The sequence below is a fragment of the Nitrospirota bacterium genome (genome assembly GCA_040752355.1).
In the GTDB taxonomy this organism is placed as follows: domain Bacteria; phylum Nitrospirota; class Thermodesulfovibrionia; order Thermodesulfovibrionales; family Dissulfurispiraceae; genus JBFMCP01.
In genome coordinates this window covers 1-57,246 of record JBFMHE010000017.1, presented here as the reverse complement: position 1 = coordinate 57,246, position 57,246 = coordinate 1, and the positions used below count along the sequence as shown (strand labels likewise).

Genomic DNA, 57,246 nt, shown 5'->3' with positions numbered 1-57,246 from the left:
AACCTGCCCGGTATCGGGGATGGCCGTCGGAACCCGTCTGCGGAGGAAATGGTCGGTCATGCCGCCCTGCCGCCGCTTCCACCGGGTCACCTTCGCGAAGTCGGGAGAGAACCCCCGGAAGGCCTTCAGGGTGAGCGTATCACTCGCCTCGTCGTAGAGCGCTATGCTTCCTGCAGGGGCGTTGATGGTGCTGAGCGCCTCGGCCAGGAGCGTATCCAGCACCTCTTCGAGCCTGCCTGCGGAGGTGAGGGAAACACCGATGCGGTAGAGCTCCTGCATCTCCGCAAGGAGCCCATGCACCTCATCCTGCACCTGCCGCCGCTTTTGAAGAAGCTCGCAGAAGACCTGCGCGCTCCTCTTCTCCATGATCTCGGTCCGGGGCGCTTTGCGAGCAGCAAGCTCCGCGCTCACCTCCTCGCTCGAGGTCGCGTTGATCGCGATATCGGGAACCGTTTGGAGGAGCGCTCCCGGGTCCCCATAGACGGGGATGCCCCTTTCCCGGGCGAGCAGGAGCCCGGGGGCATGCGGATTCCGGTCCGCAACACCGGTAATCGTAAGTGCGGATTCCTTGAGCAGCACCGAGAGGAGCGCCGTACCGCTCTCCCCTGCCCCCATTATTGCTACAGTCCCCTTGAAATCATTCATAGATTGTTCCAGTGATCCCGCCTTATCAGGTCGTCAGCTCCATAAAGCAGTGTTGGGGTTAGGCCATAAGGCCCTCTCTCTTTATCGAGAAAATTGCCTCTTGCTTGAGTGAACCGTCCGGAGCATCCCCGCTGCAGTTCAAGCCATTCCCCGGCGCCGAAACCACGGCGCAGAGACGGGGTATCAATAAATTGACAATCCGCTTTTCTTTCAAGTATCTTAAGGGGTGACGGTTGGTACCTCTTTATTAGGGCAGTTATTACTCAAAGCCAAACTCATTTCCGAAGAACAGCTCAACGAGGCGGTCCGCATCCAGAAGCTCGAAGGGAAACGGCTCGGCTCGGTCCTGCTCAAGCTCGGGCATATCAACGAGGAGAGCCTCATCACCTTCCTCAGCAGGCAGTATAACGCCCCGGCCATCAATCTTTCGGACCACAAGATAGACACCTCCCTGCTGAAGCTCGTCCCTTATGAAACGGCAAAGAAGTACCAGCTCATTCCCATATCGAAAGACGGTGCGGCGCTGCGCGTCGCCGTTGTCGATCCCTCCAACAACTTCGCGGTCGACGAAGTGCGGTTCCTTACGGGGATGAAGATATCCGTCCATGTGGCAGCGGAATCGGCCATTATGGAAGCGATCGAGAAGTTCTACCCCAAAAAAGAGGCCCCGAAGGTATCCCTCAAGGGCGGCAAGGCCGGCGACAAGGACATAATGGAGATCGAGGACCTCAACAAGGTCATCGGCAGCGCCCTCGACGACATTACCATCGTCGAAGAGCGGGAAGATAAGGATGCGCCGAAGGAGGTGGACGCGCCGATCGTCCAGCTCGCCAACGGCATCCTGATGAATGCGATAAAATCCCGCACCAGCGATATCCATATCGAGCCCGCCGAGACGCTGCTCAGGGTGCGGTACAGGACCGACGGCGTGCTGCAGCCGGTGCTCAAGCTCCCGGTCAAGATCAAGAACGCCCTCACCTCGCGGATAAAGATAATGTCGCACCTCGATATCTCTGAGCGGAGGCTCCCCCAGGACGGCAGGATCAAGCTGAAGCTCGGCGACGACCGGGAGATCGACTTCAGAGTATCGACGCTCCCGACGCTCTGGGGGGAGAAGATCGTGCTGCGGCTCCTCGACAAATCGAACCTCCAGCTCGACCTCACCATGCTGGGCTTCGACGAGAGACCGCTCCAGGACTTCATGGAGGCGATCGAAAAGCCCTACGGCATGCTGCTCGTCACCGGCCCTACCGGCAGCGGCAAGACAACGACCCTCTATTCCGCACTCTCGCAGCTCAACAAGCCGGGCGTCAATATCATGACTGCCGAGGACCCGGTGGAGTACAACTTCTTCGGTATCAACCAGGTCCAGATCCGCGAGGACATCGGCCTCACCTTTGCCGCAGCCCTGAGGTCCTTCCTGCGGCAGGACCCCGACGTCATCATGGTCGGCGAGATCAGAGACTTCGAGACCGCCGAGATCGCGGTGAAAGCGGCGCTCACCGGCCACCTCGTGCTGAGCACACTCCATACGAATGATGCGCCCAGCACCATAACCCGGCTCATAAACATGGGCATCGAGCCGATCATGGTCTCCTCGTCGGTCATCCTCGTCGTCGCCCAGAGGCTCGCACGGAAAATATGCCCGAGCTGCAAGGAGGAGCAGAGCATCTCCGATACGGTGCTGCTCAAGATGGGCGTCAGTCCCGAGATAATCGGCCAGGCCAAATGCTACGTCGGCATGGGCTGCGCCGAATGCAACAATACCGGGTACAAAGGCCGCATAGCGCTCTACGAGATCATGCCGATCAAGGATGAATTGAAAGAGCTGATCCTCCAGGGCGCCTCGGCGGCAGAGGTCAAACGGGAGGCGGTCCGGCTCGGCATGTCGACCCTCCGCCAGAGCGGCATAAAGAAGATGCTCGAGGGGGTCACCTCGATCGATGAGGTCCTCAGGGTCACCTTCGAAGACTGAGTACAAAACACCCCGCAAAAGAGTATAATACCCGCACCATTTCGGTACAGAACCGCTGAGAGTTTCCAGAGAGGAGAGCATGGCCAAACTTGAAGAATACCTGAAGCTGATGATCGACCGCGGCGCATCGGACCTCCATGTCACCACCGGCAGCCCGCCGAAGCTCCGGATCGTGAAGAAGCTGGTCCCGATCGAAGACTGCCCGCCCCTCACCCCGGACGATACGCAGTCACTCTGCTACAGCATCCTGACCGACCTCCAGAAGCAGAAGTTCGAGGAGAGCAGCGAGCTCGACCTCTCCTTCGGCATCAAAGGGCTGAGCCGCTTCAGGGCCAACATCTTCAGGCAGCGCGGAGCGGTCGCAGGGGCCTTCAGGGCGATCCCGTTCGAGATCAAGACCTGCCGGGAGCTCGGCCTGCCCGACACGGTCGAGGACTTTTCGCGGAAACCGCAGGGGCTCGTGCTCGTCACCGGCCCTGCCGGGACCGGCAAATCGACCACCATGGCCTCGATCATCGACCTCATCAACACCGAACGCGAGGCGCACATCGTCACCATCGAGGACCCGATAGAGTTTCTCCACAACCACAAGAAATGCATCATCAACCAGCGGGAGGTCAACTCGGATACGGCCTCCTTCAGATGCGCGCTGAAAAACATCATGCGGCAGGACCCCGACATCGTCTTCATCGGCGAGCTCCACGATGTCGAGACCATCGAAGCGGCGATCACCATAGCCGAGACAGGGCATCTGACCCTCGGGACGCTCCACACCAATTCGGCGATCCAGACCATCGAGCGGATCATCGACGTCTTCCCCCCCCATCAGCAGGAGCAGATGCGGGTGCAGCTCTCGTCGGTCCTGGAAGGCATCATCTCCCAGCGGTTGATATCACGGATGGACGGCAACGGGCGGGTGATCGCCCTGGAAGTGCTCATCATGACCCCTGCCGTCAGGAGCCTGATACGGGAAGACAAGCTCCACCAGATCTATTCGGTGATGCAGGCGGCGCAGGGGCGTTCGGGCATGCAGACCATGAACCAGTCGCTCTACGAGCTCTATACCAAAGGCCTGATATCGTCGGACGATGCGATCAACTGCTCTCCCATGCCGGAGGTGATGATGCAGATCCTGACAAAAGGCCCCTCAGGCCGCGCCTCGCTGTAGGGGCGTCCGCTGAGAATCACCGCCGAACGGGTGCGCGTCCTCATTCACCGCGCGATCCGCTGCGGGTGGGTATAGATGTTGAAGCGGTCCGCCCGTATGAAGCCGACCACCGTGACCCCGCTCTTCTCGGCGATATCCACGGCGAGGCTCGTCGGGGAGGTCCTGCTCGCCACCATGGGGATGCCCCACTTGGCGCACTTCGAGACGATCTCCGACGAGAGCCGTCCGCTGGCGAGCATGATCTTTCCGTCGAAGGGAATGCCCTCGAGAATCGCGTAGCCGATGATCTTATCGACCGCGTTATGCCTGCCGATGTCTTCGGCGAGACAATAGATCTCCTGCCCGTCGCTCAGCGCAGCGCTGTGCATGCACCCGGTCATCTGGTAGAGCTCCGAGGCGTTCTGGAACCTTCTGAAGAGCTCCTTGAGCCGTTCCGGCGCGACGCGGAACGTATCCTCGATCTTCTGCAGCGACAGCCGCTTCGGAAAGGTGATGCCGCCGATGCAGCCGGAGGTGATCACCGCCCCGTCCATCGAGGCCTCGCCCTCTGCGGGGATATCGACGAGCACGTCCTCGCCGTATTCGATGGACATCCGCTCGGTGCACCAGCCGCCTTTGATGATATCCTCGGTCATGAACATGCCGACCACCAGCTCCCTGACCATGAGCGGCGTACAGTAGAGGCTCAACACCTCCTTGCCGTTGACCGAGACCCGCAGCCGCCGCTCGAGGGCGATGAGGTCCTCCTTCTCCTCGAAGGCATTGCCGCTGTTCTTGAGTATCTTCCGCTTTAAGTATCCTTCCATACAATCCGTGATACGTAATCCGTAACGCGTAATCGGTAACAAACCAAGGAGAGACTTTCTGTCTCTTCCTGATCACCCGTTACGCATCACGCATTACGGCTTTTTAATTGCTCGTACATGCGCGCGTTTTCGATGGCGGTCCCGCAGACTTCAGCCAGCGAGGCGGAAAACGAGATGTCCTCTTCGCTGAACTGCCGCGGGGCATCGGTGAGCAGGCGCAGCACCCCGATAACGCTTCCCTTGGCGACAATGGGGAGCGTCAGCATGCTCTTTATGCCTTCTTCGAGAGCCTCTTTCTGGTAATGTATTCCCGGATCGGTAGTCACATCGTAAATGGCGACCGGCCTGGTCTGGAGCGCCTCCCGCACATTTTCCTCGGTATCGACCGGCCCGCGGGAAAGGTACTTATCGCTCAGGCCGTGGGCTGCGGCCAGCTCCAGCTTCTTTCGGGTCGTATCGAGCAGCCGTATCGTCGCTGCCCTGAGGTGCATGACCTCGGGGAGCTTTCTCACGATGAGGAGCAGCACCTCATCGAGGTCGAGCGTGGAGCTCACCGCCTTGGTCACCTCCTCGAATACCCGCAGGTACTCCTTTGCCCGCGACACCGTGGACTCGAACATCCGCGCGTTCATGATCGCAATCGCCGCCTGCTCCGCTATCGCGGTCATGAACTTCATATCTTCAGACTTGTACTTCACCGGCTCGCCGGTATACATCCTCAGTACGCCGATCACCTCTTTCTTGAAGGCTACGGGGATCGAAAGAATGCTCCGTATGCCTTCCTCTTCGGCCTCCCTGCGGTACCGCGCCTCGGGGTCGGCGCTGATATCGTAGATCGAGACCGCCTTGCCGGCGAGCGCATCGTAGATGCTCGGGTCGTAGTCCACCGGCCCTTTCTTGATGTACTTCTCGCTGAGGCCGTGATGCGCGGCCACTTCGAGCGTCTGCGTCTCTTTGTTGAGGAGTCTCAGCATGCAGGCCTTGACGCTCATCACCTTGACGGCGTTCGTCACGATCAGGTTGAGCACTTCGCTCAGGGAGAGGCTCGAGCTTATGGCCTTGCAGATCTTCTGGTAGCTCTCGAGGTAGATCTTCTTCTCGAAGATTTTATCCGCACAGTCGGGGCAGACCCCGTGCGTGAAGACACCGAAGCCCTCGTTGGTAAGATACTTCTCGATCTGGTTCCAGGTATCCTCTTCGGTCCTGATCTTTTTGCACCAGGCGCAGATAGGGATGAGACGGTCCCGCCGCTGGTCCCTCACACGGGCCTCCACGACCGGGAAGACCCGTGCGTTGTCTCTCAGCAGCGACAGGACCCCGATCACCTTCCCCCCCTTGAGCACAGGGGAGGCGAGCTCCTCGACAAAACGCTTCTCGTCATCCCTGCCCACGAGGACGAGATTCTTTACTACCGGCTTGCCTGATTGGAGGCAGAGGACCGCAGGGTATTCGTAGGCCGGGATCGGGCTTCCTGCCTCATCCTCGTAGCGTATCGCTTCATCGCAGCGCTTCTTCCGGACATCTCCGGGCGCGTAGCCGGTGAGGGCCTCCGCCCCCCTGTTCCAGTACTCTATCTTCCTGTCGGAAGCGACATAGTAGACGCCGTCATCTATGCTGTTCAAAATATCGAAATCACGCTGACCGAACATCTGTGTATTATATCACTTTTGGTTATGGCCGGTGCACACGGAAGAGGAGAAGAAAGGCCCCGGGAGAGCGTATCACTCTCCCCGGGCCCGTCATTAAGCGAAGCGGTGTCAGGCTGCTTCGACCCTTACCGGCACGAGAGGCAACCCCCCGTTTGCCGAGGGATAGGTCAGCGTATTGATCTTCGCATGGGCGAAGTGAATCGGTGCAAAGACGGTCCCTTCAGGCACCTCATCGGAGATCATCGCCTTCAGGAAGACCTCGCCCCGCTTCGAGACGACCTTGACGAAGCCCTCGTCATTCACCCGGTACTTCCGCGCATCCCTCGAATTGATCTGGAGATAGGCATCCGCCACCACGGTATCGAGGTTCTTCGAAAGGACCGAGAGCGCTCCCGAATGCTGCAGGACGTTCGCGGTGACGAGGAACATGGGGTACTGGTCGCTCACCATCTCCATCACCTCGTAGGAGACGGGGTTGAACGCGGGGGTCCCCTCCTCCTTCTGCCCCGAGATGACGAGGTCCGTTATGGAGGACCTGATCTCGGCGAGGTCCTTCAGCCCGAGGTCCTTGTTCATGAGCCGGGCAAGATTTCTGAAGATCTTCCAGTCCGCAGTAGACTGGCCGGTCTCGGCGATGAGCTTCTCGATCTTCTGGATGCTTCCGGCAGCGTTCATGAAGCTGCCTTCCTTCTCGCCCCAGCTCGAGGCAGGGAGCACCACGTCGGCAAGCTTCGCCGTCTCGGTGAGGAAGATATCCTGTACGATCAGCAGGTCGAGCCCCTTGAGGGTCCGCTCCACCGCGGTCGCATCCGGGAACGAGACGAGGGGATTCTCGCCCATGATATACAGCGCCCTTACAGCGCCAGGCTTGTAGAGCATCTCCTGGGCGTTTTTTCCTCCTGCAAGGGGGCGCACCCCGACCATCCACATGCCGAGCGTATTCGAAAACTCCGCAGGAACCTGGAGCGTCTCGGGAGCATCGCCCATGAGGAGCACGAGGTTGGCAGCAGCGAGGAGCGTGCTCGCGCTCTTCGCATTTTCGGAGGCTCCCGACGTTATGGTGATGAGCCGCTTTCCGGCGCCCGCATAATCACGCGCGAGCTTTGCGATAGTCTCCTCGGACAGCCCGGTGATCTTCGCCACGGAAGCCAGGGAGATGTCCTTGAGGCTGTTGGTGAGGTTGACGAAGTTCGATACCTTCGTCGCCGTGTCCTTGTTGTAGAGCCCTTCCTCCATGATCACCTTCGCCATCCCGTTCAGGAGAGCGACCCCCGAGCCGGGACGGGTCTGGAGAAACCGCGAGCTGTTCCGGGCGATCTTCGTCTCTTTCGAATCGACCACGACCAGCTCTGCGCCGGCCTGCTTCGCCTCGATGAACTTCAGGCCCCAGACAGGGAGGGTGGAGGTGATATCGGAGTCGACGACGAGCATGAAGTCCGCTTTCAGCGGCGCCTCCCACTCGATCGGCAGGCGGTCGATGCCGAAGGCCGCCTCTATCGCCTTCTGGGCCTTCGCATAGCCGAAGCGCGCCGCAGAGTCGATGCTGTCCGTTCCGATAACGTCGCGCATGAAGCGCTGCAGCATGTAGTTGTCCTCGAGCGTGCACCGCTGCGACCCGACGGCCCCTATGGCCGCCGGCCCGTGCTGGGCCTTGATCGCCTCCAGTCTCTTCGTGACGTAGTCGAGAGCCTCCTCCCACGAGACCCGGACGAGCTGCCCGTCCTTTTTGATCATCGGGGTCGTCAGCCTGTTCTCGGAATAGATATAGTCGAAACCGAAGCGGCCCTTGCTGCAGAGGTCGCCCTCGTTGATGCCGACGCCCTCTTTCCCGCGGGCGCGCATGATCCTGCCCTCCCTGAGGCTCACATTCGTGGTGCAGCCGCAGCCGCAGTAGGGACAGATCGTCTCGTGCTCGTCCATGAACCATACCCTCGACTGGAACCGGTAGGGCTTACTGCCGAGCGCGCCCACCGGGCAGGTATCGATGCACTGGCCGCAGAACTCGCAATCGAGCGTCTCTTCGAAGGCGGGGCTTATCTTCGACTTGAAGCCCCTGCCGATGATGTTGATCGCGCCGACGCCCTGGTGCTCATGGCATACCCTGACGCATTTGCCGCAGAGGATGCAGCGGTTGGGGTTTCGTTCGATGATGGGGGCGTCGATCCTCTCGGGGTCGCTCTTCCGCTGGCCCGTGAACCGGCTCTGCGTCGGCCCGTACTTGAAGGCGAGGTCCTGGAGCGCGCACTCTCCCGCCTTATCGCAGACAGGGCAGTCGAGCGGATGGTGCACGAGCAGGAGCTCGAGGACCGTCTTCCGCGCCTTGGCGAGCTTCGGCGTCTCGGTATGCACGATCATGCCCTCCTCGGCAGGCGTGGAGCAGGCGGCGAAGAGCCTCTTCTGGCCCTCCAGCTCGACGACGCAGAGCCTGCAGCCGCCGTAGGGCCTCAGCCGCTTGTCGTAGCAGAGGTTGGGAATATAGATGTCGTTTTTCAGCGCAGCCTGGAGGATCGTCGTCCCCGGCTCGGTCTTGACGGCCTTTCCGTTTATCGTAAGTTCCATCATTGGTGGTTACTCCTCCTTTCCCGCGAGGGTGGCGGCCACTTTGTCTCTCAGGGCTGCCTGGTCGGTCGTCTCTTTCAGCGCTTCGCGCATGCTCAACGGCCCGATCTTTATCGAATCGAACTTGCACGCTTCGTAGCACGAGCGGCACTGGATGCACTTCGACTGATCGATGCGGTGGGCCGCTTTCTTCTCTCCCGCTACCGCGGCTTGGGGGCAGACCCGCTTGCAGGCGCCGCAGCCCTTGCACTTCTCTTCATCGACATAGAAGGTGCAGAGGTCCTTGCAGACGCCGGTCTTGCACCACTGCTCATGGATATGGGATTCGTACTCCTCCTTGAAGTACTTGATGGTGGTCAGGACCGGGTTGGGCGCGGTCTGGCCGAGGCCGCAGAGCGAAGTCGAGATGATGTCCTGCGACATATCCTGGAGGAGCGCGATATCGCCGGGCTTGCCCTTTCCTTCCGTTATATTGGTCAGGATGTCGAGCATGACCGTAGTGCCGATCCTGCAGGGCGGGCATTTGCCGCACGACTCCTCGGCAGTGAACTCGAGGAAGAATTTGGCGACGCTCACCATGCAGTTCAGGTCGTTCATGACGACCATACCGCCCGACCCGATGATCGCGCCGGTCTGCACGATGTCCTCATAGGTGACCGGGGTGTCGAGGAGATGTTCGGGGATACAGCCTCCCGACGGACCGCCGAGCTGCACCGCCTTGAACTTCCGCCCCTTCGGGATGCCGCCGCCGATGTCGTAGATGATCTTTTTGAGCGGGATGCCCATGGGCACTTCGATGAGACCGATATTGTTGATCGCGCCGCTCAGGGCGAAGACCTTGGTGCCGGTCGACTTCTCGGTGCCGAGGCTGCGGTACCAGTCGCCGCCGTTCAGGATGATCTGCGGGATATTCGCATAGGTCTCGACGTTGTTGAGGACCGTAGGCTTGTCCCAGAGCCCCTTGACGGCGGGGAAGGGCGGACGCGGACGCGGCATGCCCCGCTTGCCTTCGAGAGACCGCATGAGCGCGGTCTCCTCGCCGCAGACAAAGGCGCCGGCGCCCTGGTAGATCTCGATGTCGAGATTGAAGCCGGTGCCGAGGATATCGTCGCCGAGCAGCCCGTGCTCCCTGGCCTGGTTTATGGCGAGCTGCAGACGGCTGACGGCCAGGGGATACTCCGCCCGGACGTAGATATAGCCCTTGTTCGCACCGATCGCCTTTGCGCCGATGATCATTCCCTCGAGGACCACATGGGGGTCGGCCTCCATGATGCTTCTGTCCATGAACGCGCCGGGGTCGCCCTCGTCGCCGTTGCAGAGAATGAACTTCTGATCGCCCTTCACCTTCGAGCAGAACTCCCACTTCATTCCCGTCGGGAACCCGGCGCCGCCGCGGCCCCGGAGCCCCGAGCGCTTCATCTCCTCGATGACCTGCTGGGGAGTCATTTCGGTCAGCGCCTTTGCAGCGGCCTGGTAACCGTCGCGGGCGATATACTCTTCGATCTTCTCGGGGTCGATGAGCCCCTTGTTCCGGAGCGCCCTCAAGACCTGGAGATTGAAGAAGGGGATATCTTTCGTCAGCGGGATGGTCTGCTTCTTGAGCGGTTCCTTGTACAGGAGGCGCTGTACCGGCCGCCCCTTGATGAAGTGCTCTTCAACGATCGTCGGCACATCGGCGGCCGTCACCTTCTCGTAGAAGATATCGTCGGGGTAGACGGTCATGACCGGGCCCTCGGCGCAGAAGCCGTTGCAGCCGGTCAGCACGATGTTGATCTCGTTCTGGAGCCCTCGTTTATTTATTTCCGCATCGAATGCGGTCTTCAGCTTCAAGCTGCCGCCGGCGATACAGCCGGTCCCTCCACACAGCATTACATTAGTACGGTAGTTGCTCATTCTCTTTCCCCCTTAGTACGAAGTCTCGCAGCCCATTGCAAGGGCGTATTCCTGAACCGGCTGGCCCTTCATGACATGCTCGTCGAAAATCTTCCTCATCTTCTCTTCAGTGAGCGCGATATACTTGACCGGCGGCTGGTTCAGCATCTCGACCGTGGCCATCGGCTCCTTGCTGCAGAAGCCCGCGCATCCCGACGTGGTGACCGCGACGTCCTTGACGCCGTTCTTCGCCAGCTCGTCGAGGAGCGCTTCCATGACCTTTCGCGCGCCTGCCGCAATACCGCAGGTGCCCATATGTATCGTCACCTTCGCCCTGCTGCCGCCCTCTCTCAGGGTGAGCATGGCCTTGTAGTCTTCCTTGATCTTCTTCAAATCGTCCACGGTAAGCCTGGGCATACTGACCTCCTCTTTCTTATAAATCCTGAATTCTAATAGCTGAACTCCCAATCCGGTTGAGAGGTTAGAGTTTCGTATTTAGAATTCAGAGTTTGTTTTCTCTAGTATTCCTTCAGCAGATCCATAACCTTGACCGGGTTCACCGACCCGAACGTATCCTTGTCAACCACCACGACCGGCGCGAGCCCGCAGGCGCCGAGGCAGCGGACCGTCTCGAGCGAGAACTTCTTGTCCGTGGTGATGCCGCCCACCTCGACCTCGAGTCCGTCGCTCAGCTTCTTCACGATCTCTTCGGCGCCCTTGACGTAGCAGGCGGTGCCGAGGCAGACGCGCACATTGTGCTTGCCCTTCGGCTTCATGGTGAAGAAGGAATAGAACGAGACGACGCCGTGCACTTCGCTCACCGGCAGCTTCAGTCCGCGGGCGATATGCCGCTGCACGATGGGAGGGAGATACCCGATCAGCTCCTGCGCTTCCTGCAGTACGGGGATGAGGGCGCCCGGCTTGCCTTTGTACTGCTTTATGATCGCGTCGAGCTTCGCCGCCGCCTCTTCCGTGTACTCCTCGCCCTCTTTCTCGGGGCCTGCGCCCTTCTTCTTCAGCTCGACGGCCTTATTGGCCACTTCGAGGAGCAGCGCCGGCGAAAAGGGCTTCGGAAGGTAATCGACGATACGGTGGCTCAACGACTCCTTTATGCTGTCCTGCGAGGGGTAGCCCGTTACCACGACGATGTTGATATCAGGGTCCTTCGTCCTCACCTGTTTCATGAATTCGAGGCCGTCCATCTCGGGCATCTTGAGGTCCGTAATGATCAGGTCGTACGAATTCCTGCCGAGCATGTCCAGGCCCTCTTTCGCAGAGGCCGCGGTAGCGACCTCGTATCCCTCGGGACCGAGGATCCGCTCGCAGCTCCTGCGCACAATCAGTTCGTCGTCGACGACAAGGATAGTTCCCTTCATCCCTTATCCTCCTTTATCCTTTATTCACTTATGCTTTAACCGGATTTATGCGGGCGAGCCAGAGGAACCACCCCTCGCACAGGTAATCCTTGGCAAGGGAGCAGATCGCCTCGTTCGCATGGCTGTTGATCTCCTGCACTACTCCCGTCATGGGAGCCTTTATTTCGTAGATACGCCCGTCCCCGGAGAGCAGCTTCGCAAAGGGCTCGCCGGTAGTCACCGCCTTCACGCTGTTCAGCAGATCGACATAGAGCATCTGGCCGCTGATGAGGAAGTGCCGCACATCGACCCCCACTTCCCACGAGCCGTTCTTGAGCGGCCGCGCCCAGGAGCCGTCCTTATAGAAGATGGTGAGATTATCGAGATCCGAGGCCGGCACGATATATTCCTTGAAGCGGTCGATATAGGCCTTCTTCAGGATCCAGCCCCGTTTGTCGAATACCCGGTTCGCCACATTCAGCATGAAGTCGGGAGTAAAGGGCTTCTCGAGGTACTCGAGAGCGCCGAGCCGGATCGACTCCTTTGCGTCCTCGAGCGTCGGGTAGCCGGTGACGACGACCACATCCGCCTTGGGCTGTATCGTCTTCGTCTCCTGGATGACCTTGAGCCCGTAGACATCGGGGAGCCTGATATCGGTGATGACGAGATCGAACTCCTCCTTCGACAGTTTGTCCACGGCGCCTGCCCCGTCCTCTACCGTAAACACGGTAAACCCTTCTCCGCCCAGTATCCTCTTGCAGCTGAGGCCGACAACAGGGTCGTCATCTACAACCAGTATCCGCTGCTTATCCATGGTGTCCCCCTTCATTAGGTGGTGTTATGACAGTAACTGTTCATGCGACAATGTTTTGCAAGAATGATACCAGGAGCGGAAAGGCGCGCATTTCTACTAGTTTAACTCTTTCGGCACGAAAAAGTGTATAAGAAACTTATACACTGCTGCGCTGCACACGCCGCTGCATAAGCCGTGAGAACCATTTGTAAAAATATCATCTATTCCGCCGCCGTGCAACCTGTATATTTTTTCGTGACACCTGTCCCTCTGCGGAGAAAGTTGCACAGACATAGGATATTTGTTAAATTAGTGGTAATCAACAAACCCTGGAGGAGGAAGTGATGAAACGTTTTATGGCCATATTCCTGGTCGTCCTCGGGCTCGTGACTGCCCTCGGGTGTGCGCAGAAGAGAGTTGCTCAGGCTCCTGAGCAGCCTGTTCAACCCGGGGTCATCACTGAAGATAAACAAAAAGCCGCTGTCCCGGAAGCAGGAGAGGCGGGAAGGGAACGCATAACGGAACAGCAGCCGCCGAAGACCGAACAGGCCGACCTCCAGGCCCCGCCGAAGGAGCTCCCGGTAACGATGGAGGACATCTATTTCGATTACGACCAGTATGCCGTCAGGGATGATGCGAAGCCGGTGCTCAAGGACCTTGCGAAGTTCCTCTCGAATAACAGGAATGCAAAGGTCGTTATCGAGGGGCACTGCGATGAGCGGGGCACCGATGAATACAACCTCGCCCTGGGAGATAAGCGTGCGCATTCCGTCAGGGAGTTCCTCATCGCCCTCGGCATCCCCTCCAGCAGGATCGATACGGTAAGCTACGGCGAGGAGCGGCCCCTCTGCACCGAGAGCACCGAAGCGTGCTGGGCAAAGAACAGAAGGGCGCATTTCGTGCTGGTGGAAGGGAAGTAGTCATGCCGTGTCGAGGGAGGCATCTGAACTATTTCGGTCATCTGTTCCTCGTCCTCCTCGTCCTGGCGGGGGGCGCGGGCTGTGTCACCACCGGCGACGAGCTGCGCAATGATATGGCAGCAGTCCAGATGGATACGCTGGGCCAGAGAAAAGAAGTGGCCCAGTTGAAAGCGTCCATAGCAGAGCTGGAGCGGGAGCTCGCTGCCGTGAAGGAGCAGAATCTCGGTGCGCTGCGCGAGAGCCAGTCGTCGCTGCTCAGCCAATCCTCCGACCTCTCGAAGGAGGTCCAGCTGCTGAAAGGCCGCTTTGACGAGAACCGCTACTTCATCGACAAGGCGCTCAAGGATTCGCTCTCGGAGCGCGAGCTCCAGGCAGCGCGGGTCGCGAGCCTCGAAAACGAGCTGAAGGATATCAGGTCGAAGTTCGCGGCGCTGAGCGCCGAATTCGCCGCGGTGCAGCAGGCTGCGCGGGCTCAGGCTCAGCCTCAGCCTCTCCCCGACGGCGCACAGCAGGAAGGAGCTCCGGCGATGAAGGGGACGCCGGAGGCGGGCGACAGCGCCTCGTCCCAGCGCTTCTACGACGATGCGCAGATCGATCTCAAAGAGAAGCGGTTTGGCGAAGCGCGCGAGAAGTTCGAGCGCTTCGTGAAGGATTTTCCCCAGCATACACTGGCGCCGAACGCCCAGTTCTGGATCGGCGAGTCTTATTACGGGGAGAGGAAATACGAGGACGCCATCCTTTCGCACGAAAATTTCCTGAAGAAGTACCCGGACCACGACAAGTCGAGAGGCGCCATGCTCAAGCAGGCCTACTCGTTCATCGAGCTGGGAGACCGGAAGACGGGCAAGGTTATCCTCGAGCGGCTGATAGAGAAATACCCGCAGTCTGCAGAAGCGGAGCTCGCGGAGAAGAAGATCGCCGAGGTCCTCGGCAGCCAGCACAAGAACGCCGCTCCGGCCAGGAACACCAAGAAAAAGAAGTAAGGCCGGACCGTTCAGGGGACGCATGCAGGACAAATTCGAGCGGGTCATCGACTACATGAGGATCTCGATCATCGATCGCTGCAACCTCAGGTGTGTCTACTGCATGCCCTCGGAGGGCGTCAAGCCGGTCCAGCACAAGAGCATTCTCAGCTATGAGGAGATTCTGCGGGTCGTCCGCATCGCGGCGCGGCTCGGCGTGCGGAAGATCCGGATCACCGGCGGCGAACCGCTGGTCAGAAAGAACCTGGTCTATCTCATCGCCTCGCTCAGCAGCATCAACGGCATCGAGGACATAAGCCTCACCACCAACGGCCTGCTCCTGAAGAAGCTCGCCCGCCCCCTGGCCGAAGCGGGGTTGAAGAGGGTCAATATCAGTCTCGACTCGCTCGATTCCGAACGGTACAAGGAAATCACCCGGGGAGGCAGCATTACGAATGTGCTCGAAGGGATACAGGAGGCCGAGCACGCCGGCCTCCTCCCGATAAAGATCAACATGGTCCCGCTGCGCGGGCTCAATGACGACGAAATCGAGGAGTTCGCCCGGCTGACCATGCGGACCCCCTATCATGTGCGCTTTATCGAGTTCATGCCCATCGGTGCGCGGGACCTCTGGAGCAAGGAAAAATATATCTCCACCGATGAAATAAAGCAGCGGGTCGAGACCATTGCGCCGCTCGCCCCGGTGAGGGCGCGGAAGGCAGGCCCGGCCCGTTACTTCAGGTTCACCGACGCGCCCGGCGTCATCGGGTTCATAAGCCCCCTTACCCACCACTTCTGCGGCTCCTGCAACCGGCTGAGGCTCACGTCGGACGGAAAGTTGAGGCCCTGCCTCTTTTCGGAGACCGAGATCGACCTCAAGTCGGCGATGAGGGACGATGCTTCGGACAGCGAGATCGAGCGGCTCCTCCGCCTCGCCGTTGAAGTAAAGCCGCAAGGACATTCCCTTGAGCACGAGAAGAGCATCGTCCGCCTGAAGCCGATGTCCAGGATCGGAGGGTAACGAACAGCAAACTCTAGACCCGAATCTCTAACTTCTAAACAAAAGCACCCTTATCTGGACTCACCCGGTATCGAGGGGTCAGGGTTTCACGGGTAGAATTTAGGATTTAGAGTTTAGGGTTTGCCTCTATAGCTTCCAGTAGCGCTCGAAGCCGGCTCCGGCAACCGTATCGGCATCGAACATGCCCTTCACATCGATGAGCACCGGCGCGTGGTTGCAGAGCGATTTCAGCGCCTGCGGGGAGAATGCCTGGAAGCGGTCGTGCCTTACGGCAAGGATAACGCCCTCGTAGAGGCAGAAGTCCTTCGGGTCGGCGATCAGCTCGAGCCCGTACTCTTCCTTCACTTCCTCCGCATCCGCTTCAGGATCGAAGATGTAGGGATTGACGCCGAAGTCCCTGAGCTCGTGGTAGATATCGATTACCCGCGTATTGCGCACATCCTTCACATTCTCTTTGAAGGTGAAGCCCATGATGAGCACCTTGCTCCCTTTGACCGGCGTGCCGGCCTTTATCAGCTCCTTGATCGTCTGTTCGGCGATATACTTGCCCATGTAATCGTTGATCCGCCGACCGGCGAGGATCACCTCCGGGTGGTAGCCGACCTCCTGGGCCTTGAAGGTGAGGTAGTAGGGGTCCACGCCGATGCAGTGGCCTCCCACCAGGCCGGGCTGGAAGGGGAGAAAGTTCCACTTCGTCTTTGCCGCCTCGAGCACCTTCATGGTATCGATGCCGAGCCGGTGGAAGATGATCGAAAGCTCGTTGATCAGGGCGATATTCAGGTCCCGCTGGATGTTCTCGATGACCTTCGCCGCCTCCGCAGTCCTGATATCGGCAGCCTTGTGGATGCCCGCCGTCACCACGCTCCCGTAGAGCGCGGCGAGGAGGTCGGTCGTCTCGTTGTCCTGGCCGGCGACCACCTTCACGATCCCCTCGAGCCCGTGCACCTTATCGCCGGGATTTATCCGTTCGGGAGAATAGCCGAGTTTAAAGTCCGCGCCCGCCCGCATCCCCGAATGGCGCTCGAGGATCGGCCCGCAGATATCTTCCGTGACGCCGGGATAGACCGTCGACTCGTAGACGACCACAGCGCCTCTGCTCAAATTCCGTCCCACCGTCTCGGAGGCGGACTGCAGGGGCTTCAGATCAGGGAATTTATGCGAGTTGATCGGCGTTGGGACCGCAACGACGACGACCTGGGCCTCTTTCAGCCGGGCGGGATCGGCAGTGAAGGAGACCGATGCCTTCTTTATATCGTCGGTGGCGACCTCGAGGGTCCTGTCGAATCCCGCGGTCAGCTCCCTGATCCTCGACTCGTTGATATCAAAGCCTATGACCTCCGGAAATTTCTTGCCGAACCCGACACAGAGTGGCAGCCCGACATATCCCATGCCGACGACCCCTATTCTTTTGTTCCCTGCAATATAATCCCCTATCATGTATCCTCCGTTTATGAGCTCTGTTCTCTGCTGATTAAAGGAGAAGGCGCCGACGTTCTCGAGGTCCCCCGCACTACAGATAATGATATAATAAAAAGCTTTAAAAAAAAACCATGTTCTTGCCGGACGGGATTCCCTCTCCCGGCTGACAGGCAGCAGTACTGAATGAGCGCCTCTGTACTCACGGGCGCCGCGTATGGAAATAGAGTACTACAATCTCTATAATAGTAGGGACATTTATTATGCACGAGACCGTTTTGCCTTATAAGGAAGGAATCGGATCGCACCAGGCAGCCGGTTTAGCCGACAGTCTTCTGCTCGGGAGCCTCTGCTGCCTCTTCTTCTTCATCCCCCTCGCTACGTCCCCGGCAGAGATAGCAGGGGGCTTGGTCCTGGGCGTCTGGGTCCTTTCGGGAAAGTTCATGAAAGACCGAAAGGAGTGGCTCAACCAGCCATGGACAAAACCGGTGTTATGCTTCGCAGCGTTGCCATGGATAGGCCTCCTCTGGACCAACGATCCTGCGGCAGGGCTCGAGTTTGCGACAAAGAGCCATAACTGGCTTCTTGCTTTTGCGGTTGCGTCCCTCTGGATGTCTAAAAACAATGCAAACCTTCTTATCATCTCCTTTTTGGCGGGACTGGGGTTGCTCTCAACCGCCTCCTTGCTGCAGTACGCCGGTCTTACAGCGCCCTCGCGATGGATTCCGACGATCTTCAGCAGCAAGTCCATAACCGCCTCGCTCTGGCTGGTGCTGGGCATGCTGCTCCTGTCGTTTCACTTCTCCCACGCGAGGAGGGCGCTGTCCAAAGCAGCGATCCTTTTTAGTATGGCGCTCTTTTTCGTAACGCTCGCTCTCGGCGTCGGGCGCTCAGGATACCTTGCCTTTGTCCTCCTCTCTCCTTTCATGATCTCGACCATGATGGGCAGGAGAAAACATCTGCTCGTTACCAGCGCGCTCTCTCTTATCATGATAAGTCTACTGTTCTTGTCACCGACAGTCAGAAGCCGGATCGCCCTGGTCATCAGCGGCGTAAATGAGTATCACCAGACCAATTCGGGGTCCTCGACCGGAGAACGGTTGCATATGTGGAAGGGTGCAGTAAAGATATTCTCCGAACAGCCGCTCATAGGCGTCGGCACCGGGGGGTATCCCGGGGAAATAGCGAAGTATGAATTCTCCGACTGGCCTCCCGAACAGCGCAGGTTTGCCCACCCCCACAACAGCTTTCTCCATATGGCCGCCAGCTTCGGGATTATCGGGATAGCCTCTTTGTTCTGGCTGCTCTACGTATTTCTTTCCAAAGGCTGGCGCCATCGATCGGGTCATGCCGGCTTTTTTGTATTCTCCTTCGGTCTCGTCCTCCTGATAGGAAGCCTGACCGACACCTTCTTCCTCTCGACCGGGCCGGCAAAACTCTTTGCCCTTTTAGCAGGGATAAGGACCGAGCTGCGATGACCGGCACGCTCCCCCTTTCCGTCGCCATTATCACCAAGAACGAGGAAAAGCGGCTTCCCGACTGCCTGAAGAGCGTCTCCTTTGCCGATGAAATCGTCATCGTCGATTCGGGCAGCACCGATAAGACCCCCGATATCGCCCGGGAGTTCGGCTGCCGGTTTTTTGTCGAGGAATGGAAAGGGGATGGGCCCCAAAAAAATAGCGCAGTAGAGAAGTGCAGCCATGAATGGGTACTTGTGCTTGATGCTGATGAGAGGATCCCCGCTGAAACAAGGGAGCATATTTCCCGCATGCTCACCGGCCAATGCGCCCTTGCCGACGCCTATAGTTTTCCAAGGAAAAGCGTTTTCCATGGGAAATGGATAAAGAGTTGCGGCTGGTGGCCTGACAGGATTGTAAGACTTTTCAAAAAAGGCAAGGGGAAGTTCCATTCCATTACTCACGGACAGTGGGGGACGACCGGAGTGCTGGAAGATCTGAACGTCTGTATAGAGCACTACTCGTTTTCCGATTATGCAGATATGATAAGGCGTGCAGACACGTATTCCACCATGCTTGCTCAAGAGCTTTTTAAGAAAGGGAAAAAGGCAGGGTTTTCCACTGCCCTGCTGCATGGAAGCGCAGCCTTCGCCAAGGCGTATTTCCTGAAGAGAGGGTTTCTCGATGGAAGAGACGGTTTCGTTATTTCTCTTACCAAGGCCCTCGGCTCGTTTTTCAAATACGCGAAGCTCCTTGAGCTCCAGAGAAAAGATGGAAAGTAGCTCTCGACAGCCCCGTTTTCTCTTCATCTTCGGGACGCGTCCCGAGGATTTTACCTTTCATTACATAGATCAGGCGAAGGATTTTGGTGAAAGATAGTGAAAGAATCAATGCTTTTTAAAAATATCCTCCCACTTCACCATCTAACGAAGAGGCAGATATATCGGCAGGCCCTCACGCTCAAAGGAAAGGGGCAACTTTATGATACCTCCAGCCCTATCAATAATGAGATATTCAACGGCAGCATTGATCGTTTCTGTGAAATTGCCGCTCGATTGAAATATTCTAGGAAAGTCCTTGATATCGGCGCAGGGAATGGCATTTTAGTGTCACTCCTTTCTAGCCTCGGGCATGAATGCTACACCGTAGATATTAACTCTCCGGCTGATGCGGTACTCGATATGTATAAGGCGAAGGGAATTCAGTTCCAGATATGCAATGTCGAGATTGATCATCTCCCCTTTCCTGATAGCGCCTTTAATGCGGTAGTCTGTTGTCAGGTTCTGGAGCATTTCACCCACTCTCACCTGGAAGTCATGAGAGAGATACATCGTGTCCTCACCTTGGGAGGCTTAGTAGAAATCGATGTGCCTAATGCTGTTTGCTTCCGAAACAGAAGCAGGATGTTGCGGGGGAAACACATTACATGGGATTACAAAGAACATTATTTGTATTCCAATCCGGTTTTGTACAAAGGATATTCTTTCTATCCTCTGAGACATAATCGGGAATTTACAAAAGACGAGCTTGAGTTGCTCTTAAACGCAAGCAGTTTCAGAAGTATTGACGTTTACTACATGAAATCACGCAGGCATAGAGAGGGACTGAAAAAGGTCGCTTCGATCGGATCGTCGCTGAGGGATGCTATCCCCTCATTTAGAAAGACCCTGATCGCTTTCGGCGTGAAAGACGCCGATGCCACTCCTCCGGGGAGTGAGAGAGCGAGAAATAAACAAAAATGGCTCGTTCTCTCCCACGCATTCAATATGGATGGCCGGGCAGCAAGCCAGACGATTACTGATAAAATTCCGCATCTTCTTGCAAAAGGCATCGAACCGGTTGTACTGAGCAGCATATCGAGCAGAAAGGACGAAAAGGTTGCGCACTACCGAATCCCCCCTCTCGGCCCCGCGGGTCTGCGCTTCGACCTTCGCCACCTGCTGCGCCAGTACATACGCAATAGGGCTACTTACCGTTTGCTCATGGGTCTATTTTCACTTCTAACTTTTCCAGTCTATATGGTTGAAGCGCTCCTTATCAGGTTAGAGGTCCAATGGTCCTGGTTCTTAAGCGCCTATCTTGCCGGAAGCCGAGCGGTTAGCAAGCACAAGCCAGCCCTTATCTATTCGACCGGCGGGGCAAATTCGGCTCACGTCGCAGGCTATTTGCTTGCACGTCGTTTCGGCTTGCCGTGGATTGCCGAGATTCACGACCCGCTCGTGCTGGGCAGCAAGCTGCCAACTACCATGCGAGAGCGATTTACTGCCTGGGTAGAAAAGATAGTCTGCCGCCACGCTGACGTCGTCTGGTGGTTCACGGAAGAGGCTCTTGCACGCGCAAAAGCGCGGCACCCAGAGTTAGGCAATCGTGGATATTGCCTTATTCCAGGCGCGGACAAACCATCTATCGTTCGACTGCCATACCGTCGGAGCAGCAGAATCGTAATCGCCCATTTTGGATCGTTGTCTGAAACGCGCAACCTTGAATTCTTTCTGTCCGGACTACGGCGGATGATTGATAAATATCCTGAGCGAAGAGATATGGTCCGACTGCATGTTTATGGCAGCAAGTTGGATCCTGTCTCTTCCCACGCCTTACATGAGTTTCCTTATCCGGAGATGGTTGCATGTTTTGGAAGGCTGGAGTTTGACGCTAAAACTGGTGAGAGTGGGCGTGACCGTGCCTTAAAGCTTATGAACTCTGCTGACTGTCTGCTTCTTCTGCATGGGAATGAACCCTTTTGCGAGGAGTATATTCCTTCGAAACTGTACGAGTACTTCTGGACTCAGCGCCCTATTTTAGCTCTTGCCTGGTGTAATCCTCAAATGGAAAGCATGCTTCGCAGTAGGGGACATTGGGTTGTGCAAGCCGATGATGCAAATGCCATTGCAGCTACACTGGACAATCTCTACGAGCGATGGACGAATAACGAACTTGCTGATTTAAACAGCGTTTCTCCTTATACGGTTGAGGCAGCTGTGCAGGCGTTATGCGCGTGGGCATATCAAGTAATTGTGACATGCGAGTCAAACAAAAGATCGTGCACAAAGAGATAAAGAGTGGTACTGTAGATAAGGGGATTTCAAGCTATATGCGCGGAACAATTAATTTTGCACACCATGACATCCGGTTGGGCCTACATACAATATAATTATACGAGGTTATTGGATGCAAATCAGCATTGTTATCCTAAGCTATAACCAGTTTGAAGAAACGACAAAACCTTGTCTCCAAAGCCTTGCTGAGGATCCAGACTTCTCGCAATGGGAGATACTTATCGTTGATAATGCATCCGATGCTAAGACAAGGACATGTCTTGAATCAGCAAAAAGAATCTATCCCTCTGTTCGGTTCATATTGAACGAGAAAAATGTAGGTGTTGCGGCGGGCAATAACATAGGCATTGCCGCATCAACTGGCGATGTGGTTATCCTCTTGAATAGCGACACCATCTGTCCAGAAGGAATGATTGCCCGCCTTACCGCTCACTGCGATCAGAGCCTGTCCCCCGCCATGGTGGGGCCGGTTACTAATGCAGCAGGTAACGAGCAAGGCATCTGTACGACTGCATCGGATGTAGCGGGCAAAATTCAACAGGGTTTGCGGTATGCAAATTCCGGAAGTGCCGAAAGCCTAACCGCATATCGCCTTGATTTCTTTTGCGTTGCTATTACTCGGCAAGCGCTCGATAAAATAGGACCTCTTGATGAGAGATTTGGGCGCGGCTATTACGAGGATTTTGACTACTCTTTACGGGCAAAGAGAGCTGGATTACGGATAGTTATAGCCGAAGATGCTTTCATCTATCATCGCGGCAGCGCTAGTTTCAGTAAAATGCCGGATGATGTGCGGACACTTCTCAAACGGAACAAACAGTTAATACGAGAAAAGCATGGCGCAAATGTTCTTTTCCCTCATGCCCGTGAAGGCAACATCTCGGTGCTTGCACAGTATGCTAAAAAACGGTTTCATGGTGAGGAGGTACCGGAATACCGGGTAGCCAACCGGATTCAGCGCGCAATTAATGACCAGCCCAAAGGCTGGTTTAAACGGTGGGGATATATGCGCAGGGTACATGCACTAGCAAGGCAGTTCGGCATGGAGAATAATCAGTGAGCGGAATCACCCTGTTCTGCAAGAGCTATCGGAATGATCTTGAGCGCGCAGTATCACTGGTAGAGAGCATACGCACATTCAATCGTTCTTCTCTTCCCCTCTCAATCTCTGTACCATTGACTGATCTTGCACTTTTCAAAAATCGCATTGGAACAGAGGATGTACAGTGGTTGACCGATGAGGATATTATCAGTGCAGACCCAGAACTTAGCATCAATAGCTATCATGCGTTGCCCGGCCAACTTTCCCAACAGATCGTGAAGGCCGAATTCTGGAGGGCAAATGCTTTATCCTCTTGCCTTTGTATTGATTCCGATTCTATCTTTATCCGCGACTTTGACTGGACTGACTTTCTCTACGCCGGGGACATCCCGTATACTGTAATGCATGAAGGGAAGGCATTTCATGAGTTCTGCATGAGCAATGGGGTATCTCATGCTGTTAAGACCCTGATAAGTACGCAGGAGGAGTTTCGCGGAATGTTTGTTCGAAAGGGGCCGCTTTATAATTTTGGACCATTTCCTGTCACATGGCATCGCTCTGTTTGGGAGGATTTGTCTGAACAGTTTCTCAAGCCGAGAAATATGACAATTGCGGAGGCCATCCGACTTCATCCAAGCGAAGCTTTCTGGTATGGTGAGGCGTTGCTGAAATACCATTCGATACCAATCGTGCCACGTGAACCGTTCTTTAAAGCATATCTTTACCTTGAGGAATACGAACATGATAAGGACAGAGGAGTAACCCATGAGATGTTGAGCACTATTTATTCCGGCATAGTATATCAGTCTAATTGGCATCCAAAACGACTGAAGGGAATCAAGAATATTGCCTACAAATACAAGAAGGCTATAAGAGGGATAGGGCAAGTGCTACGTTTCAAGACCTAATCAATAGCAACACCGATAGCTACAATGAGCAAACTTGTTCATGTCCGAACCAATATTTTTGATAGTATATGCATCACTTTAAACTAAAATAAGCTCGAGGATATCTGCAATACTATGCCAGAATTTTCTGCTTATTATGAGAATGCCAGAAAGGAAATAGCACCGCTAGTGCCTCAAGGCGCCAAGTCGGTTCTGGAGATCGGCTGTGGTGCTGGAGGGACACTTCTTTGGCTGAAGGAAGATCTCGGCTTTGAGGTATGTGTCGGAATTGAAGTCGAGGCACGGGCAGCCGCCAGAGCCCGACAAAAAGGGCTTGCCGTTCTTGAAACTGACATTGAAAAAGGCATCCCTTTTATGAACTGCTCTTACGACCTCCTGTTATGTCTAGATGTTATAGAGCATCTCGCAAACCCGTGGCGCGTAACAAAAGAACTTAGTACTCTTATTAAGCCAGGAGGATATTTGATCGTTAGTCTTCCCAATATTGCCCACATCTCGATTCTATCGGGACTACTTTTCCGCGATCGATGGGACTATGAGGACTCTGGCATCCTAGATAGGACACATCTACGTTTCTTCACGAGACAGACTGCCTACGGCCTCCTTAACGAGGCTGGATTTGAGGTTATTGGACATAGGCCGAGGTTTGCTCGAAAGACTCACCGAAGACTGAATTTTCTCACTATAGGGATATTTGGAAGATTTCTGACCTATCAGAATCTTTTCCTTGCCAAGAAGCGCTAGTCTTGCATACGGGATATCTTCAATGCTAAGGGAGTTGATAAGACACCATCTTTAAGTTGACCAGGCGAAGAGGAATTAAACCGCTTAAAGAAAACAAGGCAGCGGAATCGAAAAATAGGATCCATCATTTAACGGGCACGCTACACCTTATGAAAGCGTTAAGACACAGTAGAAATATACTTGTTATAAATCTCAAATACATCGGCGACACCATCTGGATGTATCCACTTATCAAAAACCTACGATACAATATTCCTGATGCAAAAATATCTGCGCTTGTAAATGAGGGGACGGAAGCATTCCTAAAACTCTTGCCGGAACTGCATGAAGTTATCGGGCTCAGGCGGAAAGAGATGAAGAGCAAGGCCGGTTATCTAAAGTTTGCTGGGTTTCTTCGGGATATTAGAAAAAGGAGCTTCGACTCGGTTATTATCCTCTCGAATTCGGATAGACCTACACTCATCGCGTTGGCGACTGGAGCTTCAGTAAGAATCGGTTTGGAGTCGGACAGCTGGTGGCGAGCTCACTTGCTAACTCATAAGTTTCAGTGGGATCATGAAAGGAATCCCCACATGATCGAACAGCATCTCCAGCTGCTTACCGACTCGGGGCTTCACCTCTACGATACGCGGTTGACGATCACCGTGCCCGATGCGGTTGTGAACACGGTAAAAGAGCGGTTCCCCGTTGTACAGAAGCAGGAGCGGAAAGCGGTGCTGATCCATCCCGGCTCGCGGACCAGGTTCAGGCAGTGGGGCAGCGGGAATTTTGCTGCAGTCATCAACGCCCTCGCCGACCGCTACCGTATATTCCTCGTGGGCGGCCCCGGTGAGCAGGGAATCATCAAGGAGATTATTGAGGAACTGCACCGGAGCCCCGACCTCGTCACCACAGATCTCAACCTCCTCGAGTTTGCCGCCTTATGCACCTTCAGCGATCTCTTTATCGGGAACGATACGGCGCCGATTCACATAGCCGCGGGAGTCGGGGTGTTCGTCATCGGAATGTACGGGCCGACCTTCTCGAGAAATTGCGGTCCCTGGACCGAGAAGAGAGCCCTGTTCGATGTCAGTACGCTGCCGTGCAGACCGTGCAGGCAGGAGGAATGCTGTGGTCCATCGTTCAGGGCCTGCATCGAAGAAATAACACCCGAAACGGTTATCAAGAAGGCTCGGGAGGTCTTGAGCGCATCATAGATATTTATCGACGCCGTTGCTGCAAAAGTAGCCGCTCGCAGCCTGTGCCTTTTCCAATAGTCCGATATTACGTTCAAGGTTATCCCGGTCATAGTATGGATGGAAAAGATGGTAACAACAAGCGCGAAACTTCAGATCCTTTCTTTTCAGCCCATACTTGTAGAGGCGGACCGCCAGCTCGGAATCCTCTTTCCCCCACCCCTCGAAGTCCTCATTGAACCCGTTTACCGCAATGAAGTCGTTTCTATAGAAGCTCATATTGCAGCTCCGTATCCCTCTCAGGCTTTGCGAGATGCGGACCAGCGGCAGGGGAAGACGCAGCGCATTCTTGATATTGTTCGCCTGCCCCTTGCGCGCGAGATCGAGGAGTCTTAGCAGCGAGCGGTCCTCGAGCGAAAACGAATCGGAGATGCCGGCGCCGAGCAGCACTCTATGCCCCTGGATGAAGCAGCCCTGCCGGGAATAACGGAGATGATCCTCTACCAGTGCGGCAGCAGGAATGCAATCATCGTCGCACAAGATGATATACTGTCCCGAACTGCGGGCCACTGCCTTGTTCCTGATCCGCGCCGCCCTGAATCCCCTGTCCTCATGCCATACATGCACGATAGGGACATTGGCAGCCGCCCTCAGTGCAGCAACCATGGCAGCAGTATCATCCCGGGAGCCGTCATCGGCGATAATGATCTCATCAGGCAGGCGGGTCTGGCTCAGATACCCTTCAATGACCCTTGTCAAGTAGTCCGGACGGTTATAGGTGCTGATTACAACAGAAACCTTTATCGATAGAGCACCACGCGATTGCATTATGGTAAATTATAATTTAAACTACGTGCGGAAAACCACGTCCCCCGAGGGGATTCGAGGCGATGAGAGAGGATATCAAGGAGCTGTTTGCGCAGTACAATCCGGGGAGATGGAGAGGAGATATCGCTCTCATCTGGCGCCTTGCGCACCCCCATCTCGGCCGGCTGGTTGCAGCGGTCCTCTGCAGCGGCGTCCTGTCCGCCATCAATGGCGCCATTGCGTGGATGGTCAAGCCGGCGCTCGACTCCCTGCTCGTCAGCAAGACGCCGGGGATACTCCTTCTCCTGCCCGCGGGAGTGATGCTTCTCTTTCTCCTCCGTGGGGTCTTCACCTTCTGCACCAATTACCTGATGAGCTCTATAGGAGCGAAGATAGTGCGCGATATCAGGAGGAGCGCCTATGACAAGCTGCTTTCTCTGCCGATGTCGTTCTTCCAGCAGACCACCAGCGGCTCTCTCGTCTCGAAGGTCCTCAACGATGTCGAGCTGCTCCACCTTACCGTCGCCCACACGATCAAGGACTTCTTTGTGGCAGGAGGGACCGTGATCATACTCGCGGGGGTCGCCGTTTACCGCAGGTGGGATCTCGCGCTCCTCTCCTTCGTTGTCATCCCCCTCATCGTCTTCAGCATAGGCAGGATGGGAATGCGCATGAAGAGGACGAGCCTGAATACGAGGAAGCTCATTTCGCAGGTGACCACGATAATACACGAAAGCCTCCAGGGGATGAAGATCATCAAGGCCTTTACCATGGAGAGAACGATGAGGTCCCGCTTCGAGTCGGCGACGGCAGAGCATTATCGCAATGTAATGCGCGAGACGCGGATCGACGAAGCCTCATCGCTGGCAGCCGAGGTCTTCGGCGGGCTCGGCGTCGCGATCATCCTTTTCTACGGGGGACACCTGATCGTCTCGAACGAGATCACCCCGGGCGACTTCTTTTCGTTCGTTGCCGCCGTGCTGATGATCTACACTCCCCTCAAGAGGCTGAGCAGGGTGAACAACAGCTTCCAGCAGGCGCGCAATATCATGGGGAGGATCGGCGATGTGCTCCTGGCCGAGGAAGAGCGGAAAGGCGGTACGGAGAAGACCGTCAAGGGTGAAATCCTCCTCGACAATCTTTCGTTCAAATATCCCTCTGCCGCAGACTATGCGCTTGCCGGTATCGATCTGAACATACGCCCCGGCGAGATTATCGCGCTGGTCGGGCACAGCGGAGCAGGCAAAAGCACCCTTGTCGACCTGATCGCCGGATTCTGGCAGCCCGCGAGCGGACGCATCCTCATCGACGGCAGCAGCATGCAGGAGTGGTCTCTCGCGAGCATCCGGGAGGGCATCGGGATCGTAACGCAGGAGGTGGTGCTCTTCGACGATACGGTGCGCGCGAATATCCTCTTCGGCCGCCCCGAGGCCTCAGACGAGGAAATGATAAATGCGGCCAAGGCTGCCTATGCGCACGAGTTCATCATGAGCCTGCCCCAGGGCTACGACACCAGGATCGGGGAAAGGGGGACCCTCCTCTCCGGCGGACAGAAGCAGCGCATCACCATTGCCCGCGCCGTTCTCCGCAACCCGGCCATCCTGCTCCTCGATGAGGCGACTTCCGCGCTCGATACCGAATCAGAACAGAAGGTGCAGAAGGCCCTCGAACGCCTGATGGTCGGGAGAACGACCATCGTCATCGCTCACCGGCTCTCCACGGTGCAGAAGGCATCGCGCATCATTGTCATGAACAGGGGAAAGATCGTACAGGAGGGACCGCACGAAGAGCTCCTTATGAGAGGCGGCTTTTATAGAGAGCTCTATACCATGCAATTTGCCCCCGTTGATAAAACAGCGATTCGAAAATCCTGAGTTCTTGGCAATAGCTCTGCCTGTCCATCGTGAACCCTCCCTTTTACGTCAGGCTCTTACGCTTTTATTCTTCCCTTGTGATTATTGTATAATGCTTTGATATATGCTGAAATCCCCCAACTGCAAGCACAGAGGGGCGCTCATCTTTTTTAAGTGAGGGAATGATTTGAAAGGCATTATCCTGGCCGGCGGAAGCGGAACACGGCTCTACCCGGTTACCTTGTCGGTCTGCAAGCAGCTTTTGCCGGTTTACGACAAGCCGATGATCTACTACCCCCTCTCGGTGCTCATGCTCGCGGGCATACGGGAGATCCTCATCATTTCGACGCCGCAGGACCTGCCGAGATTCAGGGATATCTTCGGCGACGGGTCGGCGCTGGGGCTGTCGCTCTCCTACCGGGAGCAGCTTCAGCCACGGGGGATCGCCGAAGCCTTCATTCTGGGAGAGGACTTTATAGAACAGGAGAGTGTCTGCCTGATCCTCGGCGATAACATCTTCTACGGCCACGGCATGACCGACGTATTGAAAAAGGCGGTAGGGGAGGTCACGATACAAGGCGGGGCAACGATATTCGGCTGTTATGTCAATGACCCCGAGCGGTACGGCGTGATAGAATTCGATGCCCGGGGCAAGGCCCTTTCCATAGAAGAGAAGCCCAAGGTCCCGAAGTCTTCGTATGCGGTGACGGGCCTCTACTTCTACGATAACGACGTTGTGAGGATAGCAAAAGAGGTCAAGCCCTCCCGGAGGGGAGAGCTCGAGATAACCGATGTCAATTCGAGGTATCTCGCAATGAATACGCTCAGGGTCGAGCTGCTGGGGAGGGGATACGCCTGGCTCGACACCGGCACCCACGAGAGCCTTCTCGAGGCAGGGGAGTTTATCGCAACGATCGAGAGGAGGCAGGGATTGAAGATAGCCTGTATCGAGGAGATCGCTTACAGCCTGGGATACATCACCGCAGAGCAGCTCGTGCGGCTTGCAGAGCCGTTCAAGAAGAATGGCTATGGACAATACCTTATGCGTCTGGCCACGCACCCCCTCCCGCAGAGCGGCCCCTATACCAGATAGCTATGCCCTTTATCTTCGAAGAGCTCTCCCTCCCCGGCGTAATCCTGATCAGGCCCCGGCTATTCACTGACGAGCGAGGCTTCTTTATGGAGGCGTACAAGCACTCCGACTTTGCCCGGGCAGGCATACCCGGCTATTTTGTCCAGGACAACCATTCAAAGTCCGGGAGGGGCACGCTCCGCGGACTCCATTACCAGAAGTCTCCTGCTGCGCAGGGCAAACTGGTGCGGTGCCTCAAAGGGAGCGTCTACGATGTCGCCGCGGACATACGGCGGGGGTCGCCTACTTACGGGCAGTGGATCGGCGTCGAGCTTGCGGAAGGGAACAGCCACATGCTCTACATACCCCCTGCTTTTGCCCACGGATTCGCCGTCCTGAGCGATACCGCTGAAGTACTCTACAAGTGCACCGCCGAATATTCCCCTGACCACGAGAGAGGAATTGTCTGGAACGATCCCGATCTCGCCATCGCGTGGCCGGTAAGCAGTCCGGTCCTTTCCGAGAAAGACAAGAGGCTTCCGTCATTGAGAAATGCCGATAACAATTTCGAATACCGGGAGGCGGAGTGAGCATCCTCATAACCGGGGCCAACGGCCAGCTCGCCACGGAGTTCATCCGGCGCCTCGGAAAGAGCACCGCCGGTCGCCTCATCGCCCTCACCAGGGCGCAGCTCGATATCACCGATGCGAAGATGGTCTCCGATGCCCTCTCCCGCTTCAGGCCCGGGGTGGTGATCAACTGTGCAGCGTACAATCTCGTCGATGATGCCGAAAAGGATTTCGATACCGCCTTGCGGGTCAATGCGGTCGGCGTGAGGAACCTGGCCGCTGCGTGCCGGAAGGTCGATGCCCTCATCGTCCACTACAGCACCGATTACGTTTTCGATGGGACTAAAGAAGAGCTTTACACCGAAGAGGACGCTCCCCATCCGATCAACAAATACGGGGAGACGAAGCTTGCCGGTGAGCGCGTCCTCGCCGATGAGTCGGACAACTTCCTGCTCTTCAGGGTGAGCTGGGTCTTCGGTCAGGGGAGACAGAACTTCCTGTATAAGATTTCAGAGTGGGCGAAGCAGAACAAGGTCCTCCGCATAGCAAGCGATCAGGTCTCGATCCCGACCTCTGCGGAGGATATTGCAACAACAACCCTCGCCGCTCTCGAGAACGGGATGCGAGGGACCTATCACCTCACCAACGGCGGCTACGCCTCACGGTATGAGGTGGCCCGCTACTATGGCGAGAAGTGCGGACTCTCCAGCCTGATCCTCCCTGTGCCCTCGGACTTCTTCCCTGCTGCCGCACGGAGGCCGTACTTTTCGGCCATGAGCAATAGGAAAATCTCGAATGCCCTGGCCATACGCATTCCCCACTGGAGGGATGCTGTTGACCGGTTCGTCAGGAGAATGGAGGTCAGATGAAAAGGCTGCTGGTAACCGGGGGAGCGGGATTCATAGGAAGCGAGTGCGTCAGGCAGGGAGTGGAGCGGGGATATGCCGTCATCGTTGTCGACAAGCTCACGTACGCGGGCGACAGGGAGCGGCTTAGAGGATTCGAGGACAAGGTGACCTTTTACGAGGCGGACATTGCCGACGCCCCCCGGATCGATACGATCTTCACCAAGGAGCGGCCCGATGCCGTTATCCACTGGGCGGCAGAGAGTCATGTGGACAGAAGCATTATGGATGCCGCCCCCTTCCTGAGCGCCAATGTGATGGGGACGCAGGTGCTCCTCGATGCCGCCCGGAAGCTGGGAGTCGGCGCCTTCGTCAATATCTCGACCGACGAGGTCTACGGCGAGCTGGGTGAAGAGGGACAGTTCAGCGAGACCACACCGCTCAACCCCAATTCCCCCTATTCCGTCAGCAAGGCATCGGCAGACATGCTCGGAAGAGCGTACTACAGGACCTATGGCCTTCCGGTCATCACTGTCCGGCCCTCGAACAACTACGGCCCCTGGCAGTATCCCGAAAAGCTCATCCCGGTCGTCATTCTGAAGGCCCTGGACGATCGGAAGATCCCCGTGTACGGAACAGGCAGCAATATACGGGAGTGGCTCTTTGTTGCCGACTGCGCTAATGCGGTATACAGGGTTCTGGAAAAGGGGAGCGCCGGCGAGGTGTATAATGCCGGCAGCGGAGAGGAAAAGAGGAACATCGATATCGTGAAGGCGATCCTCGGGCTGCTGGGCAAGCCGGAACGTCTCATAGAATTTACCAAAGACCGGCTGGGGCACGACTACCGTTATGCGCTCGACTCGAGAAAGATGGAAGGGCGCCTCGCGTGGAGGCCGGAAACCTCCTTTGACAGGGGATTGGAACAGACGGTGCGGTGGTATAGAGATAACCTGCGGTGGGTCACGAGCAAGCTCGAAGCGCTCAATGCCTATTGGGAAAAAGCGTATCGATAAGCGCTCCTCTGCTGGAAATGACGTTCTGGTTAGTGTTATTTTAAAGAATGCGTTACGGTGAAAAGGAAATCAATGAAGCAACGCTCGAGGTCTGGGACAACCCGAATCCGGAGCGGGACTATGAAATCAGCATCTCCTTTCCCGAATTTACCTGCTTGTGTCCCCGGTCTGGTTATCCCGACTTCGCCACGATCAAGGTGAATTACGTGCCGGATAAGAAGATCGTGGAGCTGAAATCCCTGAAGCTCTACCTCAATTCGTTCAGGAACACCTGCATCTCGCACGAGGAGATAACGAACAGGATTTACGCCGAGCTCGAGGGGCTGCTCGCGCCGCGGTTTCTCGAGGTGGTCGGCGACTTCAACCCCCGGGGAAATGTAAAGACGGTCATACGGGTGGCGTCGAAGCCCGCTTCGCCCTCTCGATAAAGGCGCGCATCTTCTTCAGGTCCTTCTTGCCTTTGCGCTCTTCTATCCCGCTGCTGACATCAACGGCATAGGGCCTGACCCACTGTACGGCCCTCTCGATATTGTCGGGATTCAGCCCCCCGGAGAGGATGATCTTTCCATAGCGCTTCGCCTCCACCGCGATATCCCAGTTGAAGGTCTGCCCTGTCCCGCCGAACTCTCTCGGCGAGTAGGTATCGAGCAGGAACGCCGAGACCCGGTACTTCTCCAAGGGCTTGAGATCGGTAAAGTCCTTCACCCGCATCGCCTTGACGACCCGCGGCCATATCGAGCAGGTCTCGGGAGGCTCGTCGCCGTGCAGCTGGAGAACGGTGATTCCCGCAAGGCTCATTGTCTCTTTCATCGTTGCAGGGTCCTCGTTCACGAAGACGCCTGCGGCGGTGACAAAGGGAGGCAGGTAGGCGATGATCTCTTTCGCCTTAAGGGGACTAATATACCGGGGACTCTTCTCGAAAAAGATGAACCCGAGCGCGTCGGCGCCGTATTCGACAGCAGCCAGCGCATCTTCGGTATTCGTTATGCCGCAGATCTTTACTCTCACCATGGTCAAGACAAATCCGAAATCCTAAACTCTAAACTTTAAACTCTAAACAACGTGCCTTATTTTCTCTGTTCAGGGTTTCGTGCTCAGGATTCAGTGCTTGCTTCATCAATTATATCACGGGAAGTCTGCCGAGCGATTCGCGGATCATCTCATCGGGATATTCGTAGTCGACGAGCTTCCCCGAAAGATAATCGTCATACGCGGCGAGGTCGAGATATCCGTGGCCGCTCAGGCTGAAGAGGATGCACTGCTCCCGCCCCTCCTCCTTGCAGAGGAGCGCCTCGTCGACGGCAGCCCTGATCGCGTGGGAGGTCTCGGGCGCGGGGATGATCCCCTCCGTCCGGGAAAAGAGCATCGCCGCCTCGAAGCAGGAGAGCTGCTTGTATGCCCTCGCCTCGATGATGCCGTCGCGGTAGAGCCGGGAGACGAGCGGCGAGTCGCCGTGGTACCGGAGCCCGCCGGCATGAATACCCGGGGGCATGAAGTCGTGCCCGAGGGTATACATCATCAGGAAAGGGGTGAGCCCGGCGGTATCGCCGAAGTCGTACCTGAATTCGCCCTTGGTGAGGGTCGGGCAGGATGCGGGCTCTACCGCGAGGGCGCGCACCTCCCTGCCGTTGATCTTGTCGTGAATGAACGGGAAGCTGATCCCGCCGAAATTGCTGCCCCCGCCGCAGCAGCCGATAACGACATCCGGGTACTCCCCGATCAGCTCGAGCTGTCTCTTCGCCTCCAGCCCGATCACCGTCTGGTGGAGCACCACATGATTCAGCACCGAGCCGAGGGCGTAATTGGTATCGCCATGCGCAGCCGCGTCTTCGACCGCTTCCGATATCGCCAGGCCCAGGCTTCCGGGATTGTCCGGGTTCAGCTCCAGGGCCTTCCTCCCCGCGTTCGTCATCCGGGACGGGCTGGGGTGCACGGCGGCGCCCCAGGTCTCCATCGCGATCCTCCGGTACGGCTTCTGGCTGTAGCTCACTTTTACCATGTAGACCGTCACCTCGAGCCCGAACATCTGTCCGGCGAGCGCCATCGAGGAGCCCCACTGCCCGGCGCCGGTCTCGGTCGCAATCCGTTTGATGCCCGCCTTCTTGTTGTAGTAGGCCTGCGGGAACGCCGTATTCGGCTTATGGCTCCCGGCCGGACTGACGCCTTCGTACTTGTAATAGATCCGTGCCGGGGTCTTCAACGCAGCCTCGAGCCTGTGCGCCCGGTACAGCGGCGCCGGCCGCCAGAGGGCGTAAAGGTCGAGGACCTCGTCAGGGATGGGTATCCACCGCTCGGTCGTCATCTCCTGCTCGATAATTGCCATGGGGAAGATCGCGCCGAGGTCTCCGGGACCGACAGGCTTCCGGGTTGCCGGGTGGAGAGGAGGCTCCGGGAGCTTCGGCATATCCGCCATGATGTTGTACCACTGCCTCGGCATCTCCCGCTCGGGGAGAAGGATCTTTGTCTCCTGCATGCGCCCTCCTGAACTGACAAGTGAGAAGTAATAACAGACAAGTAAGAAGTAAGAGCTGAGAAGTAGGAAGTGAAGACAGAAGTCAGAATAGAAGAACTCCCCTAAGCTCCCCTACTTCTTACTTCTTACTTGTCTGTTATTGTATGTGATATAATAGCAAATCCCAGACGGAGTTCCCAAAAATCATACGGTTATCCGGAGGATAAAGATAAGACGGCTCCCTGATAAAAAGGGTTATTTCGGCTCCTACGGCGGAAGGTTCGCACCCGAGACCCTCATCCCGGCTCTCGAAGAGCTCGAAGATGCATACGCCCGGATCAGGAAAGAGCGGGCGTTCCTCGAGGAGCTGGCCCGGCTCCAGGCGACCTACGTCGGCAGGCCCACTCCCCTCTACTTCGCGCAGCGGCTTACCGAGAGACTGGGCGGGGCGAAGATCTATCTGAAACGGGAGGACCTCGCCCATACCGGGGCACATAAGATAAACAACGCCCTGGGCCAGGCGCTCCTCGCCAAGAGAATGGGCAAGCAGCGCCTGATCGCCGAGACCGGGGCCGGCCAGCATGGAGTAGCAACGGCGACCGGCGCGGCTCTCGTCGGCCTCGAATGCGAAGTATACATGGGCGCCGTCGATGTCCAGCGTCAGGCGCTGAATGTCTTCAGGATGAAGCTCCTCGGCGCAAAAGTACGAGAGGTCAATATCGGCTCCAGGACCCTGAAGGATGCGATCAATGAGGCTCTCAGGGATTGGACGACCAATGTCAGGAATACCCATTATGTGCTCGGCACGGTCTTCGGCCCCCACCCTTTTCCCGCGATCGTGCGGGACTTCCAGTCGGTAATCGGCAGGGAGGCGCAGAAGCAGATACTCAAGGCCGAGGGGAAACTGCCCGACTGCCTGATCGCCTGCGTGGGAGGCGGCAGCAATGCCATGGGGCTCTTCGATGCCTTTCTCGATACGGCTGTTACCATGATCGGCGTCGAAGCAGGAGGGAAAGGGGTCGAGACCGGAGAGCATGCGGCCCGGTTCGCCGGGGGCTCGGTCGGGGTACTGCAGGGATGCAAAACCTATGTGCTCCAGGACGAGGTCGGCAATGTCCTCGATACCCACTCCGTTTCCGCCGGCCTCGACTACGCCTCGGTCGGGCCCGAGCATGCCTTCCTGAAAGACTCGGGCCGGGTCACCTACACATACGCTACGGATGACGAAGCACTCTCCGCCTTCGAGCTGCTGTCGAGGACCGAGGGCATCCTCCCGGCGCTCGAGTCGTCCCATGCGCTCGCAGAGGCGATCAAGCGGGCGCCCGAGCTCCCGCGGGAGGCGGTGCTGATCGTGAATCTCTCTGGCCGCGGTGACAAGGACGTCCAGCAGGTCGCAAAAATAAAAGGGATCAATCTCGGTGCCCAGCTCCCGTAAAAAGACCCGGATCGCCGCTGCTTTCGCGAGGCTGAGGGCCCTCGACAGGAAGGCCTTTATCCCCTATATCATGGCGGGAGATCCCTCGCTGGAGCTCACCAGGGAGCGCGTCCTGCTGCTCGAGCGCTGCGGCGCCGATATCATCGAGCTGGGCGTCCCTTTCTCCGACCCGCTCGCCGACGGTCCGACGATACAGAAAGCTGCTGCACGCGCGCTTGCTGCGGGCGTTTCGCTCCAGAAAGTCCTCGCCTTCGTGCGCGATCTGCGGCGGGTAACGGAGGTTCCGCTGGTCCTCATGACATACTACAACCCGGTCTTCACGTACGGCGAGGAGCGCTTCGTGCACGATGCCGTCGAGGCCGGGGTCGACGGGGTCATCATTCCCGATCTCCCGCCCGACGAGGCGCAGGCGCTGATCGCTGCAGCCCGCTCCGCTCGCCTGGAGCGGCCGCTCGACACCATCTTCCTGGTCGCCCCGACCTCGACGCCGGCCAGGATGCAGCACATAGCGAAAGTATCGAGAGGTTTTGTATATTATGTATCCATGACCGGGATTACCGGCGCCCGGCTCGAGCTCGACCGGGCCTTCACCGAGCATGTCGCTGCATTGCGGCGGCTGACGGATGCGCCCCTGGCGGTCGGGTTCGGCGTCGCAACACCCGATGATGCGCGGATCATCAGGGAGGCTGCGGACGGCGTCATCGTCGGCAGCGCCATAGTCAAACAGTTCCACGAGCATCCGGAGGATGCCGAGCGGTTCATAAGGGAATTACGGGAGGCGATCAGTTAATGCGTTATAGCGTTAGTCGCGTACAGTGTTCATCGCGCCAGGGATGCATCCCGGTTCGGCCACCGCGCTATAACTCCATAACGCTATAACACGATAAACGCATTATGACATGGTTTAAAAAGAAGAGAGAGCTCAAGGCCGAGAAGAAGGTAAAGATCCCCGAGGGGCTGTGGATAAAGTGCGACAGCTGCAGGGAGATCATTTACAAAAAAGAGATCGAGAAGAACCTCCAGGTCTGCCCGAAGTGCACCTACCACTTCAGGATCAGCGCGCCCGAGCGGATACAGTTCGTCGCCGACGAGGGGAGCTTCGTCGAGATCGACGCTGATCTTACCGCTGTCGACCACCTCGGCTTCAAGGATACCATTCCCTACCGGGACCGGCTCGAGGAGAATATGCGGAAGAGCTCCCTCAAGGACGCCTGCATCTACGGCGATGCCGCGATCAACGGCAGGCCCGTCGTCCTCGCGATCATGGACTTCTCCTTCATGGGAGGAAGCATGGGCTCGATCGTGGGCGAAAAGATCACCGCAGCAGCGGAGCGGGCGCTCGAGGGCCGCATGCCGCTCATAACGGTCTCTTCTTCGGGCGGAGCCCGGATGCAGGAGGGCATGTTCTCTCTCATGCAGATGGCCAAGGTCTCGGCAGCGATCGCCCGCCTGAAGGAGGCGGACGTGCTCTACATCTCGATGCTCGCGGACCCGACCTTCGGGGGCGTCACGGCGAGCTTCGCCATGCTCGGCGATATCATCATCGCAGAACCGAAGAGCCTCATCGGGTTTGCAGGTCCCCGCGTCATAGAGCAGACGATCAAGCAGCAGCTGCCCGACAACTTCCAGCGGGCGGAGTTCCTCCTCGAGCACGGCATGATCGACCTCGTGGTCGAGAGGAAGGAGCTGAAAAATACGATCTACAAGCTCATCGAGCACTTCATGCCCTCTGCCGGCGCTAACGGCGCGTAGCTCATGGCAAAAGCCGGAAACTGCCTCCCCTGTCGGACTATCCATTACACCCTGCAGCCAGTGAGCCGCACGCGATGAGCTATTCCGATGCCATCGGTTATCTTTACGGGCTCCAGAAGCACGGTATCAAGCTCGGCCTCGACAAGACCGAGCGGATACTCTCCGTCATAGGAGATCCCCACCGCCGGCTCCGTGCTGTCCATGTGGCAGGCACCAACGGCAAGGGCTCTACAGCTGCCATGACGGCATCCATCCTGAGGGCCTACGGCTTCAAGGTGGGGCTCTTCACCTCCCCGCACCTGGTGAGCTTCACCGAGCGGATGACGATCGACGGCAGGAAGATAAGCGAGGCGGAGGTGGTGGAGCTCACCGGAGAGATACGCTCCGCCCTGCGCCACGCGCCGGCTCCCCTGCCCGATCCCACCTTTTTCGAATTCGTGACCGCGATGGCGTTCCTGCACTTCACCCGCAACAGTGTCGATTGGGCGGTTATGGAGGTCGGCATGGGAGGGCGGCTCGATGCGACGAATGTCCTCACCCCGGCGGTCTCGGTGATAACGAAAATCGGCATGGACCACAAAGAGTTCCTCGGCACGACGCTGGTCGAGATCGCACGGGAGAAGGCGGGCATCATAAAACCGGGCATCCCGGTCGTCACCGCCCCGCAGGAACCCGAAGCCGAGGCTGTGATCGCCGGAGCAGCCCGCCATGCCTCGGCCCCCCTCTTTACCTGCGGGAGAGACTTCAGCGGCGCTCTGCGATCATCCAGCCTCACGGGAATCACTTTCGACTATCGCGAGAGCCTTCATGGTATTACCGGCCTCCATACGCCCCTCGCCGGCGAGCACCAGCTCGTCAACGCCTGCCTCGCTGTCAAGGCATCGATGATAGCGCTCCTCGAAACGGGACAGGCCCCTCGCCCCTTGCCCCTTGACCCCCTAAAAAAGGGGCTCGCTGCGACCGAGTGGCGCGGAAGGCTCGAGTGGATCGAGGGCGCCCCCCCGATCCTGCCTCCTATACTGATCGACGGGGCGCATAATGCGGACGCGGCCCGGGCCCTCGCCCGCTTCATTCAAGGCGCCTTATCGGACAGGGAGATCGTGCTGGTCATGGGGGTCATGGCCGACAAGGATATACCCGCTCTACTCACGCCGCTCCTGCCCCTCGCAGCGGAGATCGTCTTTACCGCTCCTGATTACGGGAGGGCTGCCGCTCCTTCGCAGCTGGCGGCGTACGCCTTGGAGCTCGGGTACGCCTCTGCCACCGCTCCCTCGGTACGAGAGGCGATCGAGCTGGCGAAGAGGAGCGCGGCAGCGCGGAAGTCCGGGCTGGTTCTTATCACCGGTTCATTCTATACCATAGGCGAAGCCAAAGAGGCCCTCGGGGAGACCGCTGTGCTGGGGACGCTGAGGGAAAGCTTGTAGACAGCTGAGAGGTAAAAAGTGAGAAGCAGGAAGTGAGAAGTAAGAAGTGAGGAACAGGAAGTAACAACTGAACGTAAAGGGCAAGGAGCAACCGTGAAAGAGGAGAGATCAAAGCGTAAGAGAATGAAGCACGTTCTTTTTGTGTCGTGCTTTTTGTTCTTTATCTCTTACTTTTCACTTCTCACCTCCCCGTTGTCTTTTGCTACGACGATTACCGCCGATAACCTCGAGCACGTCCCTGAAGAGGCCAAGTATGTGGCAACGGGCAATGTACGGATCGAGAAAGACGGCGCCGTGCTCCTCGCCGACCATGCCGTCCTCTACGAGAACACCTCTGACGCGAAGGCGACGGGCAACGTCGTTTTCGAAGATGCCGATACCTTCATCAATACCGAACGGGCCGAGATGAACCTCGATACCAAAACGGGGAAGCTCCATAACGCGCTCATCTTCTTCAAAAAAGGCGACTACTGGGTCGACGGCACCAGCGTCGAGAAGGTCAAGGAGAACCACTACTACGCCTCGTCAGCCTCTTTCACCACCTGCGATTACGAAGAGTCGGAAAGGCCCGACTGGTGTTTCAAAGGGGACAAGGTCGATATCGTCGTCGGCAGAAAGGTGACTGCGCGGAATGTAACCTACCGGATCAAGGGACTGCCGATCCTCTACTCTCCCGCGTTATGGGCGCCCATCACGAGCGAGCGGCAGACAGGGTTCCTCTTCCCCTACATCGGGAGCAGCTCGACCAAGGGGTTCCAGTTCAGCACCTCCTTTTTCTGGGCAATCGACGAGAACAAGGATGCGACCGTCTATCTCGATTACTACAGCAAGCGCGGCATCGGGAAGGGCGTCGAGTACCGCTACCTCGATTTTACGAAGCGGGGGGAGTGGTCCGCGTACCACCTCCGCGACCGCGAGGCGGACAACCTGGAGCGAGAGGGATACCGGCTGAAAAAGGACATCTTCGAGTTCAAAGGCCTCCATGAGCAGCAGATCGGCGATGCGAGGGCGTTTGTCGACCTGAATTACGTCAACGAAGAGGACTTCTACAAAGAATTTGCCTACCGGAGGGATGTCCGCATCCAGCGCTTCCTCCAGTCGTCCGCCGAGGTCTCGGTGCCGCTCAGAAATGCGCGGCTGTATCTCCTCGGGCAGCACTGGATCGACCTGCAGGACAAAGGGGCGAATGTCCCCCAGCGGCTTCCCGAGCTGGGCTATGTCGTGCATCCCTCGAGCGTCGGGCCGCTGCTCTTCTCGCTGAATTCGAGCATCGCCAACTTCTGGAGAGATAAGGAGCCCCGGGGGCAGAGGATCGATATAGCTCCTACGCTCTCCTATGGCTTCGGCGACAGGGTGCAGGTCTTCCAGTCGCTCACGCTCAGAGAGACCGCCTACCAGCTGAGCAACAGCGCTCCCTTCGAGTCCTCTCCCCACCGGGAGACGTTCGAATACCGGGCCAACGCGCTGACCCGGCTTTCACGGCATTACAGCTCCGCAACGCACATCATAGAGCCCTCGGTCAGCTTTACCTTCATTCCCGAGACGCATCCCCTGCCGGTCTTCGATTCTACCGAGCTCGGCGACAAGACAGCGTCGCTCGGCTTCTCGCTCTATAACAACGTTGCCTTCAGGAGATTTTCCCTCGCCTCGACGCTGGCCCAGTCTCTGAATTTCAACGCAGGAGACCGGCCGCTGTCGCCTACCACGCTTGCCGTCACGCTGAGCGGCCCCTTTACCGTCACCTCCGATCTCGCATACGATTTCAACAAGGGGAAGATGGAGACGGTGAACGCGGATATCAGCCTGCCTGTTTTCAAAGGGACGTACCTCAGGCTCGGAGAACGGTACTCCCGTGCGAGCGAGCTCTTCCAGCTCACCGGCGGCATCACGTCTGCCTTGAGCAAGCGGTGGGCTCTGGATACAACGCTCTGGTATGACCTCAAAGGCGGAGGATTGCGCGACTCCACCCTCATCGTCAAGTACCTCGAACAGTGCTGGGCGGTCAATCTGACCCTCACCAGGAGGCCGGGCGACGCTATCAGGCCGCCTGAGTACAGTTTTCTCATCCTCATCGAACTGAAAGGACTCGGCAGACCCCTGAAGCTCTATGAATATAGTAGTCAATCTCAACAAAGCTCTTGACGTCACCTCGCAGGATGCGGTGACCGCGGTAAAGCGGCGCTTCAAGGTAAGGAAAGCGGGGCATGCCGGCACGCTCGATCCGCTTGCCACCGGAGTGCTCCTGGTCTGCCTGAATGAGGCGACGAAGATCACCGGCTTTCTCGCCGATCTGGACAAAGAGTATGTCATGACCATGAAGCTCGGGGAGTCTACGGATACGTATGATGCGGAAGGCGTCGTCGTCAGCAGGGTCGATGACCTGCCGGTGACGCGGGAGGCGGTAGAGAGAGCAGCGCACGCTTTTGTCGGCGCTATCGAGCAGATGCCTCCCATGTATTCGGCTGTCAAAGTGGCAGGGACGCCGCTCTACAAGCTCGCCAGGGCCGGGGTCGAGGTCGAGAGAAAGGCGAGGAAGGTGACAATCAGCTCGATCGAGCTCCTGACCTTCGCGCTCCCCTACGTTACCGTCCGGGTATCGTGCTCAAAAGGAACGTACCTCCGCTCGCTCTGCAACGATATCGGCAACGCCCTGGGGACAGGCGCCTATGTCACCGAATTGCGGCGCACCCGCATAGGCGGCTTCACTATCGAGACCGCGGCGGCCGTCGAGGAGCTGCCGGAGAAGTCTTCCGCCCTCTTTTCCATCGACCGCGCCCTCGGCCATCTGCCCGAGCAGCAGCTCTCCGGCAACGACCTCAAAAGGGCGCAAAACGGGAATCCCGTCTGCCTCGCACAGGAGAGCGGAAGGGTGGAGGAGCGGCTCCGGTCTTCGTTCATCCGGCTCAAGGATGCCGAGGGCGCCCTCTTCGGCATTGGAAAGATACGGAATAATTCTATTAAGATAGAAAGGTTATTCAAGCTTTAAGACAGCCATCAGCTGTCAGCAATCAGCAAAGGACAAAGAGAGACGGCACTTATAAGTATTTATTAATAGAGAAACTGATTGCTGATTGCTGCATTGCTGAAAGCTGATGGCTGAGCGCTTCCTTGCTTTTGCTGAGAGCTGATGGCTGACGGCTGACCGCTAGTTGTTGAAAGCTTATTACTTCCAGGAGGATACATGATTCCACGATATACGCGTCCTGAAATGGGCAGGTTGTGGGAGCCTGAGAACAGGTTCCGGAAATGGCTCGACGTCGAGATCGCCGCGTGCGAGGCGTGGGCCGAGCTCGGGGAGATCCCCCCGGAGGCGGTAGCGGTGATAAAGGAAAAGGCCCGCTTCGATGTCGGCAGGATCGACGAGATCGAGAAGACGGTGAAGCACGATGTCATCGCCTTTCTCACCTCGGTCGCCGAATTCGTAGGTCCCGAGTCCCGTTTCGTTCACAAAGGCCTCACCTCCTCCGATGTCGTCGACACCGCCCTCTCCCTGCTCATGCGAGAGGCTGCCGATATCATCATCAGGGACCTCAGGGAGCTCATGGAGGTGCTGAAGGCGCAGGCTCTGAAGTACAAGGAGACGCCCTGCATGGGCAGGAGCCACGGCATCCATGCCGAGCCCATGACCTTCGGGCTGAAGTTCGCGCTCTGGTACGAGGATGCGAAACGGAACCTCGCGAGAATGGAGCGCGCCAGGGAGGTGGTGAGCATCGGCAAGTTCTCGGGCGCTGTCGGCACCTTCTCCAATATCCCCACCGAGCTGGAAGAGAAAGTCTGTGCAAAGCTGGGGCTCTCTCCGGAACCTGTGGCGACCCAGGTTGTGCAGCGCGACCGACATGCCGAGTACATGACCACGCTCGCACTGATCGCCGCATTGGTCGAAAAGACCGCAGTCGAGATCAGGCACCTCCAGAGGACCGAAGTGCTCGAGGCGGAAGAACCGTTTACCCCCGGGCAAAAGGGGTCTTCTGCAATGCCGCACAAGCGGAATCCTGTCGGTTCCGAGAACCTGTCCGGCCTCGCGCGGGTCGTCCGCGCCAATGCCCTCGCCGCGCTCGAGGATGTCGCCCTCTGGCACGAGCGGGACATCTCCCACTCTTCGGTCGAGAGGATCATCATACCCGACAGCACCATACTGGTCGACTATATGCTCAACCGGCTGAAGGGGATTCTCAAGGACCTCTTCGTCTATCCCGAACGGATGAGGGCGAATATGGACAGGAGCTACGGTCTCTTCAATTCGCAGCGGGCGATGCTCGCCCTCGTCGAAAAGGGGCTCTCCCGCGAGGATGCCTATGCGATGGTACAGCGCAACGCCATGGAGAGCTGGGGCAAGGGGATAAGTTTCATGAAGCTCCTGCAGGAGGACAGTGACATTGCCACGTACCTTTCACCGCAAGAAATCGAGCACCTCTTTGACTTAACGTATTATCTCAGAAATGTCGATTACATATTCAAAAGAGTATTCGGAGAGTAGAGAAGACCTGGCCGCTGCAAATACTATAAAATTAAAAGGTAAAAACGCGGCGGCAGGCCTTTCACCCTTCAGCGTGCAATGCAATAAAAACAACAAGGCACTCTCCATGCACCGGGAATTACAAGCAGTAGTCATGCCTGACCGCTCCGTGCAGCTGGAATGGTCCGACACGGATGAACAGATAAACAAGAGCCGCCAGTTGCTGGAGCAGGAGATGCACAGGCGGTTCGTCTCCGATCCCGAAGCCGCCTTTTTGTTCCTGGGCTTCAGCGACACTTCTGTTACCCTCTCGCCTTCCCTTGAGTTCTTCAGGGGCTTTGCCGCCCTGTTTGCAAAGAAACTGGTCAGGACTCCCGACCTCGAAACAAGGCGGCATCGTGTAACGATAACCCTTGATGAGGACGAACTGGACAGAACGCTGAGCAATGCTCCGCTCATGCCCGGGGAACTCTATATAAATGAGGACCTCCTAAGAAACATCGTGCGCGGCCTCAACGCCGTGTTCCAGCGGGAAATCAAGAAGTACGACGGTTCTGTTGAGGATTTCTTCAAAGCATACAGTCCCCATGTGCATCTCGTGGGCAGGGTCTATTTCCACCTGGTGGAAAGCAAAAAGGAAGAGTATCCCTTCGCCTTTCTCGCCACCTATTCAACAGGCTTGAGCAAGCAGGGCACATCAAAACACCTCCCCCTGAAATACGCACTGGAAGAGTTCGGAAAAGAGAGCAAGAAATTGCTGGAACTGCTGGCAACCGTACAACTCGCCGCAAAAGAGAGCCCCCTCATTTCCGGGCTTCTTGAGAGCGGTGAACTGTTCCATCCCCTTGCCTGGTCGGCGCAAGAGGCTTACACCTTTCTCAAGGAAATCCCGCTCTATGAAAAATCAGGTATCCTGTGCAGGATCCCCGATTGGTGGAAAGGGAACACCGCCGGCATGAAACTGCGCATCACCGTAGGTGACGACCAGCCCTCTTATGTAGGTATGGATGCCCTCTTAAACTTCGATCCGCAATTATTTCTTGGAGATACCCCGGTCTCTCCGGAAGAGGCCCGGCGCCTGCTGCTCTCCGCAGAAGGCCTTGCCTTCATCAAGAACAAATGGGTAGCGGTCGACCCCGAAAAACTGCGCCAAACCCTCGCCGCCTATGAAGAGGCACAGGAGCTGATGAAAGCAGGAGATTTCAATCTGAGAGATGCCCTCCGCCTGCAGCTCAACCCCGGGGCAGCGCTGCATATGCCTGAGGAAGATGGAAGCATAGAGGTAACGAACGGACAGTGGCTGGACTCCGTTCTCCGGAAGCTGCGCACCCCGGCCCTCATAGCTTCCACAAAACCGGGGCATTCCTTCAAAGCCAAGCTCAGGCCCTACCAGCAACGCGGGGTGGACTGGCTCTGCTTCCTCCATTCCCTCCGTTTCGGGATGTGCCTTGCGGACGATATGGGGCTCGGCAAGACCGTCCAGATACTGGCCTTGCTGCATATTTTAAAGTCAAAAGGGTTAAAGCAGTCGAGCCTCCTTGTACTACCCGCATCACTGCTTGCGAACTGGTCCGCTGAAATAGAACGTTTTGCGCCGGATATAGAGTTCTTCATCGCGCACCCCGAAGCGCGGCCCGAAAAGAAAGTCGATCCCCTGGGCTCCGAAGAGCTCGACAGGTACGACCTCGTTATCACCACCTATTCACTGGTCCAGAAGTACGAGTGGCTTCAAAAACATGAATGGAACTATGTCATCCTCGATGAAGCGCAGGCAATAAAGAATCCGTCTACAAAGCAGGCCGGGACGATCAAGAAACTTGCAGCAAAGAATAGGATCGCCGTGACCGGTACTCCGGTGGAAAACAGGCTTTCCGATGTGTGGTCGCTGTTCGACTTTATCAATCCGGGGCTCCTCGGCAGCATGCCGGAATTCGGCAGTTTCACGAAAAAGCTGGGAAAAGATCCCGAGGGTTATGCACGGCTGCGCAAAATAATCAGCCCCTATATCCTGCGGCGGATGAAGAGCGATAAGGCGGTCATAGCAGACCTGCCCGAAAAAGTGGAGATGAAGACCTATGCGCTGTTAAGCAAAAAACAGGTGCTCCTCTATAAAAAACTGGTCGGGGAATTGGAGGAAGCGGTCCGAAGCGCAGAAGGGATACAGCGGAAGGGAATGATCCTCGCCGCGCTCGCGAAGTTCAAGCAGCTCTGCAATCATCCCGACCATTACCTCGGGACAGGGGATTTCGAGGAAGACGACAGCGGGAAGCTCCAGCGGCTCAGGGAGGTCTGCGAAACAATTCACGAAAAGAGAGAAAAAGCGCTGGTCTTTACCCAGTTCAGAGAAATGACCGCTCCCTTGGCAGGTTTCCTGGAAAGGGTATTCGGCAGGGGAGGGCTTGTGCTGCACGGGGGCACGCCTGTAGGCAAGAGAAAGGAGATCGTGGAGCGGTTTCAGGGCGGTGAGTACATACCCTTCATGGTGCTGTCGTTGAAAGCCGGCGGCATAGGACTGAACCTCACAGAGGCGAATCACGTGATCCATTTCGACCGGTGGTGGAACCCCGCGGTAGAGAACCAGGCCACGGACAGGGCCTTCAGGATCGGCCAGAAAAAGAACGTCCTCGTGCATAAGTTCATAACAAAAGGCACGATAGAGGAGAAGATAGACGCAATGATCGAAAGCAAGATAAAACTGTCCGGGGAAGTTATACGCGGTAGCGGAGAGGAATGGATTACGGAGATGAGCAACGAGGAGTTGGTGGGCCTCTTCAGCCTCAGCTTGTGAGGAGATACTACTTTACTTTTGTCCTGTCGTGTTCTAATGTATAGGTGATGAGAAAGGATACGGAGAACTTCATCAAATCAGCGGCATACGATCTTGACACCGCCGAGCACATGTTGAAGACCGGTCGTTATATCTATGTAGTTTTCATGTGCCATCTTTCTATAGAAAAGATGCTGAAAGCTGTGGCCGCCGAAGTCAATGACAAGACCCCTCCGAGAACACATAATCTGCTTTACCTAGCAAAGCTTGCCGGGCTCAGCTTTTCAAACGTTCATTTTGAGTTTATTTCAAAGATAAACAATGCAAGCGTCGTCACCAGATACCCGGAAGATTTCGGCTCGCTGACAGAGTCATTTCCTGAAGAAGTGGTGTCGGCCTACCTTGATAAAACGAGAGAGGTTGTTGGATGGTTAAAACAGACAGAGAAATTAAGATAATTCTTGACCGTTACGCAGCCGAAATCACAAAGCTCGGGGTGACCCCTCAGGCGATTCTCCTTTACGGATCATATGCCAGGGGGAATGCACGGGAGGACAGCGATATCGACGTTATCGTCATCTCTGAGGATTTCAAAGGCATGAACCTCAGAGAACGACTTGAGCTCCTGGGTCTTGCGGCAGGCAGGGTGTTTGAGCCTATAGAGGCCATCGGGTATACGTCCGAAGAGCTGGAGGCAAACAGAAAGGAAACCTTTCTCGAAGAGGCGCTGAAAGTATCCAGCCGCATCTAAAACCGTATCGAATAAGGCAGCGCGGTCAGACGGAAGTGGTGGAGAAAAACAAGACATTGATTGCAGGGTGCTGGAATGAATACTTTGGCAGTTGAGCCTTTAGCAAGAAAGGTCGCCTTTGACGAAGAAACAATGTGGGTGGAGCTTGCCGACGGCAGAAAGCTCGGCGTACCGCTCGCATATTTTCCCCGCCTTATGAGGGCCACCCCTGAAGCTCGCTCCCGCTATATCATCAGCGGGGGAGGAACCGGTCTGCACTGGGATGAGATCGACGAGGATATCTCGGTAAAAGGGCTGCTACTGGGAATTGGCGATATAACGCGCCGAACAAAAAGCTGAGTCTTGGATTCCACCATTGTTATCATCCCGGTTCTACCCCTCGGGGCTTAGCCTTTTTTTAAAAATTCAAAAAGTCTTTTTAACAACCCGGTTTTAAGCCACTCTGATATATCCTGGAATGCTTGAAATGCCACCTGGAACATTTACTCTCTCATCACGTGTTCATTTGACAGCCGCGTAGAGTATAGTATACACTTCAAAATATACACTTTGAGGTGGAGTATGAAGACGGCGACGGCAAAGGAGCTCAGGAACAGGGCGGCTGCGATTCTTGAAAGTGTCAGGAAGGGCAATGAGGTGGTTATCACCATGCGCGGCGAGCCTGTCGCCACGTTAAAACCCTTCAAGAAAAATGAAAAGAAATTCAACCCTGTTGGGTTCGGCATGTGGAAGGATAGAAAAGACTTAAAGGATGCAGCACAATGGCTCAATGAGCGGAGGAAAGAGCGATTTCAAAGATAATCTTTGATACCGATGTGCTTATCTGGTATTTCAGGGGAGATCAAAACGCACAGGAATTTATCGCTCATACCTCCTCTAAAAAAAGGCTTGTAAGCGCTCTCTGTGTGATGGAGCTCATACAGGGATGCCTGGATAAAAGGGAGCTAAAAACCGTGAAGGAGTTCATAAAAGCAAACTTCCCCGCCATGATTTATCCCGATGAGAAAATATATGAGAAAGCAATTCTCCTGCTTGAGCGATATGCCTTATCCGATGGGTTGAGAACTGTCGATGCGCTTATTGCTGCATCAGCAATAATACACAATGCTGCGCTGGCAACCGCCAACTATAAGCATTTCAAGAATATACATGGTCTTAATGTTCTTAAATTCGAGCCGTCGAGGACATAGGCTCTTTTTTTGCCCCCCGATTCCCTTCCTGTCTTTTCCTTTTACGCCTTAGTGACGCCGGGGACACAGGTCCCTGCAAGCGTTCCTATGGTAAACTAAAAAATGGCTTTACACCGTAAAAGGAGCATGCGCTCATGAGCTACTGGAACAGATTTCCCGAATACGTGCCGGTTGCCCGGAAAAAAGAAAAGGCAGCAAAAAAGCTGAAAGAGCTCTTGAAGAAGAGTCCGGGCCTCATGCCGGTCGTTCTCGAAGGCAAAAGCATTGCGCGCACCTGGTGGGGCAAGGCGTGGAACCGCAATCTGGAACAGTATGCGGATTACAGCAACCGCATCGGCAGGGGGCGAAGCTATGTCCGCCACGGGACGGTGCTCGATCTCCGCATCGAGCCCGGAGAGATACAGGCACTCGTCCAGGGATCGCGTTCGAAACCATATAAAGTATCCATCAAAATAGCAGCGCTCCAAAAGAATATCTGGAAAGAAATACGGTCAGCCTGCGAGGGCATGCTGGAGTCTCTCCAGGAGCTCATAGAGGGGAAATTCCCCAAAGCGCTGGGAGAAGTGTTCACTGCAGAAAAGTCCGGTATGTTCCCCTCCCCTAAAGAAATCACCTTTAGTTGCTCCTGTCCCGACTGGGCATACATGTGCAAGCATGTGTCCGCCGTACTCTACGGCACAGGCGCGCGGCTCGATGAGGACCCCAAACTGTTCTTCACCCTGAGAAAGGCTGAAATAGGCGATCTGATACAACAGGCGGTGGCAGGCAAGGCGGACAAGCTCCTTGCAAAGGCTGCCGGGAAAAGCTCCCGCATCATTGATGAATCCGACCTGTCCGCGGTATTCGGCATCGATTTGGAAGAACATCCCACTGCAGGTAGAAATAAAAACGGCACAAGGAAGGAAAAAAGAAGTAGGGAGAAAAAAACCGTGACAAAGAAAGAGAGCAATGAGATCGCATCGAAGGCCCCTGCAAAAAGCGCAAAGGGTAAAAAGACGACCACGCTCAAAACCGCTGCCAAAAGCGTGAAAGGGAAAAAAGGGACCACGGAAAAGACAGCGAAGCCGGCCAGCAAGGGAAAGAGCAATGTGGTTTCTTTAGCCGACTATCGCAGGTAGTCCTTAAAAAGACAGGCAAGAGTGAAGCATGAAAGCTGAAATAAAAGTTGATCTCGCAACATCCGATCCTGAAGAGGGCCAGCGGTTATTGAGGGACCTCTGCAGTAAACTAATGGAAGAGAGCGTTATCGACTCTTATTCCTTCGATATTCACACGGATTCAGGTATGGTGACTGATAAATGCATACTTGATCAGGGCAAGGTCATTGCATGAAAGCCCGAGGCCTGTCCATGAGGCAGTAGAGATGCTGTTAGCCTTTTCAGCCTTTCCCTTTTATCTCTTCGGCCTCTGGAAACGGCCGCTTCTTATTGTCGGCCTTGTGCTCCAGGTAGCGTATATCGCGTCGAGAGGCCTCTCGCTGGGCAGGCTGCCTCTTGTGGGGCCGCACGATACGCTCATCTTCCTCGCAGCCTCCATAGCGGCATTCTCTCTGCTGCTGTACCGCCGATTGCGGGAGCAGCCGTTCTTCTTTAACGGCATGACGGTCATGGTATTGCTTTTTACCGCCTTCGCACTCATCTCGAAACAGCACAACACCCCGCTGCCGCCGGTGCTGAAGACGCTCTGGTTCGAGCTCCATGTCATCCTCGCCTTTTTTTCCTACGCCCTCTTCGGCATAGCCGCCCTCCTCGGCATCATGTACCTCAGGGACCGGAACGGGCTCTTCGAGGGGCTGCAGTACCGGTCGATATTCTTCGGGTACGCTCTCTTCTCGCTCTCGATGGTCTTCGGCGGCATCTGGGCCTATCTCGCCTGGGGCACCTACTGGCTCTGGACCCCCAAGGAGCTCTGGACGAGCATCCTCTGGCTCTTCTACAGCCTCTACCTCCATGCCCGGCTCAAGAGAGAATGGATGGGGAAGCCGTCGGCAGTGGTCGGCATCGCGGGATTTGCAGTGGTGTTGTTCACCTATCTGGGAGTGAGTCTCTTGATGAAGAGCTCTCACAGCTTTTAATGATCAGGCCGATTCTAGACCTGCTCCTCTCTCTCAGGACCGCTATCTGGCTCTTCTGCGGCCTGATCGTGCTGCTCTTCGCCGGCGCCGTGGTTATGCCCGCGCACCAGGAGTTCCAGTCTATCCACGCGGCTCCGCTCATCGACTGGATGGAGGCGCAGCCCTTCGGGATTACATGGTGGCTCTGGGTATCGATCCTGCTTCTCGTCGTCCTGACCGCCAACACGCTCTTCTGCAGCGTCGATTCGATTATAAAGAAGAGAAAGATCACGCAGTGGCTGCTGCTCATATCGCCGCAGGTCGTCCATATAGGCTTTCTCTTCATCCTTCTTGCGCACCTGCTCAGCTCGCTGGGAGGGTTCAAAGGGATGGCCGTTGCCGCGGAAGGGACTTCGCTGCGGGTGCTCGATACGGCGGAGCTGCATGTCAGGAGCATAGACCTCTCCATCGATCCGAACGGCTACCTGACAGACTGGTCGGTCTCGTTGGAATACAGGGACGGCGGAGCTCCTGTCAGGCAGGACAGGCTGCTGCCCAACAAGCCTTCGCTCTACAAGGGCCTGAACATCCATGTGAAAGACCTGCAGGCCTTTCCCTACCGGGCGGTGCTGCTCGAAGTGAGCCGGGAGCCCGGGGCCTTCTGGGCGCTCATCGGCGGCGTCCTCTTCATGGCAGGGACTATCGCCCTCATCGCCGTGAAGCTGAGGCGCGCTGAAAAGAGCGCCGGTGAGCCGGCAGGACCGTAGTGCGCTACCGCCACTTCTCGTAAAAGACGATCTCCTCGATTGGTTTCCGCGATGATGCGCCGGTCTTTTCTTCGGCAGGATAGCCGATAGGGAAGAGGCCCACCACCCGGACGGTGGAAGGAATGTCGAGCAGCTGCCGTATCTTCTCCTCTTCGAAGACGCCGACAAAGACCGTGCCGAGCCCCAATCCGCGGGCAGCGAGCATGAGGTTCTGCGCTGCGATGCCGAGATCGGTCATGTAGTAGGGCTGGTTCCAGAGAGTCCCGGATTGCGAGGGGTCGGCGCAGGCCACTATGACCACCGGCGCCTCGGCAAGGCCTTTCTTGGCAGGGTTGGCCTTGTAGCCCAGGGGAGAGAAAAACGAATCGACATAGGAGAGCTCGCTGAGCTGCTTCTTGACGGCAGCGTCTTTGACCACGATGAAGCGCCAGCACTGCATGTTCGCCCAGGAGGGCGCATGGCGCACCGCTTCGAGAAGCGTATCGAGCTTCTCCTGCTCCACCGGTTTCTCCATGAACCTCCGGATACTCCTCCTCGTCCGCACCGCCTCAAAAAGTTCCATTAGTCCTCCCTCCCCTGCCATGAATTCACCGAAACCCGCTACCAACACTATACGATATCGGCAGCCCCTTGTAAACCGCCCGATCCTGAAGCGGCCAGCGCAGTCTTCATCAGGGGGATTCTGCTATAATGGGTGAAGGGGATGTGTCATGCAGTCGAAGAAGAAGAATACGTCTGAAACCTTTTCGAACCAGCCCTTCAGAGATCTCAAAACACTGCTCAGCCTGAAGAAAGCACCTGCTGCACCGCCGGTCCATGAAAAGAGAGCTGAAAGCACTCCTGCTCATGATGAGGAGGAGCTTTTCCGCAAGGCGATGCAGGATGTGCGGGAGATCAAAGAGTTCAGGGCGCTGCCGGTCCGCCCTTCGAAAACAGTGCCAGCGTACCGCGCCATCAGTTCGGCCACCAGTTCGGATAGAGAAGCTCTCAGGAACCTCGAAGAGATTACCCTCGGCAAAAGGCCCCTCCATCTCCCCGATACGCAGGAGTATGTCGAGTGGACCAATGAGGAGTACCATCTCGATATCGTGCGGAAGCTCCACAAGGGCATCTTTGCTGTTCAGGATTACCTCGATCTGCACGGTCTTATCCTCGACGAAGCCGAGGCAGAAGTCGACCGGTTCATCGGGGACGCCCTCAAGAAGAGGCTCAGGTGCGTCAAGATAATACACGGCAGGGGCCTGCGTTCTCCCAACGGGCCGGTACTGAAAGACGCGGTCGTCAACCGGCTCATCGGCCGCTACAAGAAGCACCTCATCGCCTTTGTGACCGCCCGCCAGTGCGACGGGGGACTCGGCGCACTGTACATCCTCCTGCGCTGATATCCGCCCCCTCTCCCCACCCTCTTACAATTCGAGAGAGTACTATCTGTTATAATTGAATAAAACCGCAAAGGAGAGCCCGCGATGCCGGAAGTGGAGGACATGGCGTTCAGAATCAGCGCTGCTTTCGAGGACAACTATTTCAACGCCGCAAAGAGAAACACCTTCAATGCGGTCTTCAACAGGTACCTATCCGTCGTCGACCCCGGGGCCACCCTCGAACCGTACGAGGCCATAGTGCAGCTCGGCTACCAGCATCGTGACGAGTTCGAGCAGATGGTAAAAGATCTCAAGGACCTCGCACTCATATAAGAGTAAGAGGAGACGATCAGGCGGGGATTCCCTGCCTGACCCGTGCAGCGATATTCCGGCCGAGCTGGCCGCAGGAAGCGAGGATGTCCGCCGTCGGTGCGCCTTTGGCTTCGACGACCGGCTCGATGAGCTCCCACTTCATCCGTTCACCGAAGGCGGTCAGCTCCTTGAGCGCGCCTCCTGCCCAGCCGTAAGAGCCGAAGATCCCCAGGACCCGGTCCTTCAGTCCTTTGTTCTCCATCACCCTGATAAAGTGGTCCATCATCGGGAACGGCTTCATGTTGTAGGTCGGTGTCCCCAGGACGATCCCTTTGTGCCGCCACGCATCGGTGATGATGTACGAAATATGCGTGCGCGAGAGGTTATGGGTGGCGATATCACCGACCCGCTCTTCGGACAGGGCATGGGCGACGGCCTCCATCATCCTCTCCGTGTTGCCGTACATGGAGGCATAGACGATCGTCACCCCGTCGTCCGCCTCGTTGCGGCTCCACCGGTCATACAGACTGACAATGCGCCGCGGGTCCTTGCGCCAGAGCAGGCCATGGGAGGGAGCGACCATCGCGATGTCCAGCCCGCTCAGCCTTGCAAGGGCCTTCTGGACCATGGTGCTGTACTTGCCGATGACATTGGTGAAGTACCTGAGTGCCTCGTACTCGTAAGTGCCCGTGTCGCTTATTTCATCGTCAAAGACGCCGTCGTCGAGGGTGCCGAAGCCGCCGAACGCGTCGCCCGAAAAGAGCGTGCCCTCTGCCTGATCGAAGGTCATCATGGTCTCGGGCCAGTGCACCATCGGCGTCAGGATGAACTTGAGCCTGGAACGCCCCAGGTCGAGCTCGTCTCCGTCCTCGACGACCCTGACGTTTTCGGTAATGGCGTAGAAATCGGCGAGCAGTCCTGCGGTCTTCCTGTTTCCGACGATCTGCATCCCGGGGAAGATCTCCCGCAAAAGCCTGATCGCACCCGAATGGTCGGGCTCGATATGGTTGATGATGAGGTAATCGACCTTCTTGCCTTCGAGCAGCCCCTTGAGCGTAGCGAGGTAGTCCACCCCGAAAAAGCTCTTTACCGCATCGATGATCGCCACGCGCTCATCTTTGATGAGATACGAATTATAGGCAATGCCGTGCGGCATCGGCCAGAGCTCCTCGAAAAGCCCGGTGGCGCGGTCGTTCGCCCCGATCCAGAAGAGCCGGTCATGTACAGGAATCGCTATGCTCATGACAACCTCCTTTTATTAATAGTACGCTGTACGGACCAAAGGGTCAATGAGCTGACTGCCCTGCCCCGGTCTTGACCCAGCAAGGAATAGCTGCTAAAAAGTAAATAGGAAGTGTTACGATGAGCGCGTACTGCTTCTGAAGTGTCCTGCAGCTCCTCTCCGGCACGCTCCTCACCTCCCCGCTGCCGCTTCAGGCTATCCCAGTACCAGCGAGGTGCACCAATGTTCGGCAAAGGCGTGAGGCTCTTCAAGCTGTTCGGCTTCGAAGTCAAGATCGATGCAAGCTGGCTGATCATCGCCCTGCTGGTCACCCTGACGCTCGCCCGGGGTGTCTTTCCGCTCAACTACAAAGGGCTTTCCTCCTCGGCCTACTGGGCCATGGGTATTATCGGCGCCCTGGGGCTCTTTGCCTCGATCATCTTCCATGAGTTCTTCCACTCCATTGTCGCCAGAAAGTACGGCCTGCCTATGAAGGGCATCACCCTCTTCGTGTTCGGCGGCGTTGCCGAGATGGAAGACGAGCCCCCGAACGCCAAGACCGAGTTCCTCATGGCCCTCGCCGGCCCGCTTTCGAGCATCGTCCTGGGCTTCGCCTTCTATGGGCTCACGGGAGCGCTCCCGGGCATGCCGCTCTACATCAGCGGGGTTATTGCCTACCTCTCGTTCATCAATTTCGTCCTGGCGGGATTCAACCTGATCCCCGCCTTCCCGCTGGATGGCGGGCGCATCCTGCGGTCACTGCTGTGGCACTGGAAAGGCAACATACGGTGGGCCACCAGGGTGGCTTCGGCGATAGGGTCGGGGTTCGGCCTCTTTCTCATCATTATGGGACTATTGGGTCTCTTCCAGGGCAATGTAGTGGGAGGGGTCTGGTCCTTTCTGATCGGCATGTTCATCCGCAGCGCCTCTCAGATGTCGTATCAGCAGGTGCTGCTGCGCCGGGCGCTGGAAGGGCAGACGGTGGCTCGCCTCATGAAGAAGGACCCGGTGACCGTCGCTCCCTCCACCTCGGTCGAGCAGCTGGTGGAAGACTACTTCTTCAAATACCACTTCAAGATGTTCCCGGTGGCGAGCAACGGCGATCTCTCGGGCTGCATCAGTATGGCTGAAGTGAAGGATATCCCCAGGGAGCAGCGGAGCCGCAAGACGGTCGGGGAGCTTGTGCATTCGTGCTCTCCGCATAATACCATCGCCCCTGACGCCGATGCCATGAGAGCTCTCCGCCAGATGAGCAAGGGTGGCGAGGACAAGCTCCTGGTCGTCAGGGAGGGGCATCTCGAAGGTATCCTGACGCGCAACGATATCCTGCGGTACTTTTCGGCAAAGATGGAGCTGGGCGAGATCGAGGACAACCCGTAATTGCCTTCAGAAGGAGGATGCCATGGCGCCTTCCCCGGCTGCAGCACAACAGAAGAGAGGGATAATGAGAAGCGTGAAAGAGCTTTCCGGTTTTAGAGCCTCTATGCGTACTACGACCGCACCGGCTGTTGGGTGTAACCGGAGGAAATTATGAACGCACGCGCTCTTCCGGGCTCCAGGCAATCCTCGTCACTGCTGCACCAGGTGTGGCTGGCAGTCGTCCTGCTCGCGTTCCCCTCTCTCCCCTCGTATGCCGAAGAGGCGCGTATTCCCGACCAGTCGATCAAAGGGGCGATAGAACGGGAGCTTCTTTTCGACCAGGCGGTTCCACTCCCCGCACTCGGCATCCGCATCGTCGATGGGATCGTCACGCTGACCGGCTCGGTCGACACTATCCTCGCCAAGGACCGCGCAGCCCGTATCGTCCGGACGATAAGGGGTGTCCGCTCGGTCGTCAACCGCATCGAAGTGAGACCGTCCCCCTTAAGGACGGATGAGATGATCAAGGCGGATATCATGGCGGCCCTGGTTGAAGACCCGGCGGCCGAATCGTTCGAGATCGGTGCTGCTGTCGATGAAGGGCGGGTGACTCTTGTGGGCGTCGTCGATTCGCGGCAGGAGAGGCAGCTCGCTGAGCAGATAACAAAAGGAGTTGCCGGCGTCCGGGCAGTAGACAACACTATAAAGATAGAGCGCAAGGCCAAGCGCACCGACCGCGAGATCGAGGCCGAGATCGAACAGACGCTCAGGCGGGACGCTCTCGTCGACGGCGAGCTCATTCAAGTAACCGTGAACAAGGGAAACGTGGCGCTCTCGGGCACGGTAGGCAGTGCAGCGGAAAAGCATCGCGCAGTCCTCAGGGCATGGGTTGCGGGAGTCGAGCGGGTCGATGCGTCCGCACTCCAGGTCGCCCGTATGCCCAGAGATGAAACGCTCATGGGGGACAAGTACGACGATCTTTCGGACGACGAGATCAGGGATGCCGTACACGATGCGCTCTCCCTCGACCCCCGCGTGAGCCCTTTTGCCGTGACTGCAACAGTGGCGGACGGCGCGGTTACGCTCGAAGGCACGGTAAACAACCTTAAGGCAAAACGCGCTGCAGCACAGGACGCCAGGAATACGACAGGCGTCGAGACGGTCAACAACCTTATCGCCGTACGCCGGCCGCAAGAGCTCAGCGACAGCCAGATTGCAGGGAGGGTGCGCAATGCCCTGCAGCGGGACCCCTCTGTGAGCAAACACGATGTGGCGGTGAGTGTACATGACGGGGTGGTCCGCCTTTCGGGGACCGTCGACACGCTCTACGAGAAGGCGCAGGCCGACGATGTTGCCGCGAGGGGCAGGGGGGTGAAAGAGGTCGAGAATACGCTCTCGGTCGCGCACCCAGAGATGCCGCTCGTCTATGACCCCTACGTGAATGACTGGTACGTGTATGACTATGAGTGGTACAGCTATGATCAGGCCAGAACAAAGAGCGATGAGGAAATAAAGAGAGCAATCCAGGGCGAGCTATGGTGGAGCCCTTTTGTCGATGACGACCAGGTGACCGTCACGGTCCGGAACGGCATCGCTACGCTCACCGGCGCCGTGGATTCCCCTGCCGAGAAGCGAGCGGCTGTAGAGAACGCCTTCGAAGGAGGCGCCGTATGGGTAATCAACAGTCTGCTGGTCGCCGGCGGCGGGTAAGTGCTCTCCCGCGGAGAGATGAGCGCCGGAGCTACGTCGTCAGCTTGCGGTAGATCTCGGTGATCTTGTTCGGCAGTTTGCGGACATCGTCGATGACGATGTAGTTCGTCTCGCCGTACAGGTGCGGCAGGTAGGAGTGGGCCTCTTTGTCGATGGTGATGCAGAACGAGTGTATGCCCTGCTCCTTCGCCTCGATCAGCGCCCGTCTCGTATCCTCGATGCCGTAGTCGCCTTTGTAGGCGTCCCAATCTTCGGGCTTTCCGTCGCTGAGCGTTATGAGGAGCTTTGTCCGTGCTTCGACGGATTTCAGGATGGTGAGTGAATGCCTCAGAGGCGGCCCCATTCTCGTGTAGTCCTTCGGCGCGATCCCCGCTATCCTCTTCTTCACGCTCTCGGTATAGCCCTCTTCGAAGGCCTTGATCTTATAATAGTCGCAGCGGGTCCTGGTCATTCCGGAGAAGCCGTAGATGGCGTAGCGGTCGCCGAGCGCCTCGAGGGCCTCGCACATGAGCACCAGCGCTTCCTTTTCCGCCTCGTTCACCCACCCCTTCGT

54 protein-coding genes and 1 pseudogene (1 of these 55 only partly in view) are annotated in these 57,246 nt (G+C 56.9%); 39 read left to right on the top strand and 16 right to left on the bottom strand.

Going from position 1 to position 57,246, the window contains the following annotated elements:
• Nucleotides 1–645, bottom strand: the start of a protein-coding gene (locus AB1805_12555) for a response regulator (protein ID MEW5746254.1). Its footprint begins 2,772 nt before the window's first position; the window shows 645 of its 3,417 coding nt (coding positions 1–645); it begins with the start codon at nt 643–645; the stop codon falls past the left edge of the window.
• Between the two features lie 226 nt (nt 646–871).
• On the opposite strand from AB1805_12555, the gene pilB reads away from it, so the two are divergent.
• Together pilB and AB1805_12545 are read left to right on the top strand one after the other, a co-directional pair.
• Entirely contained in the window at nt 872–2,620 is a 1,749-nt protein-coding gene (gene pilB, locus AB1805_12550) for a type IV-A pilus assembly ATPase PilB (GenBank protein ID MEW5746253.1), read from the top strand.
• A 79-nt stretch (nt 2,621–2,699) separates the two neighbouring features.
• Nucleotides 2,700–3,788 (top strand): PilT/PilU family type 4a pilus ATPase, encoded by a 1,089-nt coding sequence (locus AB1805_12545; protein ID MEW5746252.1) that lies wholly within the window; start codon nt 2,700–2,702, stop codon nt 3,786–3,788.
• Nucleotides 3,789–3,832: 44 nt separating this feature from the next.
• On the opposite strand, the gene fdhD is transcribed toward AB1805_12545, so the two are convergent.
• From fdhD to AB1805_12505, 8 genes and pseudogenes are all read right to left on the bottom strand, one after another.
• The gene (gene fdhD / locus AB1805_12540; GenBank protein MEW5746251.1) at nt 3,833–4,594 is read right to left on the bottom strand and encodes a formate dehydrogenase accessory sulfurtransferase FdhD; all 762 of its coding nucleotides are present in this window, start codon (nt 4,592–4,594) and stop codon (nt 3,833–3,835) included.
• Nucleotides 4,595–4,680: 86 nt separating this feature from the next.
• Nucleotides 4,681–6,243, bottom strand: coding sequence for a GAF domain-containing protein (locus AB1805_12535; protein ID MEW5746250.1), 1,563 nt, complete (start codon nt 6,241–6,243; stop codon nt 4,681–4,683).
• Nucleotides 6,244–6,351: 108 nt separating this feature from the next.
• The gene (locus tag AB1805_12530) at nt 6,352–8,805 is read right to left on the bottom strand and encodes a molybdopterin-dependent oxidoreductase (protein ID MEW5746249.1); all 2,454 of its coding nucleotides are present in this window, start codon (nt 8,803–8,805) and stop codon (nt 6,352–6,354) included.
• A gap of 6 nt (nt 8,806–8,811) precedes the next feature.
• Nucleotides 8,812–10,695 (bottom strand): NADH-quinone oxidoreductase subunit NuoF, encoded by a 1,884-nt coding sequence (gene nuoF, locus AB1805_12525; GenBank protein ID MEW5746248.1) that lies wholly within the window; start codon nt 10,693–10,695, stop codon nt 8,812–8,814.
• Between the two features lie 12 nt (nt 10,696–10,707).
• Nucleotides 10,708–11,091 carry a (2Fe-2S) ferredoxin domain-containing protein gene (locus AB1805_12520; protein ID MEW5746247.1) on the bottom strand — a complete coding sequence of 128 codons (384 nt, stop codon included), beginning with the start codon at nt 11,089–11,091 and terminating at the stop codon, nt 10,708–10,710.
• Nucleotides 11,092–11,192: 101 nt separating this feature from the next.
• Nucleotides 11,193–11,618 (bottom strand): NAD(P)H-dependent oxidoreductase subunit E, encoded by a 426-nt coding sequence (locus AB1805_12515; protein ID MEW5746246.1) that lies wholly within the window; start codon nt 11,616–11,618, stop codon nt 11,193–11,195.
• 105 nt (nt 11,619–11,723) lie between these two features.
• Nucleotides 11,724–12,050 (bottom strand): annotated as a pseudogene (locus AB1805_12510) (response regulator).
• A gap of 28 nt (nt 12,051–12,078) precedes the next feature.
• Entirely contained in the window at nt 12,079–12,843 is a 765-nt protein-coding gene (locus tag AB1805_12505) for a response regulator (GenBank protein ID MEW5746245.1), read from the bottom strand.
• A 323-nt stretch (nt 12,844–13,166) separates the two neighbouring features.
• Between AB1805_12505 and pal the strand changes: the two genes are divergently transcribed.
• Genes pal through moaA form a run of 3 tightly spaced genes read left to right on the top strand, consistent with a single transcriptional unit; the run spans nt 13,167 to nt 15,725 of the window.
• Nucleotides 13,167–13,742 (top strand): peptidoglycan-associated lipoprotein Pal, encoded by a 576-nt coding sequence (gene pal / locus AB1805_12500; GenBank protein MEW5746244.1) that lies wholly within the window; start codon nt 13,167–13,169, stop codon nt 13,740–13,742.
• A 2-nt stretch (nt 13,743–13,744) separates the two neighbouring features.
• A complete protein-coding gene (gene ybgF / locus AB1805_12495; protein ID MEW5746243.1) occupies nt 13,745–14,725 on the top strand; it encodes a tol-pal system protein YbgF in 981 nt (326 codons plus the stop codon).
• Nucleotides 14,726–14,747: 22 nt separating this feature from the next.
• Nucleotides 14,748–15,725, top strand: coding sequence for a GTP 3',8-cyclase MoaA (moaA, locus tag AB1805_12490; protein MEW5746242.1), 978 nt, complete (start codon nt 14,748–14,750; stop codon nt 15,723–15,725).
• Nucleotides 15,726–15,851: 126 nt separating this feature from the next.
• Here the strand turns inward: moaA and AB1805_12485 are convergent, their stop codons facing one another.
• Nucleotides 15,852–17,162, bottom strand: a complete 1,311-nt coding sequence (locus AB1805_12485; GenBank protein ID MEW5746241.1) for a nucleotide sugar dehydrogenase — start codon at nt 17,160–17,162, stop codon at nt 15,852–15,854.
• A 242-nt stretch (nt 17,163–17,404) separates the two neighbouring features.
• On the opposite strand from AB1805_12485, the gene AB1805_12480 reads away from it, so the two are divergent.
• The 7 genes from AB1805_12480 (at nt 17,405) to AB1805_12450 (ending at nt 25,544) form a co-directional block, all read left to right on the top strand.
• Entirely contained in the window at nt 17,405–18,619 is a 1,215-nt protein-coding gene (locus AB1805_12480) for an O-antigen ligase family protein (protein MEW5746240.1), read from the top strand.
• On the top strand, nt 18,616–19,380 hold the full coding sequence (locus AB1805_12475; GenBank protein MEW5746239.1) for a glycosyltransferase family 2 protein: 765 nt from the start codon (nt 18,616–18,618) through the stop codon (nt 19,378–19,380). The genes AB1805_12480 and AB1805_12475 overlap by 4 nt, the downstream gene beginning before the upstream one ends.
• Before the next feature lie 96 nt (nt 19,381–19,476).
• Complete coding sequence (locus AB1805_12470; GenBank protein ID MEW5746238.1) at nt 19,477–21,654, top strand: methyltransferase domain-containing protein; 2,178 nt, start codon at nt 19,477–19,479, stop codon at nt 21,652–21,654.
• A 112-nt stretch (nt 21,655–21,766) separates the two neighbouring features.
• Entirely contained in the window at nt 21,767–22,714 is a 948-nt protein-coding gene (locus AB1805_12465; protein ID MEW5746237.1) for a glycosyltransferase family 2 protein, read from the top strand.
• Nucleotides 22,711–23,604: a DUF6492 family protein gene (locus AB1805_12460; protein ID MEW5746236.1), complete on the top strand. Its 894-nt coding sequence runs from the start codon at nt 22,711–22,713 to the stop codon at nt 23,602–23,604. The genes AB1805_12465 and AB1805_12460 overlap by 4 nt, the downstream gene beginning before the upstream one ends.
• Nucleotides 23,605–23,718: 114 nt before the next feature.
• Nucleotides 23,719–24,348 carry a class I SAM-dependent methyltransferase gene (locus AB1805_12455; GenBank protein ID MEW5746235.1) on the top strand — a complete coding sequence of 210 codons (630 nt, stop codon included), beginning with the start codon at nt 23,719–23,721 and terminating at the stop codon, nt 24,346–24,348.
• Nucleotides 24,349–24,497: 149 nt separating this feature from the next.
• Complete coding sequence (locus AB1805_12450; protein ID MEW5746234.1) at nt 24,498–25,544, top strand: glycosyltransferase family 9 protein; 1,047 nt, start codon at nt 24,498–24,500, stop codon at nt 25,542–25,544.
• Here AB1805_12450 and AB1805_12445 read toward each other — a convergent pair.
• Entirely contained in the window at nt 25,539–26,351 is an 813-nt protein-coding gene (locus AB1805_12445; GenBank protein ID MEW5746233.1) for a glycosyltransferase family 2 protein, read from the bottom strand. The two genes, AB1805_12450 and AB1805_12445, sit on opposite strands and share 6 nt — an antisense overlap.
• Before the next feature lie 62 nt (nt 26,352–26,413).
• Here AB1805_12445 and AB1805_12440 point away from each other — a divergent pair, with 62 nt between their 5' ends.
• The 6 genes from AB1805_12440 to queF all read left to right on the top strand — a co-directional run bounded on the left by AB1805_12440 (nt 26,414) and on the right by queF (nt 32,110).
• Nucleotides 26,414–28,204: an ABC transporter ATP-binding protein gene (locus AB1805_12440; protein ID MEW5746232.1), complete on the top strand. Its 1,791-nt coding sequence runs from the start codon at nt 26,414–26,416 to the stop codon at nt 28,202–28,204.
• 166 nt (nt 28,205–28,370) lie between these two features.
• Nucleotides 28,371–29,276 carry a glucose-1-phosphate thymidylyltransferase RfbA gene (gene rfbA / locus AB1805_12435; GenBank protein ID MEW5746231.1) on the top strand — a complete coding sequence of 302 codons (906 nt, stop codon included), beginning with the start codon at nt 28,371–28,373 and terminating at the stop codon, nt 29,274–29,276.
• A 2-nt stretch (nt 29,277–29,278) separates the two neighbouring features.
• Nucleotides 29,279–29,845 carry a dTDP-4-dehydrorhamnose 3,5-epimerase gene (gene rfbC, locus AB1805_12430; protein MEW5746230.1) on the top strand — a complete coding sequence of 189 codons (567 nt, stop codon included), beginning with the start codon at nt 29,279–29,281 and terminating at the stop codon, nt 29,843–29,845.
• Entirely contained in the window at nt 29,842–30,693 is an 852-nt protein-coding gene (rfbD, locus tag AB1805_12425) for a dTDP-4-dehydrorhamnose reductase (GenBank protein MEW5746229.1), read from the top strand. Before rfbC ends, rfbD begins: the two co-directional genes overlap by 4 nt.
• On the top strand, nt 30,690–31,682 hold the full coding sequence (rfbB, locus tag AB1805_12420; protein ID MEW5746228.1) for a dTDP-glucose 4,6-dehydratase: 993 nt from the start codon (nt 30,690–30,692) through the stop codon (nt 31,680–31,682). The genes rfbD and rfbB overlap by 4 nt, the downstream gene beginning before the upstream one ends.
• A 47-nt stretch (nt 31,683–31,729) precedes the next feature.
• Nucleotides 31,730–32,110, top strand: a complete 381-nt coding sequence (gene queF / locus AB1805_12415; protein MEW5746227.1) for a preQ(1) synthase — start codon at nt 31,730–31,732, stop codon at nt 32,108–32,110.
• On the opposite strand, the gene AB1805_12410 is transcribed toward queF, so the two are convergent.
• Together AB1805_12410 and AB1805_12405 are read right to left on the bottom strand one after the other, a co-directional pair.
• Nucleotides 32,070–32,693 (bottom strand): phosphoribosylanthranilate isomerase, encoded by a 624-nt coding sequence (locus tag AB1805_12410; protein MEW5746226.1) that lies wholly within the window; start codon nt 32,691–32,693, stop codon nt 32,070–32,072. The two genes, queF and AB1805_12410, sit on opposite strands and share 41 nt — an antisense overlap.
• Before the next feature lie 109 nt (nt 32,694–32,802).
• Complete coding sequence (locus AB1805_12405; GenBank protein MEW5746225.1) at nt 32,803–34,155, bottom strand: TrpB-like pyridoxal phosphate-dependent enzyme; 1,353 nt, start codon at nt 34,153–34,155, stop codon at nt 32,803–32,805.
• 208 nt (nt 34,156–34,363) lie between these two features.
• On the opposite strand from AB1805_12405, the gene trpB reads away from it, so the two are divergent.
• The 17 genes from trpB to AB1805_12320 all read left to right on the top strand — a co-directional run bounded on the left by trpB (nt 34,364) and on the right by AB1805_12320 (nt 50,729).
• Nucleotides 34,364–35,569: a tryptophan synthase subunit beta gene (gene trpB, locus AB1805_12400; GenBank protein ID MEW5746224.1), complete on the top strand. Its 1,206-nt coding sequence runs from the start codon at nt 34,364–34,366 to the stop codon at nt 35,567–35,569.
• Nucleotides 35,553–36,359, top strand: a complete 807-nt coding sequence (trpA, locus tag AB1805_12395; GenBank protein ID MEW5746223.1) for a tryptophan synthase subunit alpha — start codon at nt 35,553–35,555, stop codon at nt 36,357–36,359. Before trpB ends, trpA begins: the two co-directional genes overlap by 17 nt.
• Nucleotides 36,360–36,463: 104 nt before the next feature.
• Nucleotides 36,464–37,321 carry an acetyl-CoA carboxylase, carboxyltransferase subunit beta gene (gene accD / locus AB1805_12390; GenBank protein ID MEW5746222.1) on the top strand — a complete coding sequence of 286 codons (858 nt, stop codon included), beginning with the start codon at nt 36,464–36,466 and terminating at the stop codon, nt 37,319–37,321.
• Nucleotides 37,322–37,395: 74 nt separating this feature from the next.
• On the top strand, nt 37,396–38,745 hold the full coding sequence (locus tag AB1805_12385) for a folylpolyglutamate synthase/dihydrofolate synthase family protein (protein MEW5746221.1): 1,350 nt from the start codon (nt 37,396–37,398) through the stop codon (nt 38,743–38,745).
• A gap of 123 nt (nt 38,746–38,868) precedes the next feature.
• Nucleotides 38,869–40,887 carry an LPS assembly protein LptD gene (gene lptD / locus AB1805_12380; protein ID MEW5746220.1) on the top strand — a complete coding sequence of 673 codons (2,019 nt, stop codon included), beginning with the start codon at nt 38,869–38,871 and terminating at the stop codon, nt 40,885–40,887.
• On the top strand, nt 40,853–41,731 hold the full coding sequence (gene truB / locus AB1805_12375; GenBank protein ID MEW5746219.1) for a tRNA pseudouridine(55) synthase TruB: 879 nt from the start codon (nt 40,853–40,855) through the stop codon (nt 41,729–41,731). The genes lptD and truB overlap by 35 nt, the downstream gene beginning before the upstream one ends.
• Before the next feature lie 195 nt (nt 41,732–41,926).
• The gene (purB, locus tag AB1805_12370; GenBank protein MEW5746218.1) at nt 41,927–43,222 is read left to right on the top strand and encodes an adenylosuccinate lyase; all 1,296 of its coding nucleotides are present in this window, start codon (nt 41,927–41,929) and stop codon (nt 43,220–43,222) included.
• Nucleotides 43,223–43,355: 133 nt separating this feature from the next.
• Nucleotides 43,356–45,989, top strand: coding sequence for a DEAD/DEAH box helicase (locus AB1805_12365; protein MEW5746217.1), 2,634 nt, complete (start codon nt 43,356–43,358; stop codon nt 45,987–45,989).
• A gap of 47 nt (nt 45,990–46,036) precedes the next feature.
• Entirely contained in the window at nt 46,037–46,426 is a 390-nt protein-coding gene (locus AB1805_12360) for a HEPN domain-containing protein (GenBank protein MEW5746216.1), read from the top strand.
• Entirely contained in the window at nt 46,396–46,719 is a 324-nt protein-coding gene (locus AB1805_12355; protein ID MEW5746215.1) for a nucleotidyltransferase domain-containing protein, read from the top strand. The genes AB1805_12360 and AB1805_12355 overlap by 31 nt, the downstream gene beginning before the upstream one ends.
• Before the next feature lie 75 nt (nt 46,720–46,794).
• Nucleotides 46,795–47,058 carry a DUF2442 domain-containing protein gene (locus AB1805_12350; protein MEW5746214.1) on the top strand — a complete coding sequence of 88 codons (264 nt, stop codon included), beginning with the start codon at nt 46,795–46,797 and terminating at the stop codon, nt 47,056–47,058.
• Between the two features lie 222 nt (nt 47,059–47,280).
• Nucleotides 47,281–47,520, top strand: a complete 240-nt coding sequence (locus AB1805_12345) for a type II toxin-antitoxin system prevent-host-death family antitoxin (GenBank protein MEW5746213.1) — start codon at nt 47,281–47,283, stop codon at nt 47,518–47,520.
• Nucleotides 47,521–47,534: 14 nt separating this feature from the next.
• A complete protein-coding gene (locus tag AB1805_12340) occupies nt 47,535–47,909 on the top strand; it encodes a type II toxin-antitoxin system VapC family toxin (GenBank protein ID MEW5746212.1) in 375 nt (124 codons plus the stop codon).
• 134 nt (nt 47,910–48,043) lie between these two features.
• Complete coding sequence (locus tag AB1805_12335; GenBank protein MEW5746211.1) at nt 48,044–49,027, top strand: SWIM zinc finger family protein; 984 nt, start codon at nt 48,044–48,046, stop codon at nt 49,025–49,027.
• Nucleotides 49,028–49,055: 28 nt separating this feature from the next.
• Nucleotides 49,056–49,241 carry a hypothetical protein gene (locus tag AB1805_12330; protein MEW5746210.1) on the top strand — a complete coding sequence of 62 codons (186 nt, stop codon included), beginning with the start codon at nt 49,056–49,058 and terminating at the stop codon, nt 49,239–49,241.
• A 31-nt stretch (nt 49,242–49,272) separates the two neighbouring features.
• A complete protein-coding gene (gene ccsA, locus AB1805_12325; GenBank protein MEW5746209.1) occupies nt 49,273–49,983 on the top strand; it encodes a cytochrome c biogenesis protein CcsA in 711 nt (236 codons plus the stop codon).
• The gene (locus tag AB1805_12320; protein MEW5746208.1) at nt 49,983–50,729 is read left to right on the top strand and encodes a cytochrome C biogenesis protein ResB; all 747 of its coding nucleotides are present in this window, start codon (nt 49,983–49,985) and stop codon (nt 50,727–50,729) included. Before ccsA ends, AB1805_12320 begins: the two co-directional genes overlap by 1 nt.
• Before the next feature lie 4 nt (nt 50,730–50,733).
• Here the strand turns inward: AB1805_12320 and AB1805_12315 are convergent, their stop codons facing one another.
• Entirely contained in the window at nt 50,734–51,291 is a 558-nt protein-coding gene (locus tag AB1805_12315; protein MEW5746207.1) for a nitroreductase family protein, read from the bottom strand.
• 148 nt (nt 51,292–51,439) lie between these two features.
• Here AB1805_12315 and AB1805_12310 point away from each other — a divergent pair, with 148 nt between their 5' ends.
• Entirely contained in the window at nt 51,440–52,111 is a 672-nt protein-coding gene (locus tag AB1805_12310; GenBank protein ID MEW5746206.1) for a Smr/MutS family protein, read from the top strand.
• Nucleotides 52,112–52,195: 84 nt separating this feature from the next.
• On the top strand, nt 52,196–52,423 hold the full coding sequence (locus tag AB1805_12305; protein MEW5746205.1) for a hypothetical protein: 228 nt from the start codon (nt 52,196–52,198) through the stop codon (nt 52,421–52,423).
• 16 nt (nt 52,424–52,439) lie between these two features.
• Here the strand turns inward: AB1805_12305 and AB1805_12300 are convergent, their stop codons facing one another.
• The gene (locus tag AB1805_12300) at nt 52,440–53,645 is read right to left on the bottom strand and encodes an FprA family A-type flavoprotein (GenBank protein MEW5746204.1); all 1,206 of its coding nucleotides are present in this window, start codon (nt 53,643–53,645) and stop codon (nt 52,440–52,442) included.
• A 222-nt stretch (nt 53,646–53,867) separates the two neighbouring features.
• Between AB1805_12300 and AB1805_12295 the strand changes: the two genes are divergently transcribed.
• Nucleotides 53,868–55,004, top strand: a complete 1,137-nt coding sequence (locus AB1805_12295) for a site-2 protease family protein (protein MEW5746203.1) — start codon at nt 53,868–53,870, stop codon at nt 55,002–55,004.
• Between the two features lie 150 nt (nt 55,005–55,154).
• Nucleotides 55,155–56,693, top strand: coding sequence for a BON domain-containing protein (locus AB1805_12290; GenBank protein ID MEW5746202.1), 1,539 nt, complete (start codon nt 55,155–55,157; stop codon nt 56,691–56,693).
• A gap of 31 nt (nt 56,694–56,724) precedes the next feature.
• Here the strand turns inward: AB1805_12290 and AB1805_12285 are convergent.
• On the bottom strand, nt 56,725–57,246 hold a 522-nt coding region (locus AB1805_12285), incomplete at its 5' end, for a VWA domain-containing protein (protein MEW5746201.1).

What these genes read in the sequence shown, in the direction of transcription:
- ccsA (MEW5746209.1), top strand. Translation starts at nt 49,273, where the DNA reads ATGCTGTTAGCCTTTTCAGCCTTTCCCTTTTATCTCTTCGGCCTCTGG.
- moaA (MEW5746242.1), top strand. Translation starts at nt 14,748, where the DNA reads ATGCAGGACAAATTCGAGCGGGTCATCGACTACATGAGGATCTCGATC.
- AB1805_12480 (MEW5746240.1), top strand. Translation starts at nt 17,405, where the DNA reads ATGCACGAGACCGTTTTGCCTTATAAGGAAGGAATCGGATCGCACCAG.
- AB1805_12300 (MEW5746204.1), bottom strand. Translation starts at nt 53,645, where the DNA reads ATGAGCATAGCGATTCCTGTACATGACCGGCTCTTCTGGATCGGGGCG.
- AB1805_12505 (MEW5746245.1), bottom strand. Translation starts at nt 12,843, where the DNA reads ATGGATAAGCAGCGGATACTGGTTGTAGATGACGACCCTGTTGTCGGC.
- AB1805_12440 (MEW5746232.1), top strand. Translation starts at nt 26,414, where the DNA reads ATGAGAGAGGATATCAAGGAGCTGTTTGCGCAGTACAATCCGGGGAGA.
- ybgF (MEW5746243.1), top strand. Translation starts at nt 13,745, where the DNA reads ATGCCGTGTCGAGGGAGGCATCTGAACTATTTCGGTCATCTGTTCCTC.
- accD (MEW5746222.1), top strand. Translation starts at nt 36,464, where the DNA reads ATGACATGGTTTAAAAAGAAGAGAGAGCTCAAGGCCGAGAAGAAGGTA.
- AB1805_12290 (MEW5746202.1), top strand. Translation starts at nt 55,155, where the DNA reads ATGAACGCACGCGCTCTTCCGGGCTCCAGGCAATCCTCGTCACTGCTG.
- AB1805_12295 (MEW5746203.1), top strand. Translation starts at nt 53,868, where the DNA reads ATGTTCGGCAAAGGCGTGAGGCTCTTCAAGCTGTTCGGCTTCGAAGTC.
- pal (MEW5746244.1), top strand. Translation starts at nt 13,167, where the DNA reads ATGAAACGTTTTATGGCCATATTCCTGGTCGTCCTCGGGCTCGTGACT.
- AB1805_12455 (MEW5746235.1), top strand. Translation starts at nt 23,719, where the DNA reads ATGCCAGAATTTTCTGCTTATTATGAGAATGCCAGAAAGGAAATAGCA.
- purB (MEW5746218.1), top strand. Translation starts at nt 41,927, where the DNA reads ATGATTCCACGATATACGCGTCCTGAAATGGGCAGGTTGTGGGAGCCT.
- AB1805_12465 (MEW5746237.1), top strand. Translation starts at nt 21,767, where the DNA reads ATGCAAATCAGCATTGTTATCCTAAGCTATAACCAGTTTGAAGAAACG.
- rfbB (MEW5746228.1), top strand. Translation starts at nt 30,690, where the DNA reads ATGAAAAGGCTGCTGGTAACCGGGGGAGCGGGATTCATAGGAAGCGAG.
- AB1805_12330 (MEW5746210.1), top strand. Translation starts at nt 49,056, where the DNA reads ATGAAAGCTGAAATAAAAGTTGATCTCGCAACATCCGATCCTGAAGAG.
- AB1805_12450 (MEW5746234.1), top strand. Translation starts at nt 24,498, where the DNA reads ATGAAAGCGTTAAGACACAGTAGAAATATACTTGTTATAAATCTCAAA.
- AB1805_12520 (MEW5746247.1), bottom strand. Translation starts at nt 11,091, where the DNA reads ATGCCCAGGCTTACCGTGGACGATTTGAAGAAGATCAAGGAAGACTAC.
- AB1805_12350 (MEW5746214.1), top strand. Translation starts at nt 46,795, where the DNA reads ATGAATACTTTGGCAGTTGAGCCTTTAGCAAGAAAGGTCGCCTTTGAC.
- AB1805_12315 (MEW5746207.1), bottom strand. Translation starts at nt 51,291, where the DNA reads ATGGAACTTTTTGAGGCGGTGCGGACGAGGAGGAGTATCCGGAGGTTC.
- AB1805_12320 (MEW5746208.1), top strand. Translation starts at nt 49,983, where the DNA reads ATGATCAGGCCGATTCTAGACCTGCTCCTCTCTCTCAGGACCGCTATC.
- AB1805_12545 (MEW5746252.1), top strand. Translation starts at nt 2,700, where the DNA reads ATGGCCAAACTTGAAGAATACCTGAAGCTGATGATCGACCGCGGCGCA.
- AB1805_12485 (MEW5746241.1), bottom strand. Translation starts at nt 17,162, where the DNA reads ATGATAGGGGATTATATTGCAGGGAACAAAAGAATAGGGGTCGTCGGC.
- AB1805_12360 (MEW5746216.1), top strand. Translation starts at nt 46,037, where the DNA reads ATGAGAAAGGATACGGAGAACTTCATCAAATCAGCGGCATACGATCTT.
- AB1805_12535 (MEW5746250.1), bottom strand. Translation starts at nt 6,243, where the DNA reads ATGTTCGGTCAGCGTGATTTCGATATTTTGAACAGCATAGATGACGGC.
- lptD (MEW5746220.1), top strand. Translation starts at nt 38,869, where the DNA reads ATGAAGCACGTTCTTTTTGTGTCGTGCTTTTTGTTCTTTATCTCTTAC.
- AB1805_12335 (MEW5746211.1), top strand. Translation starts at nt 48,044, where the DNA reads ATGAGCTACTGGAACAGATTTCCCGAATACGTGCCGGTTGCCCGGAAA.
- AB1805_12355 (MEW5746215.1), top strand. Translation starts at nt 46,396, where the DNA reads ATGGTTAAAACAGACAGAGAAATTAAGATAATTCTTGACCGTTACGCA.
- AB1805_12530 (MEW5746249.1), bottom strand. Translation starts at nt 8,805, where the DNA reads ATGATGGAACTTACGATAAACGGAAAGGCCGTCAAGACCGAGCCGGGG.
- AB1805_12305 (MEW5746205.1), top strand. Translation starts at nt 52,196, where the DNA reads ATGCCGGAAGTGGAGGACATGGCGTTCAGAATCAGCGCTGCTTTCGAG.
- AB1805_12405 (MEW5746225.1), bottom strand. Translation starts at nt 34,155, where the DNA reads ATGCAGGAGACAAAGATCCTTCTCCCCGAGCGGGAGATGCCGAGGCAG.
- fdhD (MEW5746251.1), bottom strand. Translation starts at nt 4,594, where the DNA reads ATGGAAGGATACTTAAAGCGGAAGATACTCAAGAACAGCGGCAATGCC.
- queF (MEW5746227.1), top strand. Translation starts at nt 31,730, where the DNA reads ATGCGTTACGGTGAAAAGGAAATCAATGAAGCAACGCTCGAGGTCTGG.
- AB1805_12410 (MEW5746226.1), bottom strand. Translation starts at nt 32,693, where the DNA reads ATGGTGAGAGTAAAGATCTGCGGCATAACGAATACCGAAGATGCGCTG.
- nuoF (MEW5746248.1), bottom strand. Translation starts at nt 10,695, where the DNA reads ATGAGCAACTACCGTACTAATGTAATGCTGTGTGGAGGGACCGGCTGT.
- AB1805_12310 (MEW5746206.1), top strand. Translation starts at nt 51,440, where the DNA reads ATGCAGTCGAAGAAGAAGAATACGTCTGAAACCTTTTCGAACCAGCCC.
- truB (MEW5746219.1), top strand. Translation starts at nt 40,853, where the DNA reads ATGAATATAGTAGTCAATCTCAACAAAGCTCTTGACGTCACCTCGCAG.
- AB1805_12475 (MEW5746239.1), top strand. Translation starts at nt 18,616, where the DNA reads ATGACCGGCACGCTCCCCCTTTCCGTCGCCATTATCACCAAGAACGAG.
- rfbC (MEW5746230.1), top strand. Translation starts at nt 29,279, where the DNA reads ATGCCCTTTATCTTCGAAGAGCTCTCCCTCCCCGGCGTAATCCTGATC.
- AB1805_12385 (MEW5746221.1), top strand. Translation starts at nt 37,396, where the DNA reads ATGAGCTATTCCGATGCCATCGGTTATCTTTACGGGCTCCAGAAGCAC.
- AB1805_12345 (MEW5746213.1), top strand. Translation starts at nt 47,281, where the DNA reads ATGAAGACGGCGACGGCAAAGGAGCTCAGGAACAGGGCGGCTGCGATT.
- AB1805_12445 (MEW5746233.1), bottom strand. Translation starts at nt 26,351, where the DNA reads ATGCAATCGCGTGGTGCTCTATCGATAAAGGTTTCTGTTGTAATCAGC.
- AB1805_12365 (MEW5746217.1), top strand. Translation starts at nt 43,356, where the DNA reads ATGCCTGACCGCTCCGTGCAGCTGGAATGGTCCGACACGGATGAACAG.